A 56,307-nucleotide genomic window follows, 5' to 3' on the forward strand; every position below is an offset into this window, starting at 1 on the left:
TGATGCCCCGCTCCACGCAGGCACGGAATCCGGCCCGGGTGCGATTGCGCACTTCTCGAAGCAACTGCGTGACGGCCTCGCTGCCCGCGGAAGTGGCCCCAACCACGCCGAGCGCGACCATGCACCCTCTCGGATGGCCGCTCTCGATCTGCATCTTTGCGGACCGGTGCATTGCAAGGAACACGGCTTCGCGCGGCGGAACCGACGTGTCATGCAGGCTCCGCGTCAGGTTGCCGTAGATCTCCATGTATCGCTCCACGGCCTCTTTGTAGAGCGCCTCCTTGGACTCGAACGCAGCGTAGAAGCTGGGCGCGGAGATCCCGGCTCCCATCGCCGCCTTCAACTGCGACAGGGACGTCGATTCAAAGCCGTGTTCCCAGAAGAGATGCATTGCCGAAGTGACCGCCGCATCGCGGTCGAAGGTGCGTGGTCGGCCCCGCTGAGCCATGGACGTCTCCGTCAGTTCAAAGATACATACTAGTCGATACACAATGCCGGGGCAAGTGGCGGCTTTTCTTTGCTGCCGAGCGCTCGCTCTCGCGAGAAGACTGTTGACACGATCTTCCAGCTCGCCTTATATTTGTACTGCTCGATACGTAAATCGGGACAACGCGGGTGATCACCAACCCGCATTTTTTTTCTCCATTTGTGTACCAACCGATACGGAATAATCCTATGTCCAAAGAACTTGAAGCCCGTCTGGATGCCATCGAAAGCCGCTTCGCCATCGATGCGCTGATCGCCAACTACGCCGAGGCGTTCGACACGATGAACGAGGAGCTGCTGGAATCGCTCTGGTTCCCCGAGTCGCGACTGTTCCTGGGCGCCAACGGCAACTCCGAAGGCCTGGAGGCCATCATGGCGCAGGCACGCGTCAACATGAAGCGCATGCCCCACATGCACCACTGGATGGCGAATGCGCTGATTTCCGTTGACGGCGACAACGCGCACGGTCTGGTCGCTGCGGACTGCATCTTCTATGACGTGGACAAGGGTCCTCTCCAGGCGAGCGGCCAGTACCGCGACGTCTATCAACGACGCGACGGCCGCTGGGCCTTCCTGGAGCGCACCTTCACCATGCACTACGCCGTGCCGCTCCAGAACTGGGTTCCCATCATGGGCACCGAACGTTTCGGCCGTCCGGACTGAAGCGAACCGCGAGCACCGACCATCATGCAAACGACGACTTCCGCCACGCGCCGGTGGTCGGCGTTCGCGGTGTTGCTGGTGGGGGCGTTCCTGCCCCCGCTGGACTTCTTCATCGTGAACGTCGCCCTGCCTTCGATCCAGAGCACGCTCCACACGACCCCTGCGGAACTGCAACTGGTCATCTCCGGATATGCCGCCGCCTATGCGGTCTTCCTCATCACCGGAGGGCGGCTGGGCGATCTCTTCGGCCGACGCAGGATCTTCCTGATCGGCATCACCGGCTTCGGATTGACGTCCGTGATGTGCGGCCTCGCGACATCGCCCGCCATGCTGATCATCGCGCGGGTGCTCCAGGGCCTGAGCGCCGCGGCCATGGCGCCTCAAGGACTGGCCTCCATCCATGCGCTGTTCCCGGAACATGAGCGTTCACGCGCGCTGGGACTCTACGGCGCAGCCGTGGGGCTGGCGGCCGTGGCCGCGCAGGCGCTCGGCGGTGCGTTGATCTCCGCGGACTTCCTTCACCTGGCGTGGCGCATCATCTTCCTCATCAACCTGCCGGTGGTGGTCGCCGTCCTGATCTTCGGCCTGCCCTTGCTGCCCGACGCCCGCGGCGACAGCCCGGCGCCGGTCGACCGCATCGGCGTACTTCTTTGCGCCCTGACCCTCGGCCTGCTGATCGTGCCTCTGGTCGAAGGGCGGGAACATGGCTGGCCGTTGTGGGCCTGCGCCATGCTGATCGCGTGTCCCGTCGCCGCCATCGGCTTCTGGCGCTACGAAATGGCCTACGCCCGCCGAGGCGGCATGCCCCTCATCAGCGTGGACCTGATCCGCAGACCTGGCCTGATGAGCGGTCTCACAGGCGTGCTGTTCTTCTACGTCGTCTCCGCCTTCTTTCTGGTGTTCTCCGTCTATCTCCAATCGGCACTCGGCTTGAGCCCGTTGGACACCGGCCTGATATTCCTGCCCTTCGGCGTCGGCGCCTTCATCGGGCCCTTGACGACACCGTTGGCCATCCGGCTCTTCGGTCAGCGCGTTCCGGCCATCGGCATGATGCTCGAGGTCGCAGGGTGCGTACTCCTTGCCGCCTTGGTGGCCGCGACGCCCGGACAGATGCCGCCTCAGGTGCCGCTGATCCTGGCGGTCGGATTGTTGGGATTCGGACAAGGGTGGGCGCTGCCGACGCTGGTGCGATCGGTCATCAACCGCGCACCGGCGACTGGTTCCGGGATGATCGCCGGCATCACGAATTCGGCGCTGCAGATCAGTGCGGCGCTGGGCGTTGCGGTCATCGGCGGCGTCTTCTTCAGCGTCGCGGGCACTTCACCCGATGCGTCGTCCATGGCGAGGGCGCTGATGGTCGCCATGTTGTGTGTTGGAGCCAGCCTGACGGTCTCGGCCGTGCTCTCGATCGTCGCTTCAATAGCGAGCGTCAACATGGCGGCGAGGCCCGCGCCGCATTGAGGCCGTGCACCCTTCCCCGCAGTCAACGAAAGTCATCCATGCGCATCCCTCGCCTCATTCCGAAGGTCGCCTACCTGCTGTGCGCACTTACCTTGGGAACTTCCGCCATCGCGGCACCGCCGGCTGATCTCACCATCGAGCAACTCACCTCGTTGCGTCGCCAGTCGTCCGCCGGGCTCGCCACATTGGAGGATCGACGCCTGGCCTTTGAGCGGCTGATGGCAGCGATGCCTGTCGACCGTCAAGCCACCTTCGCGGCAGACGAGATCGGCGGCATACCCGGGACGTGGGCGAGATCAGGAGGCGGCGAGGCCACCGCCAACGTGGTGGTATATCTGCATGGTGGCGGGTTCTACAGCGGATCCTCCAGCACCCATCGCAATGTCGCCGCTGCCTTGTCCGCCCGTTCGAACGCCGATGTCTTCGTGTTGGACTACCGTCTGGCACCCCGGAGCAAGTACCCCGCTCAGCTCGACGATGCAGAGCAGGTGTACGAGGCGATGCGAGCGCGCGGCTATCCGGGTTGCGCCATCGCCCTGGCCAGCGATTCCGCCGGAGGTCTTCTTGCGGCGGACCTCACCGTCCGCTTGAAGAAGCGAAGTGCGCCGCTGCCTTCGTCGCTTTTCCTCATGAGCCCGGTCTTCGATTTCTCGGGCAGTTCACGTTCCATGCAGGACAAGGGAGGAACGGACCCGATCATCAGCGCGGCAGGGGTCAGGAACTCCAGCGCGGCAGCATTTGGAATCACCGAAACCGCCCCGCTTGCGCAGGCCTGGTCGGAGGACCTGACCGGGTTTCCTCCTACGCTCATCCAGGTCGGCGCTGACGAGGCCCTGCTCGACGACGCGTTGATCTTTGCCCAGAAGGAGGCGAATGCGGGCGTGCCGATCAAGTTGGCAACGTACCGGGGCGTGCTTCACCAGTGGCAGATCTTCCCGACCAACTTCGCGCCCGCGCGCGCGGCGCTCGCCGAAGGGGGGCGATTTCTGCAGGAACACTTCTGCCGTTGAGGCGACACCGGACGTGCTGGCGGTGGGCATGTGATTATGATGAGTGAATGTCTGCTACCGAATCGCTCGATCCCCAGCCCCTCAGCCGCACGCCCGGTACTTCTCTGCATCGGCAGATCTACATGGTCCTGCTCAACGAGATCAAAAGCGGCGTCTACGCGGAACTCGGGGCCCTGCCCAAGGAAGAGACGCTCTGCGAGCGGTTCGATGTGTCGCGCATCACTGTCCGGCGCGCGTTGGCAGACCTTGCGGAACAGGGTTACGTCGAGCGACGCCACGGGTTGGGCACCTTTGTGCGTGCGGGGGTAGGCGCCACGGCGCCAGCACCAAGCCTGGGGCTGTTGGAGGAACTGCGCCATGTGGCCGCCGAGACACAGGTCGATGTGCTGGAGGTCGGCCCCAAGGTGCCGCCGGCCGTGGTGGCCGGGGCCTTGGGTCTGACATCCTCCGACAAGGCCATCCACGCCGTGCGGGCGCGCCGGATCGGCGCCACGCCGACGATGCTGACGGAGGCGTGGATTGCGCCTGCTCATGCAAAGGGCGTGACGGCGACATCCTTGAAGAAGCGTGCGCTCTACGAGATTCTCCAGGCGCAGGGAGTCCAGTTCGGTCGCGTCGTGCAGGAAATCACCGCCGTGCCCGCGGATCCCACCCGTGCCCGCCTGCTGGGCCTGAGCGTGGGGATGCCGCTGCTGAAGATGGTGCGCGTGATGCACGCCCTCGATGAACACGTGATCCTGCACATCAGCATCTATCTCTCGCCCGATCACAGCCGCATCCTCATGGACATCCCCGCCGACGCCATCAACACGATGTCGGCCGGGAAGGTCGTCCACCAGCGCTGATCGCGCCGGCGCCTACGCGCCTGATCACGCTCCTCATGAGCCCAAGATTTGCACGGGAGTGCAAAGGGGCTTTACACGTCCTGTAGTTGTACTCACAATATAACCACATGACCACAACCCACACCCCTCCCCGCCCGAAGTCGCTGCGCGAGCTGCTGGCCGGTCCCGGCCTGGTCGTCGCTCAGGCCGCCTACGACGCCATTGGCGCCAGGCTGATCGAGCAGGCCGGCTTTGACGCCGTCTACATGACCGGCGCCGGCACGTCGCTGGCGCGCGGTTATCCTGACTTCGGCCTCCTGACGCAGACGGAGATGGCCGAGAACGCTGGCGTGATGGCGCGCTCCGTGGGCATTCCGCTCGTGGCCGATGCCGATACCGGCTACGGCAACGAACTCAACATCACGCGGACCGTCCGCGAGTACGAAGCTCGCGGCGTGGCCGCCATCCACCTCGAGGATCAGGTGTCGCCCAAGCGCTGCGGTCACCTGGACGGCAAGGAGGTTGTCCCGCGCGCCGAATTCCTCTCGAAGATCCGGGCCGCCGTCGAGGCGCGCCGCTCGCACAAGTTCCTCATCATTGCCCGCACCGACGCACGTGCCGTGCTCGGCCTGGACGAGGCCATCGACCGCGCCAATGCGGCGCTGGATGTCGGCGCCGACATCGCCTTCGTCGAGGCCATGCAGACCCGCGAGGAGGTCGAGCTCGTGCCCCGCCGCGTGCGCGGCGCGTGCCTGCTGAACATCGTGGCCGGGGGACGTACCCCGGTACTGGACACGGCCGAAGCCGAAGCGATGGGCTACAAGCTCGCGCTCGTGCCGGGCCTGCTCGTCAGCGCCATGATCGAAGCGGGCGACGCCGCCCTGACCGCGCTCAAATCGAGCCGCGTCGTGCCTTCGGTCGCCGCCAGCGTGGGAGAGACCTTCCGACGCTTCGGGGCCGACGACTGGGATCGACTCCGTCGTCGCTTCAACGCCGGTGCGGAAGCGATCCACGGTGATGCCCCCATGGTCGGTGTCCACACCTTCCCACGAGGCAACGCCCAATGACCGCCCACACAATGACCGCCCGGACGCTCTTCGACAAGATCTGGGACTCCCACGTCGTGCGCGAGCTCGGCGACGGCTGGTCGCTGCTGCACATCGACCGGCATCTCCTGCACGATCTGTCCGGTTCGGCGTCGCTCGCCGACATGGCCGAGCGCGGGCTGGCCGTGCACGATCCCGCGCTGGCGTTCTCGACGCCGGACCATGCGGTGTCGACACAGCCAGGACGCGACGGCGGCACGTATCCCGGCGGAAGCAAGTTGTGGGCTTCGCTCAAGGCCGGCTCCGAGCGGACACAGATCCGCCTGTTCGACCTCGGTCAGCGCGGCCACGGCATCGTGCACGTCATGGGACCGGAGCAAGGCATCGTGCTGCCGGGGCTCACCATGATCTGCGGCGACAGTCACACCTGCACCAACGGCGCACTGGGCGCTCTTGCCCTCGGTGTCGGATCGAGCGAAAGCACGCATGCGCTGGCGACGCAGACACTACGCCTGCAACGTCCCCGGCGCATGCGCATCCGATGCGAAGGCGCGCTGGCGCGCGGCGTGACGGCGAAGGATCTGGCGCTTCACATCATCGGAAAACTCGGGGCTGCCGCGGGCGTCGGCCATGCGATCGAATATGCCGGCCCCGTGGTCGAGGCCATGGAGGTCGAGGCCCGGCTCACGCTGTGCAACCTGACGGTCGAACTCGGTGCCCGCTCCGGCATCATCGCGCCCGATGAACGGACCTTCGCCTACGTGAAGGGCCGCCGCTTCGCGCCGCAGGACGAGGACTTCGAGGCTGCGGTCTCGGCCTGGCGCGACCTGAAGAGCGACCCGGACGCCGTCTTTGATCGCGAGGAGGTCATCGATGCGAGTCTGGTGGCGCCGACGGTTACCTGGGGCACCAGCCCTGAACAGGCGATCGCGATCGACGCCAGCATTCCCGACCCTCGTGACGCCGCGCCGAAGCAGGCCACCGCGATCGCCGAGGCGTTGGACTACATGGGCCTGACCGCCGGTACGCCGATCTCCGGAACCCCCATCGACTGGGTGTTCATCGGGTCCTGCACCAACTCGCGGCTGTCCGATCTGCGCGTCGCCGCCGACCTGGCGCGCGGTCGCCGCGTGGCGCCGAACGTGCGCGCTTGGGTCGTGCCCGGCTCCGAGGACGTCAAGCGCGCGGCGGAAGAAGAAGGCTTGCACGAGGTGTTCACCGCCGCCGGCTTCGAATGGCGCGAGCCCGGCTGCGGCATGTGCGTCGCAGCGAACGGCGAGCAGGTGCCGCCAAAGGCGCGCTGCGTCTCCACGTCCAACCGCAACTTCGTCGGCCGCCAGGGACCGCAGGCACGCACCCATCTCGCCAGTCCCGCGATGGCGGTGGCCGCCGCGGTGACCGGTCACCTGATCGACGTGCGTCGTCTTGCCTGATCGAAGGGCTCATCCCATGACACCGTTCACCAGCGTCACCGGCCCCGCAGTCCCGTTCATGCGGGCCAACGTGGATACCGATCTCATCGTGCGCATCGAGCGCCTGACCAGCCTGCCCAAGGACCAGCTCGGCCCCTACGCCCTCGAATCGCTGCGTTACCTGCCCGACGGCACCGCCGACCCCGCATGTCCCTTCAACGAGCCCCGCTTCCTGAACGCCCCGTTCGTGCTGGCCGCCGAGAACTTCGGTTGCGGCTCCTCCCGCGAAGGTGCGGTCTGGGCGTTGATGTGCCTGGGCGTGCGAGCCGTCATCGCGCCCAGCTTCGGCGACATCTTCTTTTCCAACTGCTTCCAGAACGGCGTGCTTCCCATCCGTCTGCCGCTCGATGACATCGCGGCGTTGGCCCGGCAGTGCGCGGACGGCGCGTCGCTGACGGTCGACCTGACGGCCAGGACGATCTCTGCCGGCGACGGCGCGCCGCAGTCGTTCGACGTCGACGCGACGCGACGCGAAGCGCTGCTCAACGGTCTGGACGACATCGGCCTGACGCTGCGCGACGACGCGGCGATCCGGGCCTGGCAGGCGCGCGACCGCGTGGAGCGCGCGTGGGCCTGGCGGCCCGTCGGCGCGTAGATCCGGGCGCGCGGACCCCGGCGCTTCACAGAACCCCATTCCTCAAACAACAGGAGACTTGCCATGCCCACCCTCGACATCGCCGGCGATGCCCGCCGCACCATCGACGTCATCAAGCAGGGCGGCATCGCCCTGGTGCCCAACCAGACCGGCTATGCGATGACCGGCGCGATGCTGGACCCGCTGCAGAAGATCTACGACACCAAGCGCCGCGGCGGCCACAAGCGCAACGCGATGGCGGCCGACCTGGAGACGCAGCGCGAACTGATGACGCTCGGCAAGCGCGAGCAGGAGATGGTCGAGGCGATCACCGTCGACTTCGATCTGCCGCTTGGCGTGATCGGCACCTTCCGCGCGGATCATCCGCTGCTCGTCAAGCTGGGCGGCGACGCCCTGAAGGCCTCCACCGCCGGCGGCACCATCGGCAACCTGCTCAACGCGGGTCCGTTCCACAAGGAGCTGACGCGGCTCTCGCGCGAGGAGGTGGTGCCGCTGTTCGGGTCCTCGGCCAACCTGTCGGGCACCGGCACCAAGTTCGCCGTCGAAGACATCCAGCCGGAGCTGCGCGCCATCGCCGACATCACGATCGACTACGGCCTGTGCCGCTATCACACCTATCGCCGGGCGGGCACGCTGATCAATTTCTCGAACATGCAGGTGATCCGGATCGGCGTCTGCTACGAGTTGATCGCCGGCGTGCTCAAGCGCTACTTCAATGTGGAGCTTCCGCCCGACCCCGGTCTGGACGTGCTGCCGTCGGGTCACCTGAACGAGTTCATGCTGAAGAACGTGCAGTGAGGCGGCCATGACTGACAAGCACAACACCGTTCGGCGGACCCTGCTGCAAGGCGGCGCCGGCTTCGCCTTGTCCCCACTCGCATCACTGACGGCCCGTGCCGCAGCCGACGCCTGGCCGACCGCACCGATCCGCCTCGTGGTCGGCTATCCGGCAGGCGGCGGCTCCGACGTCATGGCGCGCGAGATCAGCGTACCGCTGGCGCGCCTGCTCGGCCAGGCGGTCGTCGTCGACAACAAGCCGGGCGCCAGCAGTTCGCTGGCAGCCGCTGACGTCGCCCGCGCCGCGCCGAACGGCTACACGCTCGGGCTCCTCGACAACGCGCCATTGACCATCGTGCCGTCCCTGCGCAATCCCGGCTACGACCCGCTGACGGGCTTCGTGCCGATCGCGATGGTGTCTCAGGCGCCCCAGGTGCTGATCGCAGCGCCGTTGTTGCCTGCGAACAATGCGCGTGAGCTGATCGACCTGCTGAAGAAGCAGCCGGGCAAGCTCAACTACGGCTCTGGCGGCTCAGGCAGCGTCTCCCATCTGGCGGCCGAGTTGCTGAAGGCCCGCAGTCAGACCTTCGCCGTACACGTGCCCTACCGCGGCGGCGCGCCGATGGTGACCGCGCTGATGTCCGGTGAGGTCCAGTTCGGATTCCTGACGTACACCGGGACGGCCGGCTTCATCAAGTCCGGGCACATCAAGGCCTTGGGCGTGAGCTCCACGGCACGCCTGCCGAGCCTGCCCGATGTGCCGACGATCGCGGAGAGCGCCATTCCCGGCTTCGACGCGCCAGGCTGGTATGCGCTGATGGCCCCGGCAGGGCTGCCGCCGGCCATCGTCGCGCAGCTCCAGAAAGCGCTTCGGGAGGCCATGGGAACGCCGGCGATCGCCGCCCGGATGGAATCCCTCGGACAGACCATCGCCACCGGCAAGGTGGACCCGAAGCAGACGATCACTGCCGAGTTCAAGCAGTGGAAACAGCTGATCTCGGAACGCAAGATCGTCATCGAGGGCTGACCGCCTCGCGGTCTCACCAGCGGCCCTGGACGGCGGTCTGCCGCCTGCGCCGGGGCCCCAGCAATCTCACGAAGGGTCACCCATGAACGGCTTGATGCAGGACCGTCCCCTGCTCATTTCCCAACTGATCGACTTCGCCGAACGGCACAACGGCGGCACCGAGATCGTCTCGCGCCGTGTCGAAGGCGACATCCACCGCTACACCTGGGCCGAGTGCGCGCAGCGGGCCCGCCGTGTGGCCAACGCCCTGGATGCCGAGAGCCTGGAATCTGGCGATCGCGTGGCCACCCTGGCATGGAATGGATATCGGCATCTGGAGCTCTACTACGGGGTGAGCGGGTCAGGCCGGGTACTCCATACGCTGAATCCGCGACTGCATCCCGACGAAGTCGCGTGGATCGTCAATCACGCCGATGATCGCGTCCTCTGCTTCGATCTCAGTTTCCTGCCGCTGGTGCAGGCCATCCACAGCCGGTGCGACACGGTCGAGCGATGGGTGGCGCTGTGCGACAGCAGCCGATTGCCCGTCGACAGTGGCATCCCCGACTTGATCAGCTACGAGGACTGGATTGCGGCGCATCCCTCCCGCTATGTCTGGCCGAGCTTCGACGAGAACACCGCGTCGAGCCTCTGCTACACCAGCGGCACGACGGGCCATCCCAAGGGCGCCTTGTACAGCCATCGATCCACGGTCCTGCATGCCTACGGCTCCGTCCAGCCCGACATCATGGGACTGTCCGCCCGCGATGCCGTCCTGCCGGTGGTTCCCATGTTCCACGTCAACGCCTGGGGCATCCCGTACTCCGCGGCAATGGTGGGCTGCAAGCTGGTGTTCCCCGGCCCGGCCCTGGACGGGAAGTCCGTCTACGAACTGATGGAATCAGAGCAGGTGACCTTCGCCGCCGGCGTGCCGACGGTGTGGCAGATGCTGCTGAGCCACGTCCAGTCGGGCGCCCACTCGTTCTCGACGCTGAAGCGGACGGTCATCGGCGGCGCGGCCTGCCCGCCCGCGATGCTGCGGGCCTTCGAGCAGCAGCACGATGTGCGGGTGCTGCACGGCTGGGGCATGACCGAGATGAGTCCGATCGGCACGGTCTGTTCATTGAAGAAGCGGCACGATGGCTTGTCGGCCGACGAGCGCCTGCGCGTGCTCGAGAAGCAAGGCCGGGCGGTGTACGGCGTCGAGATGAAGATCGTCGCTGACGACGGCCGCGAGTTGCCCTGGGACGGGCGGTCCGCTGGCGAGCTGATGGTCCGCGGCCCCTGGATCGTGCGCGACTACTTCAAGTCGGAAGGCGGCGATCCGCTGGTCGATGGATGGTTCCCCACCGGCGATGTCGCCACCATCGATGCCGACGGCTACCTGCAGATCACTGACCGCAGCAAGGACGTGATCAAGTCTGGCGGCGAGTGGATCAGCTCCATCGAGATCGAGAACATCGCCATGGCGCATCCCGCCGTGGGCATGGCCGCCTGCATCGGCATCAAGCATCCGAAATGGGACGAGCGCCCGGTCGTTGCCGTGGTCGTCCGCCCGGGGGCCCAGGTCACGACGACGGAACTGCTCGACTTCTTCAGGGACAAACAGCTGGCGAAGTGGCAGATCCCAGACGATGTGGTGTTCGTTGACACCATCCCTCTGGGCGCCACCGGAAAGATGCTCAAGACCCGGCTGCGTGAACAACTGAAGGATCATCCATGGACGACGTGACAAAGGCGCCCTCCCCGCGCACGCCCGGGTCCATCGAGCTCGTCGCCGTCGGCGACGTCTTCCTGAATCGCGACGATCCGGACGAGTCCTTCACGCATGTCGGTCACCTGCTGCAGAAGAGCGACCTCACGTTCGGCAATTCGGAAGGAACCTACGCCCAGGACCCGCAGGCCGATGCCGACATGATGGCGGCCATCCTGGCGCCACCCGGCAACATCGCTGCCCTCGCCCGGGCCGGCTTCGACGTGATGTCGGTAGCCAACAACCACATCAACGACTGGGGGCGGGCCGGCATGCACTCGACGCTCGATGCCTTGCAGCGAGTGGGCATCCGGCCGGTTGGTTTTGGACGCGATGCGGACGAGGCATTCGCTCCGGTCTGCGTGACCGTGGGAGACACACGCATTGCCTTCGTCGCGGCCTCGATGATCGGCTCGTGGAATGCCGCCGCGACTTCTCATCGAGACGGTGTGGCGATGCTGGAGATCTCGACGCAGTATCAAGACCTGCACCGGCAGCCCGGCAGCCCTCCGCACGTCCGATCGCATCTGACCGAGACCGCCGTGGCCCGCGTGGTCAGGAGCTTCGAGGCTGCGGCCGCTCAGGCGGACATCGTGGTGGGCAGCTTCCATTGGGGGGTGCATTGCTTCCCGGCGATGCTGGCCGAATACGAAGGGGAGCTGGCCCGGCTGGCCATCGACCATGGCGCCGATGTGATCCTCGGGCATCACCAGCACATCCTCAAGGGCGTCGATTTCCACAAAGGCAAACCCATCTTGCACGGGCTGGGGAACTTCGCCTTCGATCTTCCGGGCATCGAGAAGATCGCCAGACCTCGAGCGGTACGCGAGACGATTGAGATCCATGGGGAGTACGGGATCTTCTCGCGCGACGGCTACCCCACCGTCCCATTCCACGAGGAGTCGCGGATGACAGTCGTGGCGCACATCGCGTTCAACGAGGGACAGGACCCGATGGTGGAGGTGACGCCGTGCCTGATCAATCCGCAAGGTCAGCCCGCCCCCATCCCGCCATCGGACGAGGCCGCGTTCGCTCGATTCCTGACCTATCTCAAGCGGATCCACTGGCTGGCAGATCTGCACGCCGACATTGAGGTCAGGGGCGATCGCATCGCGATTCGACCTCCGTTGCGCGAGCCCCGATCAGAGACGTAATCGGAAGCGAAGACAGGCGTCGCATCGACGCGCCTGCAACACCAAGGGTTTGCCCATTTGTTAAGTGTCTATGTTGTAATAACAATAGAACCACATAACAACGGAGCAAGGTCCATGGACCAAAAACACCTTTCCTCGACCGGCAGAGTTGCGGCGACCACCGGCGGCGTCCTCCTCGCATTCAATGCACTGATCCCTGTTCATGCGCAGAGTTCGGTCAGCCTGTACGGCATCGTTGACGGCGGCGTCATCTCGGCACGCAGCGGCGCACCTGGGGGCAAGACGCAGACGGCCGTGGTGTCGGGCCTCAACAGCGCCTCGCGCTGGGGTCTGCGCGGCACCGAAGACCTCGGTGACGGCTTCAGTGCCTTCTTCGTGCTCGAGGCCGGCTTCGATCTCGACAGCGGTTCTTCCAAGGCCTACGCCGGAAACCCGAGCACGGCCACGCCGACAGCACCCAATGGGTCCTCGTCCACCGGCTTCAACAGGCGGGCCGTGGTCGGCATCAACAGCCGCTGGGGCAGCTTGTCACTCGGCCGTGACTACACCCCAACCTTCCATGCGCTGAACTCGTCCGACGTGTTCGTCCTGGGCCTGTTCGGCAACCTGCAGGCGGCGACGAATCTCACGGGGACTTCCGAACGCTGGGCTCGGGCCAGCAATGCGGCGTTCTACGTCTCGCCGGACCTCAGCGGGCTGAAGATCCGGGCCATGTACAGCCTCGGCTCCGAAGGCGGAACAGGGAGCGGCAATCTCCCCCGGGACGCGAACCGGATGATCGCCGTGGGGGCAGAATACAAGGTCGGCAACCTGCAGGTCCTCAGCTCGTATCAGGAGCTCACCTATCCGCTGGTGGCGGGATCGCCGCTGGCGTTCACCGGCGGCACCGCCAGGCGCAAGGATGCCACCCTCGGCGCCCGCTACCGGATCGGTACGGTCGAGCTCGGGGCCGGTTACTTCAACGTCGGCTCACCGGTCAACGGTAGCGATGCGTGGCTGGGCGCGACCTGGGACATCGGATTCGGCGCGTTGCGGGCGCAGGTTCAGCGCCTGTCCCAGGACAACCCCGCCGGCGGCCGGGACCGGCGCGGCTACGTGCTCGGGTTGGGCTATGTCTACACGCTGTCCAAGCGCAGTAGTGTGTATGCCACCTACGGGCATGTCTCGAACAACGACAAGGCGTCTTTCACTCTTTATTCCAATGACGTCGCCGTCACGGCGGGAGCAATGGGCGCCAGGCCGAGCGCCATCGGCCTGGGCATGAGGCACGCGTTCTGATCTCAATCCCGCATGCCGTCGCGCGCCGATCGCATGAGGCTGCTCTCGCTCGTGCAGGCGCCAACGACGCGTGCCGCGCGGCGGCAGCGATGGGCGAGACCTGCGCAACGCTTGTCCGTCAGCATCACTTGCCTCTATGATCTACCAACTAGTTGATTGTATCTTTCGTCGATACGAGGACATCATGGACAACCCAGGCAACCCCAAAGCGTCGACCAACAAGCCCGAGTGAGGATGACGGTCACCCCTCTCATCCCCGTTCGGACGATGCAGTTCGACGCCCCTGGGAACGACGAGTTCCATCCGCTCTACGTCGCCGGCAACGCGCAGCTGTCCTATCAGCACAGCGCAATCGGGTTGTATGTGGCACACCTCGAGCCCTTCTTCGTGAAGTCGCTCCGGCGTGTGATGGACCGCATCAGCGACCCGACGCTGCGAGAGGCGGCGGACCGCTTCTGCCGCCAAGAGGCTCAGCACTACCAACGGCACGTCGACTTCAACAAGGTCATCCTTGCCCACGGATATCCGGGCCTGGCGGAACGGGCCGAGCGGCTCAAGCAGGAATTCGACGGCTTCCTCGCCAGCGAAAGCGACAAGTTCCGGATCGGCTACATCGAAGGGTTCGAGTCCTACACCACGCAGTTGGGTCTGTACCTGCTGCGCAGCGGTCTCTACGACCACCCGCGCACCCACGCCGCGTTCGGCGAACTCTTCAAGTGGCACATGCTCGAGGAGATCGAGCACCGGCACGTGGCCTTCGAGGTCTACCGGCATTTCCACGATGACAACGCGCATCGCATCCGGATGTGCTGGTTCGCGCAACGGCACATGTTCAGCTTCATGCGTGACTGCGAACGGCTGATGTCCGCCGTCGACATCGGACGTCACGGCGATCGCTGCCGCATCCGGTGGAAGCATCGCCTCGTCCTGCAGGTCGTCACCTCCGGCATGCGGGCGAAGGCGATGCTCCCCTGGTATACGCCGCATGCCCTTCGCATTCCTGCGAGCATCGAGGCGCTGTCGACCAGGTTCACGGAAAGAGCCGTGCAGGTGCGCTAGCGCGAAGTCGGATCCTGACTAGGCCCTCGGCAACAAGGCCAGGCCAAGCTTCCCTAGCGCCATCCAGCTCCTGATCCGGCCTTGATCCAGTCCTGCCATCAACCGCGCGACCTGCAGCAATTCCGCCTTCGGGAAATCCGCTGGCAGCTTGCGCATGAGTTGCATGGCTTCGTCGCGTTTCCTTCCCAGACTGTCGAGGTCGGCACGCGCGCGCAATCGGATCAGTTGCCTCTCATCCGGATCAGTGGCATAGGCCGGTGTGCCCAGTTGCTGGCGCCAGGAGTCCTCGAGAGGTCCCGTATCCAGTCCATCAAACCCCAGATCCTCGACAAGCCGCAGTGCCGCCGCACGATGCTCCGCGTGGTCGCCCGACACCGGCAAGGCAATGCGCCCTTTGCGGCCTGAGGCTTGCCCGCGATGTTCGAGGCTCAGCTCCGAGATGCTGTTCAATGCCTTCACGAGCGGCCGTCCGACCTGAATCGATGTCCATGCCGTTTCCGGCATGCCCGCCTCGATGTCGGCAATCGTCCCGTCCCGGGCCGGCACGTAATTGGACGTGTCGATCACCGCGATGTCGTCGGACATTCGGTCGAAGATCCTCCGCGGCAGCTCGCCCATCCGTCCCAGCGGAATGGACAGGATCAGGATGTCGGCGCCCGTCGCTGCGTCCAGGATGTCCACTGCCAGCGCGCCGGTTTCGATCTCGATGCGGCGCAGGGTTTCCGGGCCGCGCGAGTTGGCGATCCGTACGCGATGGCCCGCTTGAACCAGTCTCCGCGCAAGGATGGATCCAAAGGTTCCGGCGCCTACGATGCCAATGTTCTTCACGTTAGTTCCCATTGATAACCTTCAATGGACCGCGACTCTATACTTTCATTCCGGAAGCACAAGACGGCACTTTTTGGTGTGTCGGTCACATCGAGGGAACCTATGGCATCCATTCTGGAAGGCTGGCCGCACGAGGTCACCGAGCGCGGCATCCGCCTTCGCGCATGCATGCCCCACGACCTGCTCACCCGACTGGGCGACAAGTGGACGATCCTGGTGCTCTCGTTGCTCAGCGTCGCGCCGTCACACCGGTTGCGCTTCTCGCAGATCAAGTACGGCGTGGAAGGAATCTCCCAGCGCATGCTGACCTTGACGTTGCGGCATCTGGAGCGGGACGGTCTCGTGACCCGCCACTACTTCGCGGAGGTTCCGCCGCGTGTCGAATACGAACTCAGCGAACGAGGGTCGAGCCTGCAGGAGCCGATGAAGGCCTTCGCTGGATGGATGCGAGAGGCATGGCCGACGATTGAGCGATCCAGGGCGGATTTCGACCGGGAGCTTGCCCGTCGCATGCCCGACGCGTGATCGGCATGTGATCGACGTTTTCGCTGCGGTCTGTTCCATTGGGCAGGTCCTGACCGGGACTGCGCTCATTGCGGGTAACGCTTGCCCACCGACTCCAGCGGCCAGGCATCACTTCGCGCTGGCGCCGCGGGCAGGCCATCTCCACCAACGAGATTGGATTCGCTGGGGTTGTCCATCCACGCGTATCGCGCGGCCAGCGGCCGCGACACGAGCGGACTGCTCAGCACCACCGCATCGCCGTCAATGCGCGCGGTGGCCGGCACGAACTGGCGATCTGCGCCCGCGACCACGAAGCCGCGCAGCGCATCACCCGCCAGGGCGGTGCGCAGTCCGCCGCCGGTGTTCTTGAACCTCAGCCGTATCTCATCGCCACGCACTTCGGAACTGACCAGAAGCGGCCCACTGGCCGGCTCGGCGCGCAGTCCCATGTCGTGCAGCGCCACGCCGGCCAGGCGCTGGCCCAGCGTGCGCTTGTTGCGGGGATGGATGTCGTTGGCGTCACCCACGTCGATGGCCACGACCATGCCGGTGTGTGCCAGCGTCAGCGCCTGGGCCTGGGCGTCACGCAACTCGGCCCAGCCACCCTGCCCGGGGCGGTTGTTCTTCAGCGGCAGGAAGGACGCCAATTGCACGAAGAAGAATGGCAAGTCAGGTTGGCGCAGCTGCGCGCGCCAGTCGCTGATCAGCCGCCGGAAACCGTCCGCATACGCCGCCGCGCGACTGGTGTTGCTCTCGCCCTGATACCAGAGCACGCCGCGGAAGGACAAGCCGCCCAGTGGCGCGATCAGGCCGTTGTGGGCCAATGTCGGCGCGTCATTGGCGGTGAGGCCGCTGGGCATCATCACCTTCTCGACGCGAGCGCGCCAGGCGCCCGCCAGGGATACCGTGCCGGCGGGCGTGTCCAGCCGCACGTCGGCGGCATCACCCACGATGCCGCCGCCGCCGCCCGTGTCGGTCACGCGCACGGCGATCCAGTTCACGCCGGCGCGCAGCAGGCCGGCGGGCAGCGCGTAGGCGCGCGGCAGAGTGAAATCGCATTGCCCTTTCATCTGCCGGCCGTTGACCCAGACTTCGTCGCAGTCGTCGACGTTCGCCAGATGCAGCGTGGCGACGCCGACGGCCTGCGCGGCATCCAGCTCGACTTTGCGGCGCATCCAGACGACGCCGTCCAGGTCAGCCAGCCCCTGGCTTTCCCACATGCCTGGCACCTGCAGCGTGGGCCAGTCAGCGTCCACGCCGTCGCTGGCGACGGACCAGCCACTGACGTTCACCCCCTGCCAAGGCAAGCCCGACTGCCAGGCTGACACGCGTTCTTCCATCCGCTGGCGCAGCGACTGCGCAAAGACGGCGTTGTCAGCGGGCAGATCCTTGACGAAGGGCGCCAGGTCGACGTCGGCCAGCGCGGCTTCGCGCCGCATCCAGGTCTCCAGATGCGAGCCGCCCCAGGACGTGTTGACCAGGCCGATGGGCACCCCCAGCGATGTCTGGATCTGGCGCGCAAAGTGGTAGCCCACTGCACTGAACTCGCCCACCCTGCCCGCCTCGGCGACCACCCAGTCGGCCGGCGCGATGTCGGATTCAGGGCGAAGGCTGGCGCGCAGCGGCACTCGGAGGTGGCGCAGATGAGCGTTTTGCGGCGCGGCGGTCTCTTGTGCGCCGGTATCGGTGGCCGACAACGGCCACTCCATGTTGGACTGACCGCCCAGCAGCCAGACATCGCCGATGAGGATGTCGCGACGCGTGGTCTCGCCGTCGCCGAGCACGCGCAACTGGTGCGGCCCGCCCGCCTTCATGGCGGGCAACTGCGCGGTCCAGCGACCATCACTTCCCGCCTTTGCGACGGCCTGTCTGCCCGCGAGCGTCACATTCAACGTGCGACCGGGCGCGGCCCAACCCCAGATGCGAATGGGTCGGTCCCGTTGCAACACCATGTTGTCGCCGAACACGCTGGCGAGGCGGACGTCGGCCTGGGCCGCGGTGGCTGCAAGACCCAACAGCACAGGGAGTAGCCGACGCAGCGGCGGTACGGACATGTTCATGGCTTGCCACGAAAATCAAATTGCTTTGTTATTAACGAATTTACTTGAACAAATCATCGAGGGGATTCAGGGAATTCACTCAGAAAGCACCATGGTGCAGCCCGACGCGTGTACGACGCCGGAGCCGCAAGACGCTTGCCGCACGATGGCGACAAGTCGCTGAGGCCGGCAGACGCTGCCGGCCCGGTCCCGAAGATCACTTGCGCAGCGCGGCAATGATGGCGTCAGCCAGTGGCGCGGTGGAGGCCGGGTTCTGGCCGGTGAACAGGGTTCGGCCAGAGGCTTGGCGATGCGTGCGGCGTTTGCGGCCAGGACACTGCGGAAGTGCTTCACCGCCGCGTCCCCTCCGGCCATCTTGGGGTCAAGACTCAGCTTGTCGATGGTCGGAGCCACGCCGCCGGGCGAGGCCAGATCGACCTGGAAGCCGGTCTTGGAGAGCTTCTCGTCCATGACGATGAATTCCTCAGCCCACACGCCACTGTCGTACTTCTGGCCGTCGGCACGCGTCCACTTGAGTCGAGCAACTCCACTGCGCTCCGCGATGGTCGCTTGTGCGCATCCGGAATCGAGGGCCTGTGTCGACGAAGACAAGTCTGTCGGAGCCACGGCGCACCCGGTTGCCGGTTCCTCGGCGATTCCTTGCCTGATTCGACAGCGAGGCGGTCGGGAGGAACAAGCGACGTAGCGCAGCAGCCAGCCCAACCGTGATTCAGCTGGTCAGCGGTGCTCGGGTCTTCGCCTGCCTGATCTCGCGGGCCGGAGGCGCACCGAACATGCGGCCGTACTCTCGCGTGAACTGCGGAACGCTCTCATACCCCACGGAGTACGCGGCATCGCTGGCCGATGTGCCCTCCGACAGCATCATGCGTCGGGCCTCGATCAGTCGAAGCTGCTTCTGGAATTGAAGGGGTGAGAGCGACGTCAGCGATCGGAAGTGTTGATGAAGGCTTGAAGCGCTCATCCCGGCGGCTTCGGCAAGCCGTTCGACTCTGAGCGGACGCTGATATTCGGCGCGGATGATGGCGACCGCGCGGGACACGCGCTGCACATGGCTCCCCGCCACGCCAAGACTGCGAATGGCGGGTCCGTGCTGACCCGCCAGCAGCCAGTAGTGCATCTCTCTCACCAGTTGCGCTTGAAGGATCGCGACCGCGGTCGGCTGATCCAGCACCTTCATCAGACGCAAGGCCGTAGCGGCAAGCTCCGGATCCGTGGGCTCGATGCTGAGCGGAGCGCCCTGCCCCTCGAGCGCCACGTTCAGCTCGACGATGAGTTGCTCGATCACGGAGTGATCGAGATCCAGCACCAGCGAAAAGTACGGCGCTCCCGCGGATGCGCTGGTGATCTGACTGACGGTGGGCACGTCCGCGGTGATCAGCATGGACTCGCCGGCGCGCAGGTCGAAACGCTGTCTTCCCGTCAGCACGCGCTTGGTGCCCTGGACCACGACGGCGATGAGCGGGCGGGAGATCGCGTATTGCAGCTCTCCGGGCGCGGTAGCGCGCACCACGGTCAAGCCGGGTACCGGCGTCGCGGCGACGCCATTCGAATCTGCGTGGAAATCTGCATAACGGCGTACCGCGTGGAGCAAGGTGTCGGTCATGGCTGAACGGTACCGGCAGCCCCTGGGCTTCGCAACGGCCCTTGGCGGAATGAGCAAGAAGGCGCGAGGAACCCGCAACTTTCCCGGAAGGCGACGCGAGACACTGATTCCCGTCTGCCCCCACCCCCTTATCGAAAGACATGTCATGACCACGATCGCAATCGTCACCGGCTCCAGCCGTGGACTCGGCCGCAACACGGCCCTGAGCATCGCCCGCCGCGGCGGCGATGTCATCGTCACCTACCGCAGCGGTGAGGCCGAAGCCCGTGAGGTCGTTGCGCAGATCGAAGCGCTCGGCCGCAAGGCTGTCGCCCTGCAGCTCGATGCCGCCGACGTATCGACGTTCAAATCGTTCTCGGAGCGCGTGCGCGCGGCTCTGAAGACCACCTGGAACCGCGAGACGTTCGACCATCTGGTGAACAACGCCGGCCACGGTGAGATGGCGTCGTTCGCCGAGACGACGGAAGCCCAGTTCGACGCGCTGTTCAACGTCCACGTCAAGGGCGTGTACTTCCTGACGCAGGCACTCCTGCCCGTGTTGGCCGACGGCGGTCGCATCGTCAATATCTCCTCCGGCCTGACGCGCGTGTCGTTCCCGGGCTTCTCGGCCTACTCGACCGCCAAGGGTGCCGTCGAAATTCTGTCCATCTGCATGGCCAAGGAGCTCGGCGGCCGCGGTATCACCGTCAATACGGTGGCGCCCGGTGCCATCGAGACCGACTTCCTGGGAGGCGCCGTGCGCGATATGCCCGACCTGAACCAGCAGTTCGCCGACATGACCGCCCTGGGTCGCGTTGGCGTGCCGGATGACATCGGCCCGATGATTGCCAGCCTGCTGGGCGCCGACAACCGATGGATCACCGCCCAACGCATCGAGGTGTCAGGCGGCCAGGTCATCTGAGCCATCCCGCCAGCCTCGATCTCCCACCGGGCGTCGGCTTGGCCGCCCGCTTACAGGGCTTGGACACCACTGGCCTCGACACGCGGGGCGTTGACCCAGCGCGCGGCGTCTGAATAGAGGTAGGCGCCAGCTGGTGCTTCTCCAAGAGGTGCCGAAAGCGCAGGATCGTCGTCTCGTGGGGCATGCGCGCCGCGCCGTCCAGACCGGCAAAGCGTCGATAAAGCGGACGCTCATGAAGCTCTTCTTCCATGGCCGGATCGCTGAGGTTCCACCAGAGCTGCAGGCAATGGATACGCAGCATCGTCTCGATGGGAAATGGTGGACGTCCGCCCAAGGCCTGATGCGCACCGCGGGCGTACGGCTGGATCAGCGAGCGTTGATTCATGCCCTCACCGTCGCTGACCGACGATCAAATCGCCAGTCAGGGTGACGAGGGGTTTTGCAGACTGTCCTTAGATAAACCCTACCAGCGATCTCCGTGGCCGCAGCCCAAAAGACGGGCAGCCGGTGCCAGGTTGTGCCCTAGTCAAAGGCTGACCTTGCGACCGATCGCGGAAGATCCGAGGAAGACTTTGCATGCTGAGCCTGCCGCCACTGCACCGGCGAGAGCCCCTCCCAAGCTCGGAACGCCCGTGTGAACGAATTGACTTCCTCGAAGCCGAGGTAAAACGCAATCTCACCTTGCTGCAGCTCGGTCTTCGAAAGCAGGCGACACGCTGATTGGCGTCGCACCTCGTCAAGTTGCTCCTGATAGCTCGTGCCAGCGTCCTCCAGCCTCCGTTGGAGCGATCGGGGGCCCAGGCCGATGGCCATGGCCACGCGCTCCAGCGAGGGTCGCTGACCTTTGAGCTGTGCGTGGATGGCCTGCCGAGTCTGCGTTACCAGGTCAGGCGATCCCACATGCGCTTGGAGTGCTGCCTCAAGGCCTGGGGTCATCAGGGCCAACAGCTCGGAGTTGTGGCTCCTGAAAGTGTGGTGCAGCGCGCTCGCGTCAAACTGCATCCGGTCCTGCGGCGCGTTGAAATCAATGGCGCATCCAAAGGCGGCTGAGAGCATTCCTTCCGCTGCTGGCCGACGCGACAGTTCGATGCGTCTCAGCTTGAGCGCCACGCCTGTTCCTCGCCTGTACAAATCGGCAACGTAGGCAAACCCGCCATCAGTCAAGAAGTCCGGCACTGCCTGATGACCCGCTAGGAGCCATCGGAAATGGAGCCAAGCCGTCTCCCCTTGGATATCCAGCAGCCAGCGGCCCGGACAGACCATCTGCTTGTAGCGGGCGATTGCGTTGATCGCATCGCCAAAGGTTTGAGAATGAAGGGCAGCGATCGACGCCACGTCGTAGTGGCCTTCAATACGCTTCATGCTCCCCAGGCGTAGCCCGAAGTCGGCAGGAACCCCAAGGCGCTGAATCGCGTTCCAGAGAGCGAAATAATCATCCGTGGAGACCCAATGCCGGCCCTCCCCGTCGGACTCCAACCTTGCACCCGCTTCAGCGACCAAGCTTGAAAAATCGATTCCGATTGAAGCGAGGAAGGCCGGCGCGAACACCGGAACCATGACCGCATCTTTTTCCATGTTCCGATACTACCGAGGTTCCTGGCTCATCGGCATCGCCAGGGCAACTCCCTTGGTGGTTTGTCGTCGTTGGATGACCCAACGTCGCGATTTGATTTGCTTCACTCGGCCGGAGCCTTGACATTGATGACTCGCGGCTGAGCTAGACGGACCGGTGCGAGCACCACCTTCTCAATCATCCCCACCCCAGAACTCTGAAAACGCGCGGACTCATGAACATCGCAATTCTCGGCGCTGGGCGCATTGGTAGCGCCTTCGCCTTCCATCTGGGCCGAGCCGGCCACCAAATAACGCTGGTGGCTCGCGGAAAACGGCTCGAACGTCTACGCATTGATCAGGGGACCATCGAGGCCATGAACGGCGAGACAACGACCGCGGAGGTGGCAGAGCACCTTGACATGGGGATCCCATGGGACCTCGTGCTTGTGACCGTCCTCGCCAGCCAAGTCGATGCCGTCCTACCTGCACTTAGTGCATGCGCAGCGGCCAGCATCATCTTCATGTTCAACACCTTCGATGACATCCAACCCCTGCGCGAAGCCGTAGGCGCGCACCGCGCGCGCTTCGCGTTCCCCAACATGATCGCGTTCCTTGAACAGGGAAGGTTGCGCAGCGTGGTCAGCAGGCCTGGCATGGTGACGGCAACGGATAGCGAGGAGTGGGTGGCCCTATTCAAGTCTGCAGGCCTTCCTGCTGAGCTCAGGCCAGACATGCAAAGCTACTTTCGCAGCCACGTCGCCTTCGTGGTACCCATGATGGCCGCAGCACACATGACGCCGCCCGAGGGCCCGGGCGTCACCTGGCGCCAGGCCCAGAACTTGGCGATAGCCTTGAACGCTGGGCTGAAGTTGGTGGTCCAGCAGGGACACCGGTTAGAACCGGGGTTTGTCGTCGCTCTTGCACGCCTGCCCCGCATCATTGCCGCTGCGATGCTCTGGACGTTCAGCCGGACTAAGACCAACCGTGACTTGGCCCATTTCGGACCCGGCGAGGTCCGATTCCTTATCGACTCGATGGTGGAACAAGCGCCTGGTACCACCGCCGCGCTGCTCAACATAAAGCCGTAACGCCCGGGTTAGTTCGCGGGTAGATCTGCAGACGAATGCGTCCTGCTTGGGCAATCGGAATCAACTCTCGGCCACGGCGCTGTTGTGACAGTTGCCGCGACGACTCATGCTGGAGACGAGGTTGTGCTCGCGCAGGAAGTCTTGCCATTCATGGCTCGCGACGACCCAAGCTCACTTGGGCTCGTCGACCGTGAACTGTCGCCCCCGGTGATCTGGCGCTACCGCGGCGGGCTTGCCACCACGCACGCCGGGCCGACGACCGTAGTCCGTCTAAGAGCGCAGTCTCGCGCCCTTGAGTAGCCGCGCCATGCGCTGCTTGCCTAAGCGCTTACCGAGGTCGCGCATTCTTCCGGGTAGGGTTGGTTCGTTTTCATGGCACCTCCTATGGGGCCTCAGTTTTGAGGCTCGGAGATGTCTAGCAAACCTGGGGCGATTCATTGGCAACTTCTCGCCCGTGCATCACTCGTCGTCAGTCGTCAGCCAGTAGCTCACCGAAAAATCATCAATGAACACGAGGAGCGAGTCGCGGGCATGAGGGGTTACGGCATGCCAGCCAGCTCCTGCGTCGGAGGAGTTCGAGAAGCAATTTGGATTTCGCAGCTTGGAAAAGAATGCGTCGATGACCGGTGTCAGCATGGCTTCATCCATCGAGCGATGGCAGTAGAGGCGATGCTCTTCCTTCAACATTCGATGGAGTTCGAGGCGGGCCTCGCCCAAACTGACCCCACGCAAAGCCTGGTTCAACCCGCTCAGACGCTCGCGCCTACCCCATTGCGCTGCTTGGTTGGCGTCGCGATTCACAAATGCCTCGACCGCAGTCAGGTCGCGCCCGCTCGCCGCGTTCGGCCCACCATCGAAAACGAGGTACCCGTCCGACCAGAACCGGGACTGCTGCTTAAGCAAAGCGAGTACTTCGTCGAACATTCGGGATTCTGAAGTGCGAACTGCGTGGAGTCTAAGGGGCGAGTAGAACCGGCGGTATCGCTGCGCAGCGGGCTTCCGATTCAGGCTGCGAGCGGTATGTCGAGTTATGCCTGAAGTGGTCGGAAGGTCCAACACTCTGCTTCTACCCGAAGCAAGTCGCCAGACTGAAGTTCGAGCTCATAACTCTGAGGGGCGATTTGCCGTGCAACGTTGACCGAGCAAGATCGCCCCCATGGCTGCCGTCTTGGGAAATCCAAGGTGCGAAAACCTTCAAAGACCAATTCGTGGACGACCCCTCCCACGACGCGCAGAACCAAGTCGCAACGCTCAGCTTCGTAGCTCACGTGGATGGCGGACAGCGTGGCATCGTGGAGCGGTAGGTCAGCAAATTCCATCGACAAAGTATGTCCGCTTCCGCTGCAAAGCCGTCGCCCGATTTGGCGCTCAGTCCGGTCGCCCATCCTTCCCGCAGCGCGCGCATCGGACGCTCAACTTCCGGGAGCCGGTTCACAGTCCAAGACCCCAAGGGCGATCGGCTCGGGGGGGCGGACCGCGATCGCCCGACTTAGGTTGGCTGCCGCCCTCGGACATCAGAGAGGCGCTGATCTCCAGACTGGCGCCATTGGGCCAGAAGCCCCTGCCCCACCCGACTCCGACGACACGCGCGCACTGTCCGCAGGGCCGCTGGCCTGCGCGAGGAGGGCCACGCCTGCGGGCCCGAGCCCCGCAGAGCCCGGACGCCGATCCAGAGGTGAAAGAGCGAGATCAGTCATGGTCACGCCACCTTCGCTCAGGACACGCTCGGGACCAGGTTCTCCCCGCCGGACACCTCGATCACGGTGCCCGTCACGTAGGGATTGGTCATGAGGAACAGCGCCGCGTGTCCGACGTCCTGCGGCTTGCCGGCGCGCCGGGCCGGGAAGGTGTCTTCCACCTGCTTGCGCAGGCCGTCGCGCTGCTCGGTGGGCAGGAAGCCCCACATGTCGGTGTCGATGAAGCCCGGACGGATCGTGTTCACCCGGATCGGGGCGAGCTCCAGCGCGAGCGATCCTGACAACGCCTCCACGGCGGCGAACGCCGAGGTCACGGCCGCGAAACCGATCTTTGGCCGGGCCGCCATGCCACCGGTCAAGAAGGTGATGGAGCCGCCGGCGCGCAGGTGCGGCGCACCGTGGCGCGCACTCGCCCAGCTGCCCAGGAACTTGCCCTCCAAATAGCTTCGCACGCCGTGCATGTCCGCATCCATGAACGCGCCCCAGCTCCCGAGTTCAGGCGCGGCGGTGACGACCAGGTGGTCGAAGGGGCCGATCGTGTCGAACGCCGCCTTGACGGCCGCCTCATCGCGCAGGTCGAGGCTCAGCTGCACGAAGTCCTCCAGGTCGGGTCGCTCCTGAGCCGACGAGACCCGGCGGCTGGCGACCACGACCGTGGCTCCGGCCGCGCGCGCGGCGCGCGCCACCCCCAGGCCAATGCCCGTCTTGCCGCCCACGACGACGACCTTCTTGCCCGCCATGCTCGCCGGCGAGGCCAACGGTGCTTCTTGGGGAATGCTTGCTGCAGTCATGAATGCTTCTCTCTTTCAATGATCAAGGTGGTGACCAAGGCAACCTCACCGGTCACTCCAGGGTCGTTTCATGGGTCGTCATCGGTCGTCTCATCGACCGCGTCCATTGATCGCAACTGGCATGAGGGCATGCCGCAAGGCGCCATCCAGCTCGGCTTTTCGACCCTTGCTGGCACGGACCGACGACGTAAAAGAGATCCTAAATACGTCGACTCACGACGATAATCGGGTCGTTTTTCATAAGTCTTATTCCATATTGGAATAAATTACGGGGCGCAGGCGGCTGGCGCCATCCGCAGCGATCAGCACCGGACAGGGAAGCCATGGATCGTTTTCAGGAACTCACCGCGTTCGTGGCGGTCGTGGAGTCGGGCGGGTTCTCCGCAGCCGCGAGACGTCTCAGCGACTCCCAGTCCCTCGTCAGCAAATCGGTAAGCGCGCTGGAGCGGCGCCTGGGCGTACAGCTCTTCACCCGCAGCACACGCAGCGTCACCTTGACTGAGCACGGTCGGCGGTACTACGAGCGGATGAAGCCGCTGCTGGAGGAAGTGGCGCAAGCCGACGGCGAGCTGATCAGCAGTGCGCTGGAGCTCTCCGGTCTCGTCAGGATCGCGAGCCCGTCCACCTTCGGCCGGCTGCACGTCCTGCCCCTCGTCCCGAAACTGCTGGCGCTGCACCCCAAGCTCAAGCTCGATCTCAAGCTGGCCGACGGCGTGCAGGATCTGCCCGCCGAGGGCATCGACCTGGCCATCCGGATCAACCCCGCGGTGAGTCCGGACGCCGTGGTCAAGCGCGTGACGACCACGTCACTGGTGTGCGCGGGATCGCGCCGCTACTTCGCGCAGCATGGAACGCCGAAGACACCCGAAGACCTCGTCCACCACAACTGCATCGTCTTCAACGGCGCCGAGCAATGGGCGTTCGAAGGACCGCGCGGCAAGCTCAACGTCCGGGTGAGCGGGAACCTCGCCGCCAATACCGTCGACGCCATCCTGTCGGCCGTGAGGGACGGCGTGGGCATCGGGATGTTCTACGGGGCCTCGCTGACCGACGAATTTCGTGAGGCGGGGGTCGTGACCGTGCTCGACGAGTTCATCAGCGAGACGCGGGACGTGAGTCTCATCTGGCCGAGCCGGAAATTCGTTCCCGCAAGAGTCCGACAGGTGACGGAGTTCTTTGCGCTGGCGCTGGCTGAGCGCCTTTGATCGTCGATTCAATGCCGCCGTTCTGATCGGTCCACGTTGCCGAGGAAGCGGGGTTGCCCCAGAAGCTTGCCGACAGCGGCGGTCGTCGCGGCAAGGCCCTCGTACGTCAATGCGGGTGCGGGTGCGGGTGCGGGTGCGGGTGCGGAGGCGGGCTCGGGTGCGGCGGGCCGGACATGTCAGGCTCGATGTCGTAGGCGTAGAGCCTCACACTCGTGCCCGCGCTGGGATTGCCCGCCTGCAAGGCGACGAACCCGCCTTCCGCCGCTTGCCGCTGACTGATCGCATTTCCCGCATCCCGGTTCGGCGTCACCCCATCGACGACCTCCTTGAGCACGAAGTGCTGCTTCACGCCGTTCCTGTCGGTGTACAGGAAGAGCTTCATCTCCCCGGTCCTCGGGTCCATGGGCGTGCTGAACCACACCGCCTGATCCAGCGCCCTCTCGGCGATCTGCGAGCCCTCCTGGCCGTTCGTCTGTCGCGTGACAAGCGAATGCTGGTCCGCAAGCACGCTGCCACTGGCGCCATTGCCCCGGAACATGACGTGCGGGTAGACATTGGTGCCATGGATGAAGCTCTGCATCGTGTGACCTTCGCGAGCCGCGTACGGTCCCGCGGCAGCGCTCACCGCGCTCATTGCTTCCTCGAAGACGAACTTGTGGTTGTCCTGCGCCAGGGCCGGTTCACTCTCGGGCGCATTCGAATTGCGCAGAGGCAAGAGCACGCGGCCACGCAGGATCACCGGCGTGCGCGACAGCGACTCCGGCGACGCGCTCGTCGCGGGCTTGCTTCTGTTGGTCAGGGCCGCGGCCTGGATCCGCCCGTTGAAGGCGGACTCCGCCGACACGACCATGTACGTCCTTCCCGGTTCGATCCGGGTGACGAGCCGCCAGGCTTTTTCCGTCGCCGGCTGCTTGTGCAGGCGCCTTCCCAAGGGGCTGGCGATCGGGTCCCGTGAGGACAGGACCAGCGTGCCGCGACCATGCCTGGGCACCGCTTTCATGTCCGTGACGCCGGACGCCCGGGCCATGCCATCGGCGCCATAGGTGGTCAGGTACTGCTTGAACCGCGTCACGCCGTCGCTGAAGCGGACATCCGCATAGGACAGCGGCGCTTCCAGTGCGTTGGCCGCGTCCATCCACCCCACCGTCATGTTGCCGAAGGACAGCACGAAGGTCGCCGTGTTCTCCACGCCCACGTCGCGGTACACCTGCGCCGTCGCGGGCCCGCGGGCGGTCACCGTCACATGGCAGGGGCTGCCCGGCCTCACGGCGCAGTCGCTCGGGTTGAACTTGATCCGCTCGACCGCAAATCCCGGCGGCAGGGAGACGTCGCGGGCGCTGAAGGCAACGCGCTTCGTACCGTCCGGCACGTGGATGTCGAGCATCGCCTGCGCGTTCCTGCCGCCCCAGGTCCTGGCCTTGAAGGTCTCACCGCCATACCTGAACGTCGCCGTGACACCGTGCGGCGGCAAGCCCGCGTCGAGGAGGTACTGCTCCGGATTGGTCGCGGCCCAGTAGGCCTCCTTCGGTCGGCCGACGCCCGACCAGGGATACCCGTTGGTGTGATAACCCGGGTCCGTCATCCCCCACCAGGTGACGCGGTGCACGCCGCCCTTGTATTCGGGGTGACGCCCCGCGGAGCCGCCGGCGTACTCCTTGAGCAGGCTGAAAAGCTTCGCGTACTGGACGCCCTGCTCCATGAAGAGCGCGTCCATCTCGGGTCCGTTCTGGATGCGCTCGCCCTTGTCCAGCCCCAGGGTCGGCGCGAGATCCAGTTCGGTCAGATCGACGTCGACGCCCGTGTCGAGATAGGTCCGGATGGTCCTCTCGAAGGCGTCCAGGTTGAGCCGCATGTCCCAGTGCCCCTGCGTGCCGATGACGTCGACGAGCGGCCTGGGCCTGCCTTTGGCGTCCAGCAGGATGCGGCCCTTGCCCGCGGCCGATTCGGCCGCATAGCGATCATTGAACTCCTTGACCATCGCGGCGATGGCGGTGGCCTTGGAGGCACGCTCGTTGTCGTTGAAGTCGTTGTAGTTCAGCAGCGCCGTCGTGTTCTGGCGCGCGTGGAAGAAGGCGTCATACAAATAGTCCCAGCTCTTGCCGCCCTTGGCGTAGGCCTGGGCCCAGCGTGACGGGCGCTCCTCCGGGTTGTAGCCCGTGCGCAGCGCGTTTCTCCAGTCGGCGGGATTGTCGGGGCTGTCCTTGAACGCTTCGTTGACGACGTCCCAGGCGTAGACCTTGAAGGGTTGCCTGTCGAAATGCCCGGCCACGGTCCGGACGTAGTACTCGAGATTGGCCTTGGCCGTGGCGTAGTCCCACGGCGTTTCCCAGCCGCCCGTCGAGGTCAGGACATTGGGCGCTGGCCACTGCCCCGACTGGTTGTGCCAGAGCAGCACGTGCCCGGTCACCTTGACGCCGCGCGCGTTGGCCGCGCCGATGTCGGCATTGATGCCTGAGGTCAGATTCGTGAGGAAGCTCGGCGTCGGATTGCTGCTCCCGCCGTTCCAGAAGTCGGGCTTCATCGCATTGCTGGGCGTCACCGCGTTGAAGTGCTTCACGGTCATGGCCGCGACCGAGTCCTCGCCCGGGACTACATCGGCGCCGAAGTTGGCGGCGCTGAGGTTGGTGCTGCCGATCAGGAAGTGATGCCGGTAGACCTCCTTGAGCGCCGGCCACTCGGCGGGACTGGCTGGCCGGTCGACGGCCCACGCGCCGCTCATGATCGCCAGTCCGGCCGGCCAGGCCACCAGCCAGCGTCCGAGGGCGAGTCTGCTGGGCTTTGGCAAGTGGTCCGCCGGGTGCTTTGCACGATGCATGGCCAGGTGCATGTCTTGTCTCCTTGGTCTGGCGTTTCAGTAGAACCAGCGCAGCGGCGCCAGCACCGTCTGCGGGAAGAGAACCATGATGAACAGCACCGCGAACTGGGCCGCCATGAACGGCAGCACGCCGCGCGTGACCTCGTCCATCTTCATGCGGCCGACACCGGCCACCACGTTGAGGATGGTGCCCACCGGCGGCGTGATCAGGCCGATGGAGTTGTTGATGATGAACAGCACGCCGAAGTAGATGGGGTCGATGCCGGCGGCCTTGATCAGGGGCATCAGCACCGGCGTCATGATCAGGATGGTGGGGGTCATGTCCATGGCCGTCCCCACCAGCATCACCAGCAGCATGATGGCCACGAGCAGCAGCGTCTGGTGGTCCAGCAGCGGGCGCAGCAGGTCCACCATCTGCGTGGGCAGGTTGGCCACCGTGATGAGCCATGCCGACACCATCGCCGCGGCCACCAGGAACATCACCACCGCTGCGGTGCGCGCCGCCGTCACGAACGCGCGCACCAGCGCCTGCAGCGACAGTTCCCGGTAGATCACGGTGGCCACGAACATCGCGTAGACCGCCGCGACGACCGCCGCCTCGGTCGGCGTGAACACGCCCATGCGCAGGCCCACCAGGATGAACACCGGCAGCAGCAGCGCCCACACCGATTCGCGCGCGGCGGTCCAGATCTCGGCGCGTGTCTTGCGGGGGGGCAGCGCCAGCTGCTCCTTGCGGCCCACCCACCACCAGGTCAGCGCCAGGCCGATGCCGATCATGATGCCGGGCACGATGCCGGCGATGAAGAGCTTGCTGATCGACACGTTGGCGGCGACGCCGAAGATGACGAAGCCGATGCTGGGCGGGATGATGGGTCCGATGACGCCGGCGGCAGCGATCAGCCCGCCCGAGACCTCGCGCTTGTGCCCGGCCCGGACCATCATCGGCAGCAGCAGGGCGGTGAGCGCCGCGGCGTCGGCCACGGCGGAACCCGACAACGCCGACAGCAGGCAGGCCGCCACGATCACCACGTAGCCCAGCCCGCCCTTGACGTGGCCCACCAGCGCCAGCGCGAAGTTGACGATGCGCTGCGACAGCCCGCCGACGTTCATGATCTCGCCGGCCAGCATGAAGAAGGGCACCGCCAGCAGCGGGAAGCTGTCGGCCCCGTTGATGAAGTTCTGCGCCAGGATCTGCGCGTCGAAGAGGTCCAGGTGCCACATCAGCGCCACGCCGCTGGCCAGCAGCGCATACGCGATGGGAATGCCCAGCGCCATGGCGCCCACGAGACTGCCGAGGAAGATGAACACCGTCATGGCCGCGCGTCCTGGGAGGTGCCGTTCGAAGTGTTGGCGTGGGCGTTGGCGCGGGCTTGGGCCCGAGACGGTTCCCGCTGCGCGTCGGCGCGCGCCAGTTCGGCCTGCAGGCTCTCAAGCTCCGCCTGCTCTTCCGATTCCTTGACCATCACGAGCTCGCTTTCCCGGAGATGGCCGCTCAGCAGGCGCACCAGCTGCAACAGCAGCAGGATGCCGGCGCACACCGAAAAGACCACGCCGGATCCGTAGAACAGCGCCATGGACGCCCCGGTCACCGGCGCCTCCACGTCCAGGTTGATGCGCGCCTGCTGCCAGCTGCCGTCCAGGAACAGCCAGGTCACGTACAGCATCAGCAGGTGGCCCAGCAGCAGGCAGACCTTCTTGCCGGCCAGCGGCAGGCGTGAAACGAGCATGTCGGTGCCCAGGTGGCCGCCCTCCTTCAGCGCGGCCACCGCCCCCATGAAGCACAGCCAGACGAACAGCCAGCGCGACACCTCCTCGCTGACGGCGATGCCGGAGTTGAAGGCGTAGCGCAACACGACGTTGCCGAACACCAGCACGACCATCACCGCAAGCGCGCCGGCGATCAGCAGGTCGATGGCCCGACAGAACCTGTCGATGGCGACGTCGATCATGGCCTCACCTCCGTCGACCGCCCTGCCTTCACGACAGCCCCCACAGCAGCCCTCACCGCGGCCCTCACAGCGGCGTCCCCTGCAGCAGCCCGCGCTCGGCCAGGTTGCCGATGAGAGCTCGCAGGCCGAAGCGCCACGGCGGCGCGGCCTCGCTGTGCGTCACCCGGTTCTGCAGGGCGCCCAGCCAGTGGCTGTGGATGGTGACCACGTCGCCCAGCTTGTGGGTGAAGCCGCCGCCCGGCTCGTCGCGGTCCTCGATGGGCGCGAACAGCGTGCCCAGGAACAGCATGAAGCCGTCGGGGTACTGGTGGCAGGCCATCGTCTGCGCCACCAGCTCGACGGGGTCGCGGCTGATGCTGGCCATGGTGTTGACGCCGCTGAGCGTGTAGCCGTCCTCGCCGCGGACCCGCAGGTGCACGGTCTCGCGGCGGACCTGATCCAGGCCGAAGCCGTCGTCGAACAGCCGGATGAAGGGGCCGATGGCGCAGGAGGCGTTGTTGTCCTTGGCCTTGCCCAGCAGCAAGGCGCTGCGCCCTTCGATGTCGCGCAGGTTGACGTCGTTGCCCAGCGCCGCGCCGACGATGGCGCCGCGGCTGTTGACGGCCAGCACCACCTCCGGCTCCGGGTTGTTCCAGACCGAGTCCGACCGGATCCCGATGGCCTGGCCATGCCCGACCGCGGCCAGCACTGGCGACTTGGTGAAGACCTCGGCATCGGGCCCGATGCCGACCTCCAGATACTGCGACCAGAGCTTCTTTTGCTGCAGCAGGGCTTTCAACGCCAGCGCCTCCGCCGAGCCGGGGCGGATGTCGGAGAGGTCGCCGCCGATCAGCGCCGTCACCTGGCTGCGCAGCGCCTGGGCGCGACTGGCGTCGCCGCCGGCCTGCTCCTCGATCACGCGCTCGATCATGCTGGCGGCGAAGGTCACCCCGGCGGCCTTGACGACCTGCAGGTCGCAGGGCGCGAGCAACCAGGGCAAGGTGTCGTCGCGGCCCTCGGCCTTGCTGTTGTCCAGCAGCGCCTCGATGCTGCACAGGAACTCGCCGGACGCCGCGCGCACGGCCTTCGCCGGCTGTTCGGTGTCCAGCAGCGTGCTCATGGTGGCGAACGCCTGGGTGACGTCGAACACGCCCTCGGCGCGCAGCGCCACCACGGCCGGGCCGGCGGGCGAGCCCGCGTGCGATCCAGCTCGCCACACACGCGCGACGAGCGTGCCGGCCAGGCCGTCCTGCGGCAGGACGGGGTGAAGGCCATCGGTGCGCACCGGCAGGGTCGTCGTTGTTGCAGTCATTGAGCGTTCCTCGTGCGGTGTCAGTGGTTGTGGCGCGGCGTGCGCTCGGCGATGCGGCGGTACTTGAGGGCCATCTCCAGCGTGGCGCCGTCGGACAGTTGGCCGGTGTGGTTGCGGTAGATCTCCTCCCACGGCGACTGGCTGGCCGGCACGGGCGGCGGCGCCACCTCGCGCAGGCGTCGCGCGATCTCCTCTTCGGACACCAGCGCGTCGCAACGGCCGGCGTTGAGGTCGACGCGGATCACGTCGCCGGTCTGCAGCCAGCTCAAGCCCCCGCCCACCGCGCTCTCGGGCGAGACGTTGAGGATGGAGGGACTGTCGGCCGTGCCGGACTGGCGACCGTCGCCCAGCGTGGGCAGGGTCTGGACGCCGCGCTGGATCAGCGCGTCGGGCGGCTGCATGTTCACCACCTCGGCCGAGCCCGGCCAGCCGATGGGACCGGCGCCGCGCATCACCAGGATGCAGCCCTCGTCGATCGCCAGCGCCGGATCGTTGATGCGCGCGTGGTAGTCGTCGGCGCCGTCGAACACCACGGCGCGGGCCTCGAAAACACCTTCTTGGCCGGGCCGGGTGAGGTAACGCTCCCGAAAGCGCTGCGAGATCACCGAGGTCTTCAGGATGCCGAAGTCGAACAGGTTGCCGCTCAGCACCAGGAAGCCCGCCTTGGGCATCAGCGGCGCGTCGAACGGCCGGATCACCTCACGGTCGCTGCTCTCGCGGCCCTGGATGTTCTCGCCCACGGTCTGCCCGGTGACGCTCGCGCACTCGCCATGCAGGCGACCGGCCTTTGCAAGCTCCCACATCAGCGCCGGCACGCCGCCGGCGCGGAAGAAGCGCTCGCCCAGGAACTGGCCGGCGGGCTGCATGTTCAGCAGCAGCGGCAGCTCGTAGGCGTGTTCGGTCCAGTCCTGGGGTCGCAGGTCCACGCCGGCATGGCGGGCCATCGCCATGATGTGCACCTGCGCATTGCTCGAGCCGCCCGCGCAGCTCACCACCGCCAGCGCGTTGAGGAAACTCTCGCGGCTGAGGAGGCGCGAAGGCCGCAGATCCTCGAAGGCCATGCCGACGATGCGCCGGCCGGTCTCGTAGGCCATCTGGCCGCGCTCGCGATACGGCGCCGGAATGGCGGCGCAGCCGGGCAGCGACAGGCCCAGCGCCTCCGCCACGGCGTTCATCGTCGACGCCGTGCCCATGGTGTTGCAGTGCCCGGCCGACGGCGCGCTGGCGCACGCGCGCTGCAGGAACTCCTCTTCGTCGATTTCGCCGGCGGCCAGTTGACGGCGGCTGCGCCAGATCACCGTGCCCGAGCCCACCAGTTCGCCGCCATGCCAGCCGTCGAGCATGGGCCCGCCGGAGAGCACGATGGCGGGGATGTCCACGGTGGAGGCGGCCATGATGCCCGCGGGTGTGGTCTTGTCGCAGCCGGTCGTGAGCACCACGGCGTCGATGGGGTAGCCGTACAGGATCTCAACGAGGCCCAGGTAGGCCAGGTTGCGGTCCAGCGCCGCGGTGGGGCGGCGGCAGTTCTCGAAGATCGGATGCACCGGGAATTCCATCGGAATGCCGCCGGCGTCACGGATCCCGTCGCGAACGCGTCGGGCGAGGTCCAGGTGGATGCGATTGCACGGGGACAGGTCGGAGCCTGTCTGCGCGATGCCGATGATGGGGCGGCCCGAACGCAGTTCCTCGGGCGTCAAGCCATAGTTCATGAAACGCTCCAGGTAGAGCGCCGTCATGTCGGAGCGTTGGGGATCGGCAAACCATTCGCGCGAGCGAAAGCGCCGACCGGCTGGGTTGTCCATGGCCATCGTCTTGAAAGAAGAGAACGGGGAAAGGGTGGAAGCGGAACGGGGAAAGCGGAACGGGGGAAAGCCGCAAGGAGGAAAGCGGCGCCGCCGCCGCCGCCCCTGGCAGGCGAACTACTTCTTGGCCGTCGCGGCGCCGCGCACCTTGGACAGCTCGCCATTGAGTTCGGCGGTGGTGTCTTCGCCGAACTCCTTGCTGAACTTGGTCAGCACCGTTTGGAGCTTGCCGCGCATCCGGGCCTGCTCGGCCGGCGGCAGTTCTGTGATCTGCATGCCGGCCTTCTTCAGCTCGGCCAGCGCCGTCTCGGAGAACGCCCGGATGGTCTTGCGTTCGTGCAGGGTGGCTTCGCGCGCCGCCTCCTGGACGATCTTCTGCTCCTCGGCAGACAGCCCGTCCCAGGTCTTCTTGGACATCAGCAGCACCCAGGCGCTGTACATGTGCCTGGACAGCACCAGGTGCTTCTGCACTTCGTAGAACTTGCTGGCCAGGATGGTGGCCGGCGGGTTCTCCTGCCCGTCCACCGCGGTCTGCTCCATCGCCGAATAGAGCTCGGTGAAGGGCATGGGAGTGGCGTTGGCGCCCAGGGCGTTGAAGGTGTCCAGGAACAGCGGGCTCTGGATGACGCGCAGCTTCAGGCCGCTCAGGTCATCGGCGCGCTGCACCGGGCGGCGCGAGTTGGTGACGTGGCGGAAGCCGTTCTCCCAGAAACCCAGACCGACGAGCCCCTTCTCCGGCAGCCTGGCCAGCAGCTTCTGCCCGAACGGACCGTCCAGCACCGCATCTGCTTCCTTCTCGTTGTTGAAGGTGAGGGGCAGGTTCAGCACACCGAACGGCTTGACCAGCGACACCAGCGTGGAGCTGTCGGGAATGGTCATCTCCAGCGTGCCGCCGCGCAGCGCCGAGGTCATGCTGACGTCGTTGCCCAGCGCGCCGCTGGTGTAGACCCGCGCCGTCAGCTTGCCGCCGCTCCTGGCCGCCAGCTGGTCGGCGAAGAACTTCAGCGCCTGGGCCTGTGGATGGTCTTCGCTCAGTCCCGTGCCGATCTTGAACACGTGGTCCTTGATCTGCGCCGCAGCGGGGCCGGCCAATGCGACGAGCAGCGCCGCGGCCAAGCCGAGTGATCTGATTTGCATGATGTCTCCGCAGTGGTGGTGTGCGCGCCGCGGCGGCCTTGCCGCGATGCACCGGCTCTCTGTAAGGCCGTTGTTTGTGCGTTCTTTGTGAGTGCAGGCTACGTGAGCCCCCCCTGACGGTCCACTGACTTTTTTGCTAGCATCGATTCCAAATGCTGATGAGTTCACACAGGACTTCGGGTCACCCCTGATGCTGGCGCAAGTCTCCCGGTTGCGTTTCCGGCACCTGCAGTTCCTGGACATCCTGGGCAAGACGCGCAATCTGCGCCTGGCCGCCGAGCAGATGCACATGACACAGCCCGCGGCCACCAAGGTGTTGATGGACATCGAGGAGATGCTGGAGGCGCGCCTGTTCGATCGCCTGCCCCGCGGCATGCGACCCAATGAACTGGGACTCTTCACCTTGCGCTACGCGCATTCCGCGCTCGACGGCCACCGCAAGTTCATCGACGAGTTCAGCACGCTCAAACAAGGCGGACACGGTCACCTGACGATCGGCGCGATCTCCGGATCGGCGGCGCACCTGCTGATTGCCGCGGTCGCCGAGCTCCAGCGCTTGCGCCCGCTTCTGGTGGTGAAGGTGCTGGAGCAAAGCAGCGACCAGCTGATCGTGTGGCTGGCCGAGCGCAAGATCGACGTGATGATCGGCCGGTTCACGCAGGACTCGCAGCGCGACCAGTTCCAGTACGAGCGGCTGTCCGGCGAGAGCCTGCACATCACCGCGGGCCTGCACCATCCGCTGCGTGGCGCCCAGCCACCCGGTGTGAAGGAACTGTCGCGGTGGCCGTGGATCCTGTATCCGACGTCCACCGCGCTGCGCAAGGTCTCGGATGGCATCTTCAGCGACGCCGGCCTGTCGCTCACCTCGGGGATCGTGGAGACGCCGTCGTTCCTCTTCGCCCTGGAGCTGCTGCAGAGCACGAACATGCTGTCGCTGCAGCCGGCCGGCCTGGTGGACAAGTATGTGCGGCGCGGCCTTCTGACGCGCATCGCGTCCGAGCTCCCCAACCGCATGCCCGACTTCGGCCTGATCACGCTCCAAGGCGAGCCGCCGAGCACGGCCGTGCTGGCGTTCATGGACGTGATCCGCAACATCGCAGACCAGGCCCCCGACACGGACTAGGCCGGCGGTGCGACGCCCCGTGCCTGTCTGGGCCTGCTCCAGCCTGTTCAAGCCACCGGAGCCCGCGTCCTCTCGCCGTTGACCAGGCGTTCGATGCCCAGCGGGTTGGCGTTCTTCAGCGCGTCCGGCAGCAGTTCGTCGGGGAAGTTCTGGAAGCACACCGGCCGCAGGAAGCGATCGATGGCGAGCGTGCCGACCGACGTGGCCCGCGCGTCGGACGTGGCGGGATATGGTCCGCCGTGCACCATCGCATCGCAGACCTCCACGCCCGTCGGGTAGCCGTTCACCAGCAGTCGGCCGACCTTGTCCTGCAGCACGGCAATGAGGTCGGCGGCGGCCGCGAGTTCGTCCGGCTCGCCGATCAGTGTTGCCGTCAACTGGCCGCGTAGCGCCCGCAGCGCCAGCGCGAGTTCGGCGCGATCGGCCATCTCGACCACCACCGTCGCCGGGCCGAAGATTTCCTCCTGCAGCAGCGCGTCGCCCTGGAGCAGCAGGCTCGCATCGGCCTTGAAGACCTGCGCCCTGGCCCGAGGTCCGACCTGTTCGCCGCCGGCCAGCCGAGACACGCCGGGATGCGCCAGCATCGCCTGCAAGCCCTGCCCGTAATGCGTGAGACCGCCGGCACTCAGCATGGTCTGCGGCGCGGCGTTGCCCATGGCCTGGCACAGGTGCTGCACGAAGCTGTCGAAAGCAGCCGAGCGCACGCCGATCACCAGCCCGGGGTTGGTGCAGAACTGGCCCGCCCCCAGCAGGACGGAGGCGGCCAGTTCCTGCGCCACCTGGACGCCGCGCGCCTGCAAGGCGCCGGGCAACAGCACGACAGGGTTGATGCTGCTCATCTCGGCAAAGACCGGGATCGGCTGCGGTCGGGTCGCCGCCAGGTCGCACAGCGCGCGTCCGCCGCGCAGCGACCCCGTGAAGCCAACGGCCTGGATGGCCGGATGTTTCACCAGCCAGGCGCCGACGGTCCCGCCATAGAGCATGTTGAACACCCCCGCGGGCATGCCGGTGCTAGCCGCAGCTCGAAGGATGGCCTCCGCCACCGCTTCGGCCGTCATCATGTGGCCGGGATGCGCCTTGAAGACCACCGGGCAACCGGCGGCAAATGCCGCCGCCGTGTCGCCGCCGGCGGTGGAAAAGGCCAGCGGGAAGTTGCTCGCGCCAAACACCGCCACAGGGCCGACACCGAGGCGGTATTGACGAATGTCCGCGCGCGGCAGCGGCGCTCGCTGCGGCTGGGCAAGATCGATCCGCGCGCCGTGAAAGTCGCCCCGGCGCAGCACCGTCGCGAACAGGCGCATCTGCGCGCTGGTACGCGCCCGCTCGCCATGGATGCGCCCTGCGGGCAGGGCCGTCTCGCGACAGACCGTCGCGACGAAGTCGTCGCCCAGGGCGTCCACCTCCGCCGCGATGGCATCCAGGAATGCTGCGCGCAGCGACACCGGCAATGCGCGATAGGTCGGGAACGCGGCCATCGCCGCCGTCGCAGCTGCGTTGACCTCCTCTTCGGTGGCCTCCAGATAGCCGCGGTGCAGCGTCTCGCCCGTCGTCGCATCGACGCTGTGGAGCACGACGCTGCCGGCGGCGCGTCGAGCGCCCCCGATGAAATGCTGGCCAATGGATGAGGTCATGCGCTTGCCTGTCTGCACCGTGGCATTGGGAACGAGAAGTCGACGGATCGCCACGCGCCTTGCCTCACCGGCCTCAGCGTGGCTGAAGTGCCGGATCCTAAGAACAGCCAGGGCAGTCGGCCAATCGCGTTTCCGGAGAAATCAATAACGCCCCGTTATCGCAGCGGTTTTGTCGCGGCACTCGCCGGTGAGGCATGCCGGAGCAGATATGCGCCAAACTCTGGCGCATCAAAGCGGGGGGTTCCATGAAGGTGGTGGTTGGATAGAGGTCCGTCAGCTGGTTTCGGTCGACTTCGGCATAGAGGCCTGTGCGCTTGGACAGCGCGTAGTCGGCCCCGACATAGGCCATGCGGCGCTTGCCGGTGCCGTCCCAGCGACAGCGCTTCTGGAGTGGATCGCGGGTCGTTTGACCGCTGAATCGACAGCCTCGGCGCAGAGGTGCGCGCCGCCTCCCGGCGACGCGCTGCGTCGGCTTTGCAGGACGGGCTCGCGCACCGGCAGCGCGGGGCGCGCCGCGCCGGAGCCGAACCCCGGGTCAGCTCTTGCTTGCGTCGGCCAGAAGAGAGATGAGCAATCGGGCCACGGGGGGCATGTAGGAGTTCGCCCGATAAGTCACCACCAGGCGTCGACGCATCACTGCGTCCTTGACAGGCACCTCCGCCAGTCCACTGCCCTTGCCCAGATGGTGCCTGGAGATGAAGCTCAGCAGCCCGGTTTCAGAGATGAGCGCTGGCAGCAGTATCAGCATCGTGCTCTCGATCTGGACCCTCGGCCTCGGGAGACGCTTGCGGTCGAAGGTGTGGTCCAACCAGTCGCGCGTGGGAGCACCAGGCGGCTGCAGCACCCACTGATGCTCGGTCAGATCCCGCAGGCTCGGAGCGGCCTTGAGGATGGGATGTTTGGCGCTCGTGGCCACGACGATGAAGTCCTCGGACAGCAACTCCGAGGTCAGCCCCGGCTCCTGCATGCCTTCGGTCCCCACCATCAGGTCGATCTCCCCCGAGTGCAGCAGGGGTCGCAGCGTGTCCCCGAGGGCGACCACCGTGCGCATGGTCACGGCAGGGGCGCGCTCCAGCAGCCGACGCGTGGCCACCGGAAGAAGGAACTGAGCCGCGGTCGGGACGATCCCGACCCGAATGTGACCAATGAGTCCCTTCCCGAGATCGCCGATCTCGCGGATGGCGTCATCCACGTCGAACCGCATGCGTCGCGCCCAGTTGAGAAGCACGACCCCGGCAGAGGTCAGGCGGATACCGCGTCCCGAACGCTCGAACAAGGGGGCGCCACATTCCTTCTCCAGGCGACGGATGCAACTCGTGAGCGCCGGTTGGGTGCGGTGGAGCCGCTCCGTGGCCTTTCCCAGATGCTCGAGCTCTGCAATGGTCTCGAAGTAGCGCAGATCGCGAAGGTCCATACCAAAAGTCCCATCGATGTTTTGCAAAATAATTATTGATTGGACTGCAGGAGCGGCAGGGCCAATAGTAAAGACACAAACGGGACGCTCGCAGTGCAGCGAGGAGCCCGAGTTCTGGAGACAAGTTGCCATGACCTTTCGATCTTTCGTCGCGATTGCGGCCGCCGTGCTCAGCAGCGCGGTCCACGCCCAGGCCTATCCCAGCAAGCCGATTCGTGTGTTGGTGCCGTTCCCGCCCGGCGGGGGCACGGACATCATTGCGCGGGAGATCACGCAGAAGGTCGGCGCCGCCAACGGTTGGACGTTCGTCGTCGAGAACCGGCCCGGCGCCGGCGGGAACCTGGGCATCGACGGGGTCGCCAAGGCGCCGGCCGACGGCTACACGATCGGGTTGGGGCAGACCAGCAACCTGGCCATCAATCCGACGCTCTACGCCAAGATGCCGTACGACCCGGCCAAGGACCTGTCGCCCATCCTGCTCGTGGCCGACGCGCCGCTGGTGATCGTGACGAGTGGCGCCTCGCCCTTCAAGTCCCTCGCCGACGCGGTGAAGGTCGCCAAGGCCAAGCCGGGAACCATCAACTTCGCCTCGCCGGGCAACGGCACCGTGGCGCATCTGGCCTCCGAGCTCCTGCAAAACGCTGCTGGATTCAAGACGCAACACGTGCCGTACAAGGGTGCCGCGCAGGCCATGACGGATGTGGTCAGTGGCAACGTGGAGCTGTACCTGTCCTCGGTGCCCACGCTGCTGGGGCAGATCAAGCAAGGAAAGCTTCGCGCCCTTGCCGTGACTTCCACGTCGCGCATCGAGTCGCTGCCCCAGACGCCGACCGTCTCCGAATCCGGCTACAAGGGCTTCGAGGCCGTCACCTGGTTCGGATTCGTGGCGCCGGCGGGGACACCGAGGGAGGTGATCACGAAGCTCAATGCCGAGTTCAACAAGGCCCTGAAGCAGGTGGACCTGCAAAGGAAGCTTGAGGAACAAGGGGCCCATGCGACGGGCGGGTCCGTCGAGCAGTTCGCCAAGCTCATCAGCCAAGACATCAAGCGCTGGGGCCAGATCGTCAAGCAGTCCGGTGCTCGCATCGACTGACGGGCGCGAAGGCGCCCCACCTCGCCCCTCGTTTCATCCGCGCCATCGCGCCGCCCCCTAGGAGAAGTTCATGAGTCAAGCCGCCGCATTCCCGGACGTCATTCGCAAGATCGAGCGCGTCGCCCCCGACGTCGTCGCGCGAGCTGCCAAGTACCCGTCGTCGATCCTTGCCGACGTGGCCGGAAGGCGTGGCGCGCTGAGCGGCCGCATCGCACCGCTGGCGCCCTCGATGCGCATGGCGGGTCCTGCGATCACGGTGGAGGTTCGCCCCGGCGACAACCTCATGATCCATGCGGCGATGGCGGTGGCCAAGTCTGGCGACGTGATCGTCGTCGACGGAAAGGGCGACCTCTCCAGCGCACTGATGGGGGAGATCATGTCCCACCAGTGCGTCGCCCTGGGCATCGTCGGCGTGGTGATCGACGGCGCAGTGCGCGACAGCGAGGCGATCCGGGAACTCGGCTTCCCCATGTTCGCCGCCGGCCTGAATCCGAACGGACCGACCAAGTTCGTTCCGGGTCGCTTGAACCACCCCATCTCCCTCGGCGGCGTCTGCGTGAGCCCGGGGGACCTGGTGGTGGCAGATGCCGACGGTGTGACCGTCATCGAGCGCGAGAAGGCCGAGGCCTTGTTGCCACTGGCTGAAGCGAAGGTCGCGGCAGAGACCAAGCGCATCGCCCAGATCAAGAGCCGCGAGGCGCTTGCCCCCGCCTGGCTCAACGGCGCACTCCGCGCTGCCGGCGTCATCAAGGAAGGGGAAACGCTGTGAGCGCGCGTTCGGCCATTCTGGTCACCGCGGCCGACCTCGCGCCGCAGGCACTCGACCTGCTGAAGGACTTTCAGATCATCTACGCAGGCAAGACGCCCACCGAAGATGACATCGTTGCCCTCTGCAAGCGTCACGATCCTGTGGGCATCATCGTTCGCTACGGCAAGGTGGGACCCGCTGCGATGGACGCGGCGCCCAGCCTTCGCGTGATCTCCAAGCACGGAAGCGGCACCGACACGATCGACAAGGACGCTGCCAAAGCGCGCGGCGTTGACGTGGTCGCGGCCGTCGGCGCGAATGCCTCCGCAGTGGCGGAGCAGGCCGTCGCTCTGCTCCTGGCCTGCGCGAAGTCCGTCGTTCAACTCGACGCTCGCATGCACAGGGGGTTCTGGGACAAGGCGACCCACAAGAGCGTCGAGCTCGACGGGCGCACGGTCGGTGTGATCGGACTAGGTGCGATCGGTCAACGCTTTGCCAAGGTCGCGCAGGCGATGGGCATGCGCGTGCTCGGCCATGACCCCTATGCCAAGGATCTGCCGGACTACGTCGAGCGCGTCGAGCTGGCAACCATCTGGCAGCAAGCCGATGCGATCTCGTTGCACTGCCCGCTCACCCCGGACAACGCCAAGTTGTTGAATGAACGAACCCTGGCCGCCTGCAAGAAGGGAGTGCTGATCGTCAACACCGCCCGTGGTGGCCTGATCGACGAGGACGCCCTGTTGGCGGCGGTGCGATCCGGCCAGGTGGGCAGCGCCGGCCTGGATTCGTTTGCGGTGGAGCCGATGACGGCCGGTCATCCGTTCCAAGGCCAGGAGCGGATCACGCTCAGCCCCCATGTGGGCGGCGTCACGGCCGATGCCTACGTGAAGATGGGCGTTGCCGCGGCGGTCAACGCGCTGCATGTCATCCACCGCTGAGACGTCGCCATGGCTCAGCGATGGAAGCAAGCGCCCCCGGGCTCCCGCTGGGGCGAGTTCGGTCCGGATGACCAGCGTGGCCGGATGAATCTGGTCACCCCAGAGAAAGTGCTGCAGGGCATTGCGGAGGTGACAGAGGGGCGGACCTTCTGCCTCTCGCTTCCCTGACCTGCTCCGCGATCTTCCTCGATGGCGAGAGGACTCCACAACAATGGCTATTGGTGGGCCTCAAGGCTATCCACAAAGCTCTCAGTAAGCCGATAGATTGGATAGTTACCGGCGCGCACCACCTCAACCAATCCTTCATTGGCAAGAATTGCGAACTGATTTTTGGCAGCCGGGTGCCGGGTTTCGTGGATCCGAATCATTGGCTTGTCTGAGTTGAAGCTCAGACCTTCGCTCGACAGGATCACCAATTCTCGCAAGAACAAGCTTTTGTTCTTGAGAAGGTCTTGGCGAAGTTCAGTGAACAGGCTCGGCATGAGACTCAACAAACGATCAAACCTCGCTTCGACGCCGACACCGTCAACATCGCGTTGCCGATGAGCATCAGCCCGAGGAGCACGAGCTGCACGATATTGGCGATACGGAGTGACTGGGGCATGAGCGCGGAAACCATTGGGCGTTGAGGGCGCCGGATTATGAATGTTTCCCGATGTATCGCCCTCCCCCGGCATACCCTCGCAGATGACCTTCGTCCATTTCCTTGCGGGCGCCCCTGCACAGAATGGTCCATCGCCCACACCGTCTTTGCGAGCCAGCGGGAGTTCCATGACCACGAGCCTCAATCCCTACGACCCGGACATCGAATCCGTCGCGCGCACCTTCGCCGACCGCGCCGCCGCGGCTCCCGACGAAGCGCTCAGCCAATGGCGCACGGACACCCTCCCGCTCACGCCCGTCCAGCGCGCCACCGGCGCGCGCCTGGCCGCCTCGCAGCTCAGCTGGCGCGCGAAGGCCGCCCTCGGCCGCTCGTCCTCCGGCACCGCGCTGCTGGCCGACTGGGACAGCGACCGGATGCGTGCACCGTACGTCCCGCAGCTCCCCCTGCTCACCACCCGCCAGACCTATGCCTACTGCGCGGGCATCGTCCTGCAACGCGGCACCCCCGCCGCGATCAACGCGCTCAAGCAGGGCCGCATGATCCTCGTCGGCCTGCGCCGCGAGACCTCCACCCTCGCCAATCGCGGCCGCGGCGTCTACGACGACCACATCGTCGTGCTCAACGGCGGCGACGGCCTGCGCACCGCGCGCGTCTTCCCCGCCTGCACCGAACCCGGCGCCCAGTACTCGCAGCGCGCCGCGCCCAAGGGCACCGGCCGCGTCGACGACCGGTACAACGACGTGCTCTACAAGCACGCCGAAGGCTTCGACATGAACAACGACGGCATCAAGGAAGTCGGCCGCCTGCGCGCTGGCACCTACTTCTTCGGCGAAAAACCGAAGGGCCATCTGAAAGCCCGTGCCTTCCAGGCCACCCGCACTCAGACCGCCGAACGCGACACCGACGGCGACGGCCGCTTCAACGCCCTCGACCCCAACCGCATCGACCCCAAGACCGTCGGCACTACGATGTACATCCACCGCGGCGGCACGCTGGCGTCGGGCAACACCTGGTCCGCCGGCTGCCAGACCGTCCCCAACGACGTCTATCCGCGCTTCCTGGCCTCGATGGGCCAGATGTCGTCGTTCCACTATGTCCTCGTCGATGGCTACTGATCACCTCCTGCGCAACGCCGCCCTGCTCCTCGCCACCGCCGGCTTCGCCACGCTGGCGAGCTGCGCAGGCACCGGCGACAAGGCCCCGACTTCGCCGGCTGCATCGAGCTCATCAGGTTCAGCGGCTGCCGAGCCGGCCACCAGCACCTGCAGCTTCGGCGCCTTCGTCGCCGAGACCGATCCCGCCGGTCTCAACGTCCGCGCCGCGCCGAACGCCACCGCCAAGGTCCTCGGCAAGCTGCCGCCGACCTTTGTCGAGCCCTCGATGAACTACGGCGTACGTGTCGAAGTCGAGGTCGTCGGCGCGCGCAACGGCTGGTTCCTCATCCGCAACGCGCAGGACAACGAGACCTTGACCGACCGCCCCGCGCGTCCGATGTACTCGGGCGAAGGCTGGGTCAGCGGCAGCAAGCTGACCGTGAAGTCGCAGGCCGATGTCGGTCGCGCTCAGCCGAACCTGAAAGCGAAGGCGGTCCTGCGCGTCGGCGACAACGAGACCTTCGACAACGACCTCGTCGTCGACGCCGGACGCCTCGCTGACTGCAGCGGCAAATGGGCCCAAGTGGAGTTCTCCGACCAGCGTTTCCCCGCCTCGGACCGAAGCTCAGTGAAGGTCGACCCCGCCGCGCGCGCCGGCCTGCCGGCGGGCCGGTTCCGGGCCTGGGTGAACCGCATCTGCGCGATCCAGGAAACCAGCTGCGACGGCCTCGCCGGCGACAACGACGTCGACGCCAAGCCCTGAGTGGGCAACGCAACGCGTAGCGCGCATCGTGTGAGCGGTAGGTAGAGTAGCGGCATCCACTGCGCCGCGCCATGCCCGCCTTCGCTCGCCTGCCCTGCCCGCTCCCCGGCGTCGACATCGTCAGCGCCGACAGCGCGAAGGCGTTCCCGCGCCACATCCACGATGAATTCGGCATCGGCCGCATCGATCGCGGCGCTCAGAAGACCGCGAGCGGCCGCGGCATGGTCCAGTCCGTCGCGGGCGATGTCATCACGGTCAATCCGGGAGAGGTCCATGACGGCCTGCCCCTCGGCGACCACGGACGCGCGTGGCGGATGCTGTACCTCGCACCCGACGTGGTCGGCAGTCTCGTCACCGACATCGTCGAGGGGCGCCATGCGGGGGATGTCGAGTTTCACCTCCCCACGCTGCACGACGACCGCATCGCCGGTCGCTTCGAAGCGCTCTTCGGCGCGATGGCAGCCACGCCGGTCGATGCCGCCGACACGCTTCACGTCGACGGCGCGCTGATCCCCTCGCCTTCGACGCGGTGAAATACGTCGGCGTCGTCTACCTGCTCTATATGGCCTGGATGTCGATGAAGGAGCGCGGCCCGCTCGCCGTCGATACCGGCAGCCCGCCGCGATCCCCGCGCGAGATCGTCACCCACGCCGCGCTCATGAACCTGCTCAATCCGAAGCTGTCGATCTTCTTCCTCGCCTTCCTGCCTCAATTCATCGCGCGCGACGAGCCGCATCCGACGCCGCTGATGATCGAGCTGTCGCTCGTCTTCATGGCGATGACCTTCGTGGTGTTCGCGGTCTACGGCGTCTTCGCCGCGGCGATGCGCGACCGGGTGCTCACCCGACCGCCGGTGCTGCGCTGGATGCGCCGTGGCTTCGCGGCCGCGTTCGTGGGGCTGGGCGTGAAGCTCGCGCTGGTGCAGCGTTGAACGCTCATTGATCCTTCATTGAGCCGGCATCGCGCCGTCGAAGTCGAACAGCTCCACCTTCCTCGGCTGCCCCGAGCGCCGCTCCACCTTGTGCTGCGGCCCGATCGCCTTGCCGGTGCGCGCGTCGATGAGCTTGAGTTCCACCGGCTCGCCCGTCTCCGTGTCGATCAGGCGGACCGGCTTGTTCTTCAGCGGCGCGTGCTTGTTGCCCCAGGTCAGCAGCGCCAGCATCACCGACCGCAGGTCGCGGCCCTTGGGCGTCAGCACGTACTCGTAGCGCGGCGGCTTGTCGCTGTAGAGCCGCTTCTCCAGCAGCTCCCGCTCCACCAGCTCCGCCAGCCGGCGCGTCAGGGTGTTCGAGGCGATACCCAGTTCCGCCACGAACTCGTCGAAGCGGTGGTGGCCGTAGAACACCTCGCGCAGGATCAGCACGCTCCAGCTGTCGCCCAGCATGTCCGTCGCCCTCGCCAGCGGGCAGGCCATGTCTTCGAAGCTCGTGCGGCGCATCTCGCCAATCTGGCCGCCGCCGCCGCGCTGCAGCAGGCGGTGATCGCCAAGGCGCGTGCGGGCATCGACGCGGCCTCGGCCGAAGAGCAGCGCGCCCGCGACGACTTCGCGCGCTACAGGGACCTCGTCGGCCGCGCGGCCGTGTCGGTCGAGAGCAGCCAGCGCGCCGAGGCGAGCTTCAAGACCGCGCAGGCCGGCTCCGCGCGCGCCCGCGCCGAGCAGCAGGCCGCCGAACGCCAGCTCGACGTCATCGCAACGCAGAAGCGCCAGGCGCAGGCGGCACGGGACCAGGCGCGCGCGGAGCGCGATATCGCCCAGCTCAACCTCGGCTACACCGAGCTGCGCGCGCCGCGCGACGGCTACGTCGGCAACCGCAAGGCGCGGCTCGGCACCTACGTGGGCGTCGGCACGCCGCTGCTGTCGGTAGTGCCGGCGCAGGGGCTGTGGGTCGACGCGAACTTCAAGGAAGACCAGCTCGCCCGCATGACGACCGGCCAGCCGGTGAGCATCCGCCCCGACGCCTGGCCCGGCGTCGTGCTGCACGGCACGCTCGGCAGCCTGGCACCGGCCACCGGCTCGCAGTTCAGCGTGCTGCCCGCGGAGAACGCTACCGGCAACTTCACCAAGATCGTCCAGCGCGTGCCGGTCCGCATCTAGCTCGATCCCGCCGACGATCGCCTCGGACGTCTGAGGCCCGGGCTGTCCGTCGTCGTCGAGGTCGACACGAATCACACCGGCGCCGGCACCAAGGACGCCGACCGGAACGCCGACCGGAACGCCGACCCGAACGCCGACCGAAACGCCGACAGGAACGCCAACCGGAACGGTACCGAGCCCGGCACCCCGGGCACCCGCAAGACGGCGAGCGTGCAATGAGCGCTGCCCTCGCCTCGACGGACGACGGGGCCGCGTCCGCGCCGCCGCGCAAGCGCCCGCCCTTCTGGTCCGACGTCGTCATCCCCATCGACCAGCTGACGACCCGCGACAAGGTGCTGGCCTTCGCGACGATGTGCGTGGGCATGTTCATCGCGCTGCTGGACATCCAGATCGTCTCCGCCTCGCTGCGCGACATCGGCGGCGGACTCTCGGCCGGCGCCGACGACACGACCTGGGTGCAGACCAGCTACCTGATCGCCGAGATCATCGTGATCCCGCTCTCGGGCTGGCTCGCGAGCGTGATGTCCACGCGCTGGCTGTTCGCGGTCTCGGCGCTCGGCTTCACGCTGACCAGCCTGCTGTGCGGCCTGGCCTGGAACATCCAGAGCATGATCGCCTTCCGCGCCCTCCAGGGCTTCCTGGGCGGCTCCATGATCCCGATGGTCTTCACCACCGCGTTCATGTACTTCAGCGGCAAGCAGCGCGTGATCGCGGCCTCGACCATCGGCGCGATCGCCTCGCTGGCGCCGACGCTCGGCCCGGTCGTCGGCGGCTACATCACCGATGTGCTCTCCTGGCAGTGGCTCTTCTATATCAACCTATTGCCAGGCCTCGTGGTCACCGTCGTCGTGCCGCTGATGGTCCGCGTCGACAGGCCGAATCTCTCGCTGCTCAAGGGCGCCGACTACCTGTCGATGGTGCTGCTCGCAGTGTTCCTCGGCTGCCTCCAATACACCCTGGAAGAAGGCCCTCGCTGGAACTGGTTCAGCGACACCACCATCGTCGCCACCGCCTGGATCGCGGGCGCCACGGGCATCGCCTTCCTCGCCCGCAGCCTGACCCACGCGCATCCGATCGTCGACCTGCGCGCCTTCAAGGACCGCAACTTCGCGCTGGGAAGCCTGTTCTCGTTCATCACCGGCATCGGCATCTTCGCCACCATCTACCTGACACCGCTGTTCCTCGGCCGCGTGCGCGGCTACGGCGCGCTCGACATCGGCCTGGCCGTGTTCTCCACCGGCGTTTTCCAGGTGATGTCCATCCCGCTGTACGCCTTTCTCGCCAGCCGCTTCGACCTGCGCTGGATCCTCTTCGCCGGGCTCACGCTCTTCGCGCTCTCGATGTGGGAGTTCGCGCCGATCACGCACGACTGGGGCAGCCATCAGCTGCTGCTGCCGCAGGCGCTGCGCGGCATGGCCCAGCAGCTTTGCGTGCCGCCGGTCGTGACGTTGGCGCTCGGCGCGCTGCCGCCGGCGCGCTTGAAGCTCGCCTCGGGGCTGTTCAACCTGATGCGCAACCTCGGCGGCGCCATCGGCATCGCGGCCTGCGCCACCCTCCTCAACGACCGCACCAACCTGCACTTCCAGCGCCTGGCCGAGCACCTCACCACCAGCAACGAGTCCATGAACCAGTTGCTCGCGTCAGTGGGTTCTTCGTTGTCGGCCTCGATGCCGGCCAGCGACGGCGCCACCGCCGCGCTGCGCCAGCTCTGGTCGCTCACCTACCGCGAGGCGCTGACGATGACCTTCTCCGACGCCTTCCTGATCGTGATGGGTTGCTTCGTCGTCGCGCTGGTGTTCGTGCCGATGCTGCGCAGGATCGCGCCGCCGGCCGCGCCGTCCGCCGATGCGCATTGATCGCGATCGATGCCCGCCAATCCTTCGATTCCCTCGATCCCCTCGATCCCCTCGATCCCCTCGTCCCCTGGGAGACCCGCCATGTCGCTCCTGCCGTCCGCTTCCCGCCGTCCGCTGATGCGGCTCGCTCCGCTGGCGCTCGCCGCCTTCCTCGCTGCCTGCGCCCAGATGCCCGGGCCGGGGGATGGTCCCCGCGCGCTTGATGAGCGCTTCGCCGGTCAGGCCTTGATCGCGCAACATCAGGACGGCGCGGCGCCGGCCACGCTGGGCACCTGGTGGCAGGACTTCGACGATCCCGCCCTGACGGCGATCGTGCAGCGGGTGCTCGATCAGAACCTGGATCTCGCCGTCGCGCTCGCGCGCGTCGAACAGGCACGCGCCGCAGCGCAAGGCGCCGGCGCGCTGCGCTTGCCGCAGGGTTCGTTGCAGGGACAGCTGCTCACCCAACGCCAGTCGCTGAAGAGTCCCGAAGGCTCGCTGGCGCATGGCTTCCCCGGCTACGACCGCAACCAGACGCTGCAGACATTGGGCGTGGGCGCGAGCTGGGAGGCCGATCTCGCCGGCGGCCTTCGACAGGGCGAAGCCGCCGCCGTCGCCGAATGGCAGGCCGCCGATGCGGCCCGCCTCGGTGCCCGCGTGACCGTCGCCGCCGAAGCGGCCGACGCCTACTTCCGCGTCCGCGGCGCGCAGGCCCGCATCGAAGTCGCCGAGGCCCACCTGCGTACGCAGTCGCAATTGCTGCAACTGATCCAGGATCGCTTCAAGGGCGGGCTCGCCACGCAGCGCGAAGTGGCCGAAGCGCAGGCATTGCAGCTTCAAGCGCGCGGCACGTTGCCGCCATTGCGGACCGATCTCGCGCAGCAGCAGCATCGCCTGGACGTGCTGATGGGCGAGCAGGCCGGCACTGCGGCGGCGACACTGATCGCGGCTCCGCGGCGGTCGCCGACATCGCCGACTTCGCCGACTTCGCAGTCCTCGCAGACTTCCACGTATCGGGTTCCGTCGCTGCCGGCCGACCTCACGCCGGCGACGCTGATGCGCCGCCGTCCCGACGTCATCGCCGCCGAACGTCAACTCGACGCCAGCCAAGCGCGCATCGGCATCGCCACGGCCGAGTACTACCCACGCCTGACGCTGGGCGGCGTGCTCGGCGCCTCGAGCCTGCACGGCGGGCTGTTCAGCGCCGACGCGTTCCAACCGCAAGCGCTACTCGGACTGCACTGGCGGCTCTTCGACTTCGGACGCGTCGACGCCGAGGTCGCCCAGGCGCGCGGCGCGCGGGCCGAGGCGCTCGCGCAGGTTCGCCAGCGCATGCTGCGCGCCACCGAGGACGTCGAGAACGCGATCGTGTCGCTCTCCGAGCTGGCACTGCAACGCGGCGATCTCGCCCAGGAAGTCCGTGCCCATCAGGTCGCGCGCGACGCGGCCGAGGACGCCTACAAGGGCGGCGCGGCCAGCCTGATCGAAGTGCTGCAGGAAGACCGGCTGCTGCTCGCCGCGCGCGATCAGCTCGCCCAGCTGGACGCGAACCACGCACGCGCAGCGGTTTCGGCCTTCCGTGCCTTCGGCGGCGGCTGGGACGCTGCGGAAAACCCGACGCGCTAGCCGCCCGGCCCACGGCGCGGCCTCGTTAGCATCGGAGCCCTATGAGCACGTCGCCCGCTTCGTCGTCCCAGCTTCCAGCGCCGTCTGCGCACGGCGGCGGCGGCCTGTTGCCCTTGCTGTTCGTCTCCGTCTGGAGCACCGGCTTCATCGGCGCGAAGTTCGGGCTGCCGGACGCGGAGCCGCTCACCTTCCTCGCGTGGCGCTACGCCGCAGTCATCGCATTGATGCTGCCCGTCGTGCTGGTGCTGCGCGCGCCATGGCCGCGCTCGACGGCGGCCTGCGGCCACATCGCGGTCACTGGACTGCTGGTGCACGGCGTCTACCTCGGCGGCGTGTTCACTGCCATCGCCCACGGCCTGCCCGCCGGCATCACCGCGCTGGTCGTCGGCCTGCAGCCGCTGGTCACGGCGCTCGGCGCGCGCGCCTTCCTGGGCGAACGCATCGCGCCGATGCAGTGGCTCGGCCTGGGCATCGGATTTCTCGGCGTCGGCCTCGTCGTCGCGCAGAAGATCGCGGCGGTCCCCGGCGGCGCGTTGATCACCATGCTTCTGCCCGCCGTCATCGCGCTGATCGGCATTACCGCCGGCACGCTCTACCAGAAGAAATTCTGTCCTTCCTTCGATCTGCGCACCGGCTCGATCATCCAGTTCGTGCCGAGCCTGCTCGTCACCGCCGCCATCGCCGCGATGACGGAAACCATGCAGGTGCAATGGACCGGCCAGTTCATCTTCGCGCTGGCGTGGCTGGTGCTCGTGTTGTCGCTGGGCGCTGTCAGCCTGCTGAACGTGCTGATCCGGCGCGGCAGCGCGGTCAACGTGGCCAGCCTCTTTTACCTCACGCCGCCGACGACCGCGCTGATCGCCTGGGCGCTGTTCGGCGAGACGCTCACCGGCCTCGCGATGGCCGGCATGGCGCTGGTGGCGATCGGCGTGTGGCTGGCGCGCAGGACGCGTTGACGCAGTGGACACGGCCATCAGGCATGCGGCAATCGCGCTGCCGTCGCACGTACGGCGGCGCCCACGAAAAAGGCGGCCCCTCGGGGCCGCCTTCAGTGATGATAGTGGAATCAGTTGCGGTCGGCACGCGCCGGCAGGGTGCTGTCGGTGGTGTCGTTGTTCATCGTCGACGTGTCCGTCGAGGAACTGCCGGCCGCCGGAGCGCTCATCGGCATCGGATCGGTCTGCGATCGGACGGCCGGGTCCTGACGCTGCTCGGTCGTCGTGTTGTTGCCGTTGTTCTGGCTGCTCGTGGCCGGCTGGGTGTTATTCCAGTCGTTCGTGGTCGCGGGCTGGCCGGTGCTCGGATTGGCGGCCGGCGTCGCGGGTGGCGCCTTGCCCTGGTCGTTGTTGTTGGAGAGCGGATCGTTGGTCTGATCGCGCGCACCGACGGAGCCGGAGCTGCCGCCCTGGCCTTGCGCGTGAAGGAAGCCGACGCCGGAAGCCAGCGCAATCGCCATTGCCACGGTGGTGATCTTGGAACGGGGGTTCATGGTGGATCTCCTGGAAGCTGTGGATTGAAAGGTCTTGCCGGGGGCACACGCTCGGTTCGCATTGCGTTCTGTCGCATCGCGAACCGTCGCGTCGCCCTTGCAAGGAAAGACTGGCAATCCCGATGCCCGCTAGGTTCTCGCGCGCGCGCACCGGTCGATCGAGGTCAGACTTTGAACACCGGGGCTCGCGCGGGAGAAGGCTCGAGTTCATCGAGCACCGCCACGATCGCGACCGGATCTGCTGCAGCCGCCGGGACGACCCGAGCGCCGCGCGGCGCATTCGCCGCGACCGGCGCGACGGTCTCCTGAGCCAGCGGCTGAACGAGCGCGCGTGCCTGCGCAGCGCCGCGGGACTCCGCCGGTGTCGCGAGCAGTCGCAGCCGTTGCCCGATGGCATCGAGGCTCTGCGTCGCCGCTTCGTCATCGGCGTCCGCGTCGAAGGGATCGAGGCTGATGCGCTCCGGCGAGAGCCCCAACCCCAGCGCGTGGAAGTAGCTCGCCTCGGTGACGAGGCTGAGCTGGCTCGCGATCAAACGGTGCACTTCCAGGTCCGGCATGTCCATCTGCGCACCCTGCACGGTGGCGAGCACCGGCGTGCGCGTGATGCCGCCGGCCAGTCCGGCGAGGCGATGCGCATTGGGCAGATGCGCGTGCAGCACCGCCGCCTGCTTGTTGCGGATGAGGCCGACGAGCACTTGGATCGCGTGCCACGGGGGATCGTCCGGCATGGCGACGATGACGATGTCGGCGCCGAGTGCGCGCAGCCGTTCCGCGTACGGTCCGTCGGCGGGACAGACGACGGTGAAGCGGACGTTGCCGCCGCTTCCGTGCCGTTCCACCAGTCGCTCCACCAGTCGCGTGGCGCCGAGCCGGTCGGAGGCCGTGGCGAGCGGGCATGCCTCATCGGCCGTCTCGTCCGACGGCACCGCGCCGACGATCTCCACGACATGCAGCGAGGGCACGGGATTCCCCGCCGTCACGGCGGAGAGCGTCGGCGTCGCGCCGGGGCGTCGTTGTGCAGGGCGGTCCATCACGTGCCTCTTGAAACCGCTCCATGCGGTATCTACGCATGGCAAAGCCCATACCCGCCAGGACCTGGGAGATCACAAGGGCTTCAACGACTGCAGCACGGTCGGGAGAAGTTCGCTCACTGTCGGGTGGATGCGCACACCGCCTTCGGTGACATCGGTGTACGGCCGCTTGGACGCCACGACGTCCAGCAGCGACTGCACCGCCTCGTCGCCGTCGACGCCCAGCACCATCGCGCCGAGGATGGCCTTCGATTCCGCGTCGACGAGGATCTTGATGAAGCCTTCGGTCTCGCCCTTCTCGATGGCCCGGCCGACGCGCGTCATCGGCCGCGTGCCGATCAGCGCGGGACGACCGCTGGCGCGCACCTCCTGCTCGCCGAGACCGATGCGCGCCAGCGGTGGATCGGTGTACAGCGCGTAGGTCACGACGCGGCCGCCGACGCTTCGATCGGCCCCGTCGAGGAGATTGGCCGCGGTGACCTCGAAGTCGTTCCACGAGGTGTGCGTAAACGCGCCGCGGCCGTTGCAGTCGCCGAGCGCCCAGATGTGCGGCACGCTGCTGCGCAGCTGGTCGTCGACGACGATGTTGCCGCGCTCGTCGACGCGCACGCCGGCGCGATCCAGACCCAGGTCGTCGGTGTTGGGCTTGCGGCCGGTGGCGATCAGCACATGGCTGCCGCGGACTTCGGGCGCGCCGGTCTGGCAGTTCACCTGCACGGCGACGCCCTCCTCCGCCGGCGCCAGCTTCACGCATTCCGCGCCGGTGCGGATGGTGAGGCCGTCGCGTTCGAGGATCCCTCGCAAGGCTTCGGCGACATCGGCGTCCTCGCGCGGCACGAGCCGCGGACCGCGCTGCACGACGGTCACTTCCGATCCGAAGCGTCGGAACATCTGCGCGAACTCCAGCCCGATGTAGCTTCCGCCCACGACGACGAGATGCCGCGGCAGTTCCTGAAGCTGCATGATCGACGCGTTGGTCAGCCAGGGCACGGTGTCCAGGCCCTCGACGCCGGGCTGCGCGGGGCGTCCGCCCACGTTGATGAAGAAGCGGTCCGCGCGCAAGCGACGTCCGTCGACGACGACGGTGTGGGGATCCTCGAAATGCGCGTGGCCCATGATCAGCTCGACCTTGGGCATGCCGCGCAGCCACTTCTCGACGCTCTCGCGCGACTGGCCGGAGATACGCGCCTTGCGCGCAATGACGGCGGGCAGGTCGACGCCGATCTGCTCCGGCACCCGCACGCCCCAGCGCGCGGCCTCGCGGACGACCCAGGCGGCATGGGCGCTCGCAACCATCGCCTTGGTCGGGATGCAGCCGGTGTTGACACAGGTGCCGCCGACGCGTGAGCGCTCGATGACGGCGACCCGCCAGCCGGCCTGCGACATGCGCTCGGCCAGCGGGGGGCCGGCCTGGCCGGCGCCGATGACGATGGCATCGAAGGTGTCGGTGGATTGGGGGGATTCACTCACGGCGACGCTCCTGGTGGGGGATCGTCGCGGAGTCTGCCACCGATGGGGACGACTCAGGTCGCGCCGTGGCGCCTTCGGATCGCGGCCAGGGTGCCACGCTGTTCCAGCACCAGGATCGCCTGATCGATGCGGGCGCGATCGCGTTCATCGAGTCGCCGGCGACCCAGCATCAGGCACACCGGCTGCACGCTGTGCCCGAAAGGCTGCCGCAACAGCCGCACGCCCGAGACGCGTGCCTGCGCATGGACATCGAGGTCGTCGCCGAGGATCAGTGCCGCGCGACCGATCCGCAGCATGTCGACGCCCTGTCGCGTGGTCTGGTACGGCAGCAGCAGGCCAGCGTCGGCGAGGCGCTCGCGCCAGTTCTCGAAGTCGTCGCCGAGGCCGTGCGCATCGACGTGCAACAGGGGGATGCGCCGTTGCAGCACCTGCTCGAAACCCTGCAGCCCGATGAGGCGCGGATCGCGGGGATCCGTCGCGGCGACCATGAAGGCCTCGTTGCGGTAGGGCCGCGTGTACATGACCAAGCGCTCAAGTTCCGGCACCGGCGTGGCCGAGAAGATCACGTCGAACTGGTCGTTCAGCAACTCGCGGAAGCGCCGCTTGCGCCATTGCGGCGTCCCACGGATCCAGCTCAGTTCGAAGCCTGCCTTCGTGCAGATCGCCTGCAGCAGTTCCGCATCGAGACCGCGCATGCTGCCGTCCGGGCTGGGCACCAGGTACGGAGGCCAGGATTCCACCAACGCGCGCAGGACACGCGGTCGGGCACTCCCCCAGGAGAGAGTCCCGCAAGCGAGCGCCATGCCACCCACCAACGCGCGGCGCCTGGGCCCTCGAACGGCGGGAACGACGGACTGTCCGGATGGATTCATTGTCTCTTTGAGAGCCATCTCGGCGGGGATTCAGTCCAGTGTGCGCCTGGCGCCAAGTCACCACAAGGCGGGCAAGACGCGTCCTTCGGGCACTCCCCTCAGATGAGGGCTGGTGCCAGACGACCTCCAGAGAAAGTCACGCGCGCAGGCCAACCACGCGCTTCCTCATCTGTTTTTGTCAATTCACAACGTGCAAAATTGATACATGAAAGTCGTTCTTGTCGAAGACTCCCCGCTGGTGCGCAAACATCTGTTGGCGGCCCTGAAGGAACAGCCCTTCCTGTCGGTGGTCGGCCTCGCCGCCACCGAGGCGGAGGCCTTGTGCACCGTTGGGCTGACGCGGCCCCACGTCGTGGTGCTGGACCTCGCGCTGGCAGCAGGGTCGGGGCTGGAGGTGCTTCGCAAGCTGCGCCTGGCGGGCTACGGCGGGACCATCCTGGTCCTCAGCAACCGCGAGGCGGAGATCTACGGCCCGCTGTGCGTGAGCAACGGCGCCAACGCCTTCTATGACAAGGGCCGCGAGTTCGAGAAATTCCTCGCCGACCTGAATGTCCTGGCCGAGGCCCCGCGCCTGGCGGCGAGCCAACCGATGAGTTTGAGCTCGCTGCAGATGCGCTGAGGCGGCAGAAACTCCCCGCAGAGCATTCGGAAAAAAGAAAACCCGCTCTGGGC

Annotated in this window: 51 protein-coding genes and 3 pseudogenes; 31 read left to right on the top strand and 23 right to left on the bottom strand. The window is 66.6% G+C overall.

Annotated features, from left to right (window positions below; all coding sequences use genetic code 11):
* On the bottom strand, window positions 1-448 hold a 448-nt coding region (locus tag PV762_RS19460; RefSeq protein ID WP_421036655.1), incomplete at its 3' end, for a TetR/AcrR family transcriptional regulator.
* 227 nt (window positions 449-675) lie between these two features.
* Here PV762_RS19460 and PV762_RS19465 point away from each other — a divergent pair.
* The 13 genes from PV762_RS19465 to PV762_RS19525 all read left to right on the top strand — a co-directional run bounded on the left by PV762_RS19465 (window position 676) and on the right by PV762_RS19525 (window position 14,584).
* Window positions 676-1,149 carry a nuclear transport factor 2 family protein gene (locus PV762_RS19465; protein ID WP_421036656.1) on the top strand — a complete coding sequence of 158 codons (474 nt, stop codon included), beginning with the start codon at window positions 676-678 and terminating at the stop codon, window positions 1,147-1,149.
* 24 nt (window positions 1,150-1,173) lie between these two features.
* Window positions 1,174-2,610 (top strand): MFS transporter, encoded by a 1,437-nt coding sequence (locus PV762_RS19470; protein ID WP_421036657.1) that lies wholly within the window; start codon window positions 1,174-1,176, stop codon window positions 2,608-2,610.
* 38 nt (window positions 2,611-2,648) lie between these two features.
* Window positions 2,649-3,620 (top strand): alpha/beta hydrolase, encoded by a 972-nt coding sequence (locus PV762_RS19475; protein ID WP_421036658.1) that lies wholly within the window; start codon window positions 2,649-2,651, stop codon window positions 3,618-3,620.
* Window positions 3,621-3,742: 122 nt separating this feature from the next.
* The gene (locus tag PV762_RS19480; protein WP_421036659.1) at window positions 3,743-4,465 is read left to right on the top strand and encodes a GntR family transcriptional regulator; all 723 of its coding nucleotides are present in this window, start codon (window positions 3,743-3,745) and stop codon (window positions 4,463-4,465) included.
* Window positions 4,466-4,572: 107 nt separating this feature from the next.
* On the top strand, window positions 4,573-5,511 hold the full coding sequence (locus PV762_RS19485; protein WP_421036660.1) for an isocitrate lyase/PEP mutase family protein: 939 nt from the start codon (window positions 4,573-4,575) through the stop codon (window positions 5,509-5,511).
* Window positions 5,508-6,923 (top strand): 3-isopropylmalate dehydratase large subunit, encoded by a 1,416-nt coding sequence (gene leuC / locus PV762_RS19490; RefSeq protein WP_421036661.1) that lies wholly within the window; start codon window positions 5,508-5,510, stop codon window positions 6,921-6,923. Before PV762_RS19485 ends, leuC begins: the two co-directional genes overlap by 4 nt.
* A gap of 16 nt (window positions 6,924-6,939) precedes the next feature.
* Complete coding sequence (leuD, locus tag PV762_RS19495; RefSeq protein ID WP_421036662.1) at window positions 6,940-7,557, top strand: 3-isopropylmalate dehydratase small subunit; 618 nt, start codon at window positions 6,940-6,942, stop codon at window positions 7,555-7,557.
* A 63-nt stretch (window positions 7,558-7,620) separates the two neighbouring features.
* Window positions 7,621-8,355: a Sua5/YciO/YrdC/YwlC family protein gene (locus PV762_RS19500; protein ID WP_421036663.1), complete on the top strand. Its 735-nt coding sequence runs from the start codon at window positions 7,621-7,623 to the stop codon at window positions 8,353-8,355.
* Between the two features lie 7 nt (window positions 8,356-8,362).
* On the top strand, window positions 8,363-9,361 hold the full coding sequence (locus PV762_RS19505) for a Bug family tripartite tricarboxylate transporter substrate binding protein (RefSeq protein ID WP_421036664.1): 999 nt from the start codon (window positions 8,363-8,365) through the stop codon (window positions 9,359-9,361).
* An 82-nt stretch (window positions 9,362-9,443) separates the two neighbouring features.
* Complete coding sequence (locus tag PV762_RS19510) at window positions 9,444-11,072, top strand: 3-(methylthio)propionyl-CoA ligase (protein WP_421036665.1); 1,629 nt, start codon at window positions 9,444-9,446, stop codon at window positions 11,070-11,072.
* Complete coding sequence (locus PV762_RS19515; RefSeq protein ID WP_421036666.1) at window positions 11,060-12,247, top strand: CapA family protein; 1,188 nt, start codon at window positions 11,060-11,062, stop codon at window positions 12,245-12,247. The genes PV762_RS19510 and PV762_RS19515 overlap by 13 nt, the downstream gene beginning before the upstream one ends.
* A 114-nt stretch (window positions 12,248-12,361) precedes the next feature.
* Window positions 12,362-13,525, top strand: coding sequence for a porin (locus tag PV762_RS19520; RefSeq protein ID WP_421036667.1), 1,164 nt, complete (start codon window positions 12,362-12,364; stop codon window positions 13,523-13,525).
* 234 nt (window positions 13,526-13,759) lie between these two features.
* Window positions 13,760-14,584 carry a metal-dependent hydrolase gene (locus tag PV762_RS19525; RefSeq protein WP_421036668.1) on the top strand — a complete coding sequence of 275 codons (825 nt, stop codon included), beginning with the start codon at window positions 13,760-13,762 and terminating at the stop codon, window positions 14,582-14,584.
* 18 nt (window positions 14,585-14,602) lie between these two features.
* On the opposite strand, the gene PV762_RS19530 is transcribed toward PV762_RS19525, so the two are convergent.
* On the bottom strand, window positions 14,603-15,412 hold the full coding sequence (locus PV762_RS19530) for an NADPH-dependent F420 reductase (RefSeq protein WP_421036669.1): 810 nt from the start codon (window positions 15,410-15,412) through the stop codon (window positions 14,603-14,605).
* Window positions 15,413-15,436: 24 nt separating this feature from the next.
* Between PV762_RS19530 and PV762_RS19535 the strand changes: the two genes are divergently transcribed.
* Window positions 15,437-15,937 (top strand): winged helix-turn-helix transcriptional regulator, encoded by a 501-nt coding sequence (locus tag PV762_RS19535; protein ID WP_421036670.1) that lies wholly within the window; start codon window positions 15,437-15,439, stop codon window positions 15,935-15,937.
* Between the two features lie 65 nt (window positions 15,938-16,002).
* Here PV762_RS19535 and PV762_RS19540 read toward each other — a convergent pair whose 3' ends face one another.
* From PV762_RS19540 to PV762_RS19550, 3 genes are all read right to left on the bottom strand, one after another.
* On the bottom strand, window positions 16,003-17,970 hold the full coding sequence (locus PV762_RS19540) for a sialate O-acetylesterase (protein ID WP_421036671.1): 1,968 nt from the start codon (window positions 17,968-17,970) through the stop codon (window positions 16,003-16,005).
* Window positions 17,971-18,051: 81 nt separating this feature from the next.
* A complete protein-coding gene (locus PV762_RS19545; protein ID WP_421036672.1) occupies window positions 18,052-18,426 on the bottom strand; it encodes a hypothetical protein in 375 nt (124 codons plus the stop codon).
* Window positions 18,427-18,685: 259 nt separating this feature from the next.
* Window positions 18,686-19,579 (bottom strand): AraC family transcriptional regulator, encoded by an 894-nt coding sequence (locus PV762_RS19550; RefSeq protein WP_421036673.1) that lies wholly within the window; start codon window positions 19,577-19,579, stop codon window positions 18,686-18,688.
* A 145-nt stretch (window positions 19,580-19,724) separates the two neighbouring features.
* Here PV762_RS19550 and PV762_RS19555 point away from each other — a divergent pair, with 145 nt between their 5' ends.
* Complete coding sequence (locus PV762_RS19555) at window positions 19,725-20,480, top strand: SDR family NAD(P)-dependent oxidoreductase (RefSeq protein WP_421036674.1); 756 nt, start codon at window positions 19,725-19,727, stop codon at window positions 20,478-20,480.
* A 106-nt stretch (window positions 20,481-20,586) separates the two neighbouring features.
* Here PV762_RS19555 and PV762_RS19560 read toward each other — a convergent pair.
* Window positions 20,587-20,817: pseudogene (locus PV762_RS19560) on the bottom strand (transposase); the annotation flags it as partial.
* 185 nt (window positions 20,818-21,002) lie between these two features.
* Window positions 21,003-22,055: an AraC family transcriptional regulator ligand-binding domain-containing protein gene (locus tag PV762_RS19565; protein ID WP_421036675.1), complete on the bottom strand. Its 1,053-nt coding sequence runs from the start codon at window positions 22,053-22,055 to the stop codon at window positions 21,003-21,005.
* A 212-nt stretch (window positions 22,056-22,267) separates the two neighbouring features.
* Between PV762_RS19565 and PV762_RS19570 the strand changes: the two genes are divergently transcribed.
* Window positions 22,268-23,122 (top strand): ketopantoate reductase family protein, encoded by an 855-nt coding sequence (locus PV762_RS19570; protein ID WP_421036676.1) that lies wholly within the window; start codon window positions 22,268-22,270, stop codon window positions 23,120-23,122.
* Between the two features lie 459 nt (window positions 23,123-23,581).
* Here the strand turns inward: PV762_RS19570 and PV762_RS19575 are convergent, their stop codons facing one another.
* Window positions 23,582-24,046, bottom strand: coding sequence for a hypothetical protein (locus PV762_RS19575; RefSeq protein WP_421036677.1), 465 nt, complete (start codon window positions 24,044-24,046; stop codon window positions 23,582-23,584).
* Window positions 24,047-24,836: 790 nt separating this feature from the next.
* Complete coding sequence (locus tag PV762_RS19580) at window positions 24,837-25,559, bottom strand: SDR family oxidoreductase (protein WP_421036678.1); 723 nt, start codon at window positions 25,557-25,559, stop codon at window positions 24,837-24,839.
* Between the two features lie 374 nt (window positions 25,560-25,933).
* Here PV762_RS19580 and PV762_RS19585 point away from each other — a divergent pair, with 374 nt between their 5' ends.
* Window positions 25,934-26,815: a LysR family transcriptional regulator gene (locus tag PV762_RS19585; protein WP_421036679.1), complete on the top strand. Its 882-nt coding sequence runs from the start codon at window positions 25,934-25,936 to the stop codon at window positions 26,813-26,815.
* A gap of 106 nt (window positions 26,816-26,921) precedes the next feature.
* On the opposite strand, the gene PV762_RS19590 is transcribed toward PV762_RS19585, so the two are convergent.
* From PV762_RS19590 to PV762_RS19615, 6 genes are all read right to left on the bottom strand, one after another.
* A complete protein-coding gene (locus tag PV762_RS19590) occupies window positions 26,922-29,642 on the bottom strand; it encodes an endo-1,4-beta-xylanase (RefSeq protein ID WP_421036680.1) in 2,721 nt (906 codons plus the stop codon).
* Between the two features lie 24 nt (window positions 29,643-29,666).
* Window positions 29,667-30,944: a TRAP transporter large permease subunit gene (locus PV762_RS19595; protein ID WP_421036681.1), complete on the bottom strand. Its 1,278-nt coding sequence runs from the start codon at window positions 30,942-30,944 to the stop codon at window positions 29,667-29,669.
* The gene (locus PV762_RS19600) at window positions 30,941-31,579 is read right to left on the bottom strand and encodes a TRAP transporter small permease (RefSeq protein ID WP_421036682.1); all 639 of its coding nucleotides are present in this window, start codon (window positions 31,577-31,579) and stop codon (window positions 30,941-30,943) included. Before PV762_RS19600 ends, PV762_RS19595 begins: the two co-directional genes overlap by 4 nt.
* 64 nt (window positions 31,580-31,643) lie before the next feature.
* Window positions 31,644-32,870, bottom strand: a complete 1,227-nt coding sequence (locus PV762_RS19605) for a fumarylacetoacetate hydrolase family protein (protein WP_421036683.1) — start codon at window positions 32,868-32,870, stop codon at window positions 31,644-31,646.
* A gap of 20 nt (window positions 32,871-32,890) precedes the next feature.
* Window positions 32,891-34,672, bottom strand: a complete 1,782-nt coding sequence (locus PV762_RS19610) for an IlvD/Edd family dehydratase (protein WP_421036684.1) — start codon at window positions 34,670-34,672, stop codon at window positions 32,891-32,893.
* 117 nt (window positions 34,673-34,789) lie between these two features.
* A complete protein-coding gene (locus tag PV762_RS19615; RefSeq protein ID WP_421036685.1) occupies window positions 34,790-35,809 on the bottom strand; it encodes a TRAP transporter substrate-binding protein in 1,020 nt (339 codons plus the stop codon).
* 190 nt (window positions 35,810-35,999) lie between these two features.
* On the opposite strand from PV762_RS19615, the gene PV762_RS19620 reads away from it, so the two are divergent.
* Window positions 36,000-36,932: a LysR family transcriptional regulator gene (locus PV762_RS19620; RefSeq protein WP_421036686.1), complete on the top strand. Its 933-nt coding sequence runs from the start codon at window positions 36,000-36,002 to the stop codon at window positions 36,930-36,932.
* A 47-nt stretch (window positions 36,933-36,979) separates the two neighbouring features.
* Here PV762_RS19620 and PV762_RS19625 read toward each other — a convergent pair whose 3' ends face one another.
* The gene (locus PV762_RS19625; protein ID WP_421036687.1) at window positions 36,980-38,563 is read right to left on the bottom strand and encodes an aldehyde dehydrogenase (NADP(+)); all 1,584 of its coding nucleotides are present in this window, start codon (window positions 38,561-38,563) and stop codon (window positions 36,980-36,982) included.
* Between the two features lie 535 nt (window positions 38,564-39,098).
* Window positions 39,099-39,977, bottom strand: a complete 879-nt coding sequence (locus PV762_RS19630; protein WP_421036688.1) for a LysR family transcriptional regulator — start codon at window positions 39,975-39,977, stop codon at window positions 39,099-39,101.
* 130 nt (window positions 39,978-40,107) lie between these two features.
* On the opposite strand from PV762_RS19630, the gene PV762_RS19635 reads away from it, so the two are divergent.
* The 4 genes and pseudogenes from PV762_RS19635 to PV762_RS19650 all read left to right on the top strand — a co-directional run.
* Window positions 40,108-41,070 (top strand): Bug family tripartite tricarboxylate transporter substrate binding protein, encoded by a 963-nt coding sequence (locus PV762_RS19635; protein ID WP_421036689.1) that lies wholly within the window; start codon window positions 40,108-40,110, stop codon window positions 41,068-41,070.
* 70 nt (window positions 41,071-41,140) lie between these two features.
* Window positions 41,141-41,839, top strand: a complete 699-nt coding sequence (locus PV762_RS19640) for an RraA family protein (protein WP_421036690.1) — start codon at window positions 41,141-41,143, stop codon at window positions 41,837-41,839.
* Window positions 41,836-42,756 carry a hydroxyacid dehydrogenase gene (locus tag PV762_RS19645; RefSeq protein WP_421036691.1) on the top strand — a complete coding sequence of 307 codons (921 nt, stop codon included), beginning with the start codon at window positions 41,836-41,838 and terminating at the stop codon, window positions 42,754-42,756. The genes PV762_RS19640 and PV762_RS19645 overlap by 4 nt, the downstream gene beginning before the upstream one ends.
* A gap of 9 nt (window positions 42,757-42,765) precedes the next feature.
* Window positions 42,766-42,921 (top strand): annotated as a pseudogene (locus PV762_RS19650) (cyclase family protein); the annotation flags it as partial.
* Between the two features lie 50 nt (window positions 42,922-42,971).
* On the opposite strand, the gene PV762_RS19655 reads toward PV762_RS19650, so the two are convergent.
* Entirely contained in the window at window positions 42,972-43,529 is a 558-nt protein-coding gene (locus PV762_RS19655) for a hypothetical protein (RefSeq protein ID WP_421036692.1), read from the bottom strand.
* Between PV762_RS19655 and PV762_RS19660 the strand changes: the two genes are divergently transcribed.
* The 4 genes from PV762_RS19660 to PV762_RS19675 all read left to right on the top strand — a co-directional run bounded on the left by PV762_RS19660 (window position 43,528) and on the right by PV762_RS19675 (window position 46,148).
* Entirely contained in the window at window positions 43,528-44,475 is a 948-nt protein-coding gene (locus tag PV762_RS19660) for a hypothetical protein (RefSeq protein WP_421036693.1), read from the top strand. The genes PV762_RS19655 and PV762_RS19660 overlap by 2 nt on opposite strands.
* Window positions 44,465-45,217 (top strand): hypothetical protein, encoded by a 753-nt coding sequence (locus PV762_RS19665; protein ID WP_421036694.1) that lies wholly within the window; start codon window positions 44,465-44,467, stop codon window positions 45,215-45,217. Before PV762_RS19660 ends, PV762_RS19665 begins: the two co-directional genes overlap by 11 nt.
* 71 nt (window positions 45,218-45,288) lie before the next feature.
* The gene (locus PV762_RS19670; protein WP_421036695.1) at window positions 45,289-45,750 is read left to right on the top strand and encodes an AraC family ligand binding domain-containing protein; all 462 of its coding nucleotides are present in this window, start codon (window positions 45,289-45,291) and stop codon (window positions 45,748-45,750) included.
* Complete coding sequence (locus PV762_RS19675; protein ID WP_421036696.1) at window positions 45,747-46,148, top strand: LysE family translocator; 402 nt, start codon at window positions 45,747-45,749, stop codon at window positions 46,146-46,148. Before PV762_RS19670 ends, PV762_RS19675 begins: the two co-directional genes overlap by 4 nt.
* Window positions 46,149-46,163: 15 nt before the next feature.
* Here PV762_RS19675 and PV762_RS19680 read toward each other — a convergent pair whose 3' ends face one another.
* Window positions 46,164-46,655 (bottom strand): winged helix-turn-helix transcriptional regulator, encoded by a 492-nt coding sequence (locus PV762_RS19680; RefSeq protein WP_421036697.1) that lies wholly within the window; start codon window positions 46,653-46,655, stop codon window positions 46,164-46,166.
* Between PV762_RS19680 and PV762_RS19685 the strand changes: the two are divergent.
* The 4 genes and pseudogenes from PV762_RS19685 to PV762_RS19700 all read left to right on the top strand — a co-directional run.
* A pseudogene (locus PV762_RS19685) lies at window positions 46,641-47,384 on the top strand (HlyD family secretion protein); the annotation flags it as partial. The gene PV762_RS19680 and the pseudogene PV762_RS19685 sit on opposite strands and share 15 nt — an antisense overlap.
* Before the next feature lie 143 nt (window positions 47,385-47,527).
* Window positions 47,528-49,168 (top strand): DHA2 family efflux MFS transporter permease subunit, encoded by a 1,641-nt coding sequence (locus PV762_RS19690; RefSeq protein WP_421036698.1) that lies wholly within the window; start codon window positions 47,528-47,530, stop codon window positions 49,166-49,168.
* An 81-nt stretch (window positions 49,169-49,249) separates the two neighbouring features.
* Window positions 49,250-50,773: an efflux transporter outer membrane subunit gene (locus PV762_RS19695; RefSeq protein WP_421036699.1), complete on the top strand. Its 1,524-nt coding sequence runs from the start codon at window positions 49,250-49,252 to the stop codon at window positions 50,771-50,773.
* Between the two features lie 41 nt (window positions 50,774-50,814).
* The gene (locus PV762_RS19700) at window positions 50,815-51,729 is read left to right on the top strand and encodes a DMT family transporter (protein ID WP_421036700.1); all 915 of its coding nucleotides are present in this window, start codon (window positions 50,815-50,817) and stop codon (window positions 51,727-51,729) included.
* Between the two features lie 110 nt (window positions 51,730-51,839).
* Here the strand turns inward: PV762_RS19700 and PV762_RS19705 are convergent, their stop codons facing one another.
* The 4 genes from PV762_RS19705 to PV762_RS19720 form a co-directional block, all read right to left on the bottom strand.
* On the bottom strand, window positions 51,840-52,262 hold the full coding sequence (locus PV762_RS19705; RefSeq protein WP_421036701.1) for a hypothetical protein: 423 nt from the start codon (window positions 52,260-52,262) through the stop codon (window positions 51,840-51,842).
* A 164-nt stretch (window positions 52,263-52,426) separates the two neighbouring features.
* Window positions 52,427-53,293 carry a hypothetical protein gene (locus PV762_RS19710; RefSeq protein ID WP_421036702.1) on the bottom strand — a complete coding sequence of 289 codons (867 nt, stop codon included), beginning with the start codon at window positions 53,291-53,293 and terminating at the stop codon, window positions 52,427-52,429.
* 72 nt (window positions 53,294-53,365) lie between these two features.
* The gene (locus tag PV762_RS19715) at window positions 53,366-54,763 is read right to left on the bottom strand and encodes an FAD-containing oxidoreductase (protein WP_421036703.1); all 1,398 of its coding nucleotides are present in this window, start codon (window positions 54,761-54,763) and stop codon (window positions 53,366-53,368) included.
* A gap of 53 nt (window positions 54,764-54,816) precedes the next feature.
* Window positions 54,817-55,458: a substrate-binding periplasmic protein gene (locus PV762_RS19720; RefSeq protein ID WP_421036704.1), complete on the bottom strand. Its 642-nt coding sequence runs from the start codon at window positions 55,456-55,458 to the stop codon at window positions 54,817-54,819.
* 382 nt (window positions 55,459-55,840) lie between these two features.
* On the opposite strand from PV762_RS19720, the gene PV762_RS19725 reads away from it, so the two are divergent.
* Window positions 55,841-56,254, top strand: a complete 414-nt coding sequence (locus tag PV762_RS19725; RefSeq protein WP_421036705.1) for a response regulator transcription factor — start codon at window positions 55,841-55,843, stop codon at window positions 56,252-56,254.
* Window positions 56,255-56,307: the final 53 nt, after the last annotated feature.

It is taken from the genome of Mitsuaria sp. CC2, from assembly GCF_048957715.1.
Taxonomy (GTDB): domain Bacteria; phylum Pseudomonadota; class Gammaproteobacteria; order Burkholderiales; family Burkholderiaceae_C; genus Roseateles.

Coding starts and splice junctions, on each gene's coding strand:
- PV762_RS19465 (WP_421036656.1), top strand. CDS start 676: ATGTCCAAAGAACTTGAAGCCCGTCTGGATGCCATCGAAAGCCGCTTC.
- PV762_RS19470 (WP_421036657.1), top strand. CDS start 1,174: ATGCAAACGACGACTTCCGCCACGCGCCGGTGGTCGGCGTTCGCGGTG.
- PV762_RS19475 (WP_421036658.1), top strand. CDS start 2,649: ATGCGCATCCCTCGCCTCATTCCGAAGGTCGCCTACCTGCTGTGCGCA.
- PV762_RS19480 (WP_421036659.1), top strand. CDS start 3,743: ATGGTCCTGCTCAACGAGATCAAAAGCGGCGTCTACGCGGAACTCGGG.
- PV762_RS19485 (WP_421036660.1), top strand. CDS start 4,573: ATGACCACAACCCACACCCCTCCCCGCCCGAAGTCGCTGCGCGAGCTG.
- leuC (WP_421036661.1), top strand. CDS start 5,508: ATGACCGCCCACACAATGACCGCCCGGACGCTCTTCGACAAGATCTGG.
- leuD (WP_421036662.1), top strand. CDS start 6,940: ATGACACCGTTCACCAGCGTCACCGGCCCCGCAGTCCCGTTCATGCGG.
- PV762_RS19500 (WP_421036663.1), top strand. CDS start 7,621: ATGCCCACCCTCGACATCGCCGGCGATGCCCGCCGCACCATCGACGTC.
- PV762_RS19505 (WP_421036664.1), top strand. CDS start 8,363: ATGACTGACAAGCACAACACCGTTCGGCGGACCCTGCTGCAAGGCGGC.
- PV762_RS19510 (WP_421036665.1), top strand. CDS start 9,444: ATGAACGGCTTGATGCAGGACCGTCCCCTGCTCATTTCCCAACTGATC.
- PV762_RS19515 (WP_421036666.1), top strand. CDS start 11,060: ATGGACGACGTGACAAAGGCGCCCTCCCCGCGCACGCCCGGGTCCATC.
- PV762_RS19520 (WP_421036667.1), top strand. CDS start 12,362: ATGGACCAAAAACACCTTTCCTCGACCGGCAGAGTTGCGGCGACCACC.
- PV762_RS19525 (WP_421036668.1), top strand. CDS start 13,760: ATGACGGTCACCCCTCTCATCCCCGTTCGGACGATGCAGTTCGACGCC.
- PV762_RS19535 (WP_421036670.1), top strand. CDS start 15,437: ATGGACCGCGACTCTATACTTTCATTCCGGAAGCACAAGACGGCACTT.
- PV762_RS19540 (WP_421036671.1), bottom strand. CDS start 17,970: ATGTCCGTACCGCCGCTGCGTCGGCTACTCCCTGTGCTGTTGGGTCTT.
- PV762_RS19545 (WP_421036672.1), bottom strand. CDS start 18,426: ATGGACGAGAAGCTCTCCAAGACCGGCTTCCAGGTCGATCTGGCCTCG.
- PV762_RS19550 (WP_421036673.1), bottom strand. CDS start 19,579: ATGACCGACACCTTGCTCCACGCGGTACGCCGTTATGCAGATTTCCAC.
- PV762_RS19555 (WP_421036674.1), top strand. CDS start 19,725: ATGACCACGATCGCAATCGTCACCGGCTCCAGCCGTGGACTCGGCCGC.
- PV762_RS19565 (WP_421036675.1), bottom strand. CDS start 22,055: ATGGAAAAAGATGCGGTCATGGTTCCGGTGTTCGCGCCGGCCTTCCTC.
- PV762_RS19570 (WP_421036676.1), top strand. CDS start 22,268: ATGAACATCGCAATTCTCGGCGCTGGGCGCATTGGTAGCGCCTTCGCC.
- PV762_RS19575 (WP_421036677.1), bottom strand. CDS start 24,046: ATGTTCGACGAAGTACTCGCTTTGCTTAAGCAGCAGTCCCGGTTCTGG.
- PV762_RS19580 (WP_421036678.1), bottom strand. CDS start 25,559: ATGGCGGGCAAGAAGGTCGTCGTCGTGGGCGGCAAGACGGGCATTGGC.
- PV762_RS19585 (WP_421036679.1), top strand. CDS start 25,934: ATGGATCGTTTTCAGGAACTCACCGCGTTCGTGGCGGTCGTGGAGTCG.
- PV762_RS19590 (WP_421036680.1), bottom strand. CDS start 29,642: ATGCACCTGGCCATGCATCGTGCAAAGCACCCGGCGGACCACTTGCCA.
- PV762_RS19595 (WP_421036681.1), bottom strand. CDS start 30,944: ATGACGGTGTTCATCTTCCTCGGCAGTCTCGTGGGCGCCATGGCGCTG.
- PV762_RS19600 (WP_421036682.1), bottom strand. CDS start 31,579: ATGATCGACGTCGCCATCGACAGGTTCTGTCGGGCCATCGACCTGCTG.
- PV762_RS19605 (WP_421036683.1), bottom strand. CDS start 32,870: ATGACTGCAACAACGACGACCCTGCCGGTGCGCACCGATGGCCTTCAC.
- PV762_RS19610 (WP_421036684.1), bottom strand. CDS start 34,672: ATGGACAACCCAGCCGGTCGGCGCTTTCGCTCGCGCGAATGGTTTGCC.
- PV762_RS19615 (WP_421036685.1), bottom strand. CDS start 35,809: ATGCAAATCAGATCACTCGGCTTGGCCGCGGCGCTGCTCGTCGCATTG.
- PV762_RS19620 (WP_421036686.1), top strand. CDS start 36,000: ATGCTGGCGCAAGTCTCCCGGTTGCGTTTCCGGCACCTGCAGTTCCTG.
- PV762_RS19625 (WP_421036687.1), bottom strand. CDS start 38,563: ATGACCTCATCCATTGGCCAGCATTTCATCGGGGGCGCTCGACGCGCC.
- PV762_RS19630 (WP_421036688.1), bottom strand. CDS start 39,977: ATGGACCTTCGCGATCTGCGCTACTTCGAGACCATTGCAGAGCTCGAG.
- PV762_RS19635 (WP_421036689.1), top strand. CDS start 40,108: ATGACCTTTCGATCTTTCGTCGCGATTGCGGCCGCCGTGCTCAGCAGC.
- PV762_RS19640 (WP_421036690.1), top strand. CDS start 41,141: ATGAGTCAAGCCGCCGCATTCCCGGACGTCATTCGCAAGATCGAGCGC.
- PV762_RS19660 (WP_421036693.1), top strand. CDS start 43,528: ATGACCACGAGCCTCAATCCCTACGACCCGGACATCGAATCCGTCGCG.
- PV762_RS19655 (WP_421036692.1), bottom strand. CDS start 43,529: ATGGAACTCCCGCTGGCTCGCAAAGACGGTGTGGGCGATGGACCATTC.
- PV762_RS19665 (WP_421036694.1), top strand. CDS start 44,465: ATGGCTACTGATCACCTCCTGCGCAACGCCGCCCTGCTCCTCGCCACC.
- PV762_RS19670 (WP_421036695.1), top strand. CDS start 45,289: ATGCCCGCCTTCGCTCGCCTGCCCTGCCCGCTCCCCGGCGTCGACATC.
- PV762_RS19680 (WP_421036697.1), bottom strand. CDS start 46,655: ATGCGCCGCACGAGCTTCGAAGACATGGCCTGCCCGCTGGCGAGGGCG.
- PV762_RS19690 (WP_421036698.1), top strand. CDS start 47,528: ATGAGCGCTGCCCTCGCCTCGACGGACGACGGGGCCGCGTCCGCGCCG.
- PV762_RS19695 (WP_421036699.1), top strand. CDS start 49,250: ATGTCGCTCCTGCCGTCCGCTTCCCGCCGTCCGCTGATGCGGCTCGCT.
- PV762_RS19700 (WP_421036700.1), top strand. CDS start 50,815: ATGAGCACGTCGCCCGCTTCGTCGTCCCAGCTTCCAGCGCCGTCTGCG.
- PV762_RS19705 (WP_421036701.1), bottom strand. CDS start 52,262: ATGAACCCCCGTTCCAAGATCACCACCGTGGCAATGGCGATTGCGCTG.
- PV762_RS19710 (WP_421036702.1), bottom strand. CDS start 53,293: ATGGACCGCCCTGCACAACGACGCCCCGGCGCGACGCCGACGCTCTCC.
- PV762_RS19720 (WP_421036704.1), bottom strand. CDS start 55,458: ATGCGCGGTCTCGATGCGGAACTGCTGCAGGCGATCTGCACGAAGGCA.
- PV762_RS19725 (WP_421036705.1), top strand. CDS start 55,841: ATGAAAGTCGTTCTTGTCGAAGACTCCCCGCTGGTGCGCAAACATCTG.